The sequence below is a fragment of the Nitrospiria bacterium genome (assembly GCA_035498035.1).
Taxonomy (GTDB): Bacteria; Nitrospirota; Nitrospiria; order JACQBZ01; family JACQBZ01; genus JACQBZ01.
Genome location: DATKAN010000023.1, coordinates 1 through 56,959 on the forward strand (window position 1 = coordinate 1; position 56,959 = coordinate 56,959).

The 56,959-nt window shown below is 61.6% G+C and carries 55 protein-coding genes and 1 riboswitch (1 of these 56 cut by a window edge); of the genes, 40 read left to right on the forward strand and 15 right to left on the reverse strand.

Going from position 1 to position 56,959, the window contains the following annotated elements; genetic code table 11:
- The 11 genes from VMN77_03750 to VMN77_03800 all read left to right on the forward strand — a co-directional run.
- The coding region (locus VMN77_03750; GenBank protein ID HTN42891.1) for a CARDB domain-containing protein at positions 1 to 829 on the forward strand (829 nt) is incomplete at its 5' end.
- Positions 830 to 1,136: 307 nt separating this feature from the next.
- A complete protein-coding gene (gene rimP, locus VMN77_03755) occupies positions 1,137 to 1,607 on the forward strand; it encodes a ribosome maturation factor RimP (GenBank protein ID HTN42892.1) in 471 nt (156 codons plus the stop codon).
- Positions 1,608 to 1,824: 217 nt separating this feature from the next.
- The gene (gene nusA / locus VMN77_03760; GenBank protein ID HTN42893.1) at positions 1,825 to 3,279 is read left to right on the forward strand and encodes a transcription termination factor NusA; all 1,455 of its coding nucleotides are present in this window, start codon (positions 1,825 to 1,827) and stop codon (positions 3,277 to 3,279) included.
- Between the two features lie 57 nt (positions 3,280 to 3,336).
- Complete coding sequence (infB, locus tag VMN77_03765; protein HTN42894.1) at positions 3,337 to 5,922, forward strand: translation initiation factor IF-2; 2,586 nt, start codon at positions 3,337 to 3,339, stop codon at positions 5,920 to 5,922.
- A 17-nt stretch (positions 5,923 to 5,939) separates the two neighbouring features.
- Positions 5,940 to 6,221, forward strand: a complete 282-nt coding sequence (locus VMN77_03770) for a DUF503 domain-containing protein (protein HTN42895.1) — start codon at positions 5,940 to 5,942, stop codon at positions 6,219 to 6,221.
- 12 nt (positions 6,222 to 6,233) lie between these two features.
- Positions 6,234 to 6,593: a 30S ribosome-binding factor RbfA gene (rbfA, locus tag VMN77_03775; GenBank protein ID HTN42896.1), complete on the forward strand. Its 360-nt coding sequence runs from the start codon at positions 6,234 to 6,236 to the stop codon at positions 6,591 to 6,593.
- Positions 6,590 to 7,669 carry a hypothetical protein gene (locus tag VMN77_03780; GenBank protein HTN42897.1) on the forward strand — a complete coding sequence of 360 codons (1,080 nt, stop codon included), beginning with the start codon at positions 6,590 to 6,592 and terminating at the stop codon, positions 7,667 to 7,669. The genes rbfA and VMN77_03780 overlap by 4 nt, the downstream gene beginning before the upstream one ends.
- 145 nt (positions 7,670 to 7,814) lie before the next feature.
- The gene (gene truB, locus VMN77_03785) at positions 7,815 to 8,765 is read left to right on the forward strand and encodes a tRNA pseudouridine(55) synthase TruB (protein ID HTN42898.1); all 951 of its coding nucleotides are present in this window, start codon (positions 7,815 to 7,817) and stop codon (positions 8,763 to 8,765) included.
- A gap of 57 nt (positions 8,766 to 8,822) precedes the next feature.
- Entirely contained in the window at positions 8,823 to 9,089 is a 267-nt protein-coding gene (gene rpsO, locus VMN77_03790; GenBank protein HTN42899.1) for a 30S ribosomal protein S15, read from the forward strand.
- A gap of 193 nt (positions 9,090 to 9,282) precedes the next feature.
- Positions 9,283 to 11,382 carry a polyribonucleotide nucleotidyltransferase gene (gene pnp, locus VMN77_03795; protein ID HTN42900.1) on the forward strand — a complete coding sequence of 700 codons (2,100 nt, stop codon included), beginning with the start codon at positions 9,283 to 9,285 and terminating at the stop codon, positions 11,380 to 11,382.
- 30 nt (positions 11,383 to 11,412) lie between these two features.
- Positions 11,413 to 12,708, forward strand: a complete 1,296-nt coding sequence (locus VMN77_03800; GenBank protein ID HTN42901.1) for a pitrilysin family protein — start codon at positions 11,413 to 11,415, stop codon at positions 12,706 to 12,708.
- A 5-nt stretch (positions 12,709 to 12,713) separates the two neighbouring features.
- Here the strand turns inward: VMN77_03800 and VMN77_03805 are convergent, their stop codons facing one another.
- From VMN77_03805 to VMN77_03845, 9 genes are all read right to left on the reverse strand, one after another.
- Positions 12,714 to 14,162, reverse strand: coding sequence for a sensor domain-containing diguanylate cyclase (locus VMN77_03805; protein ID HTN42902.1), 1,449 nt, complete (start codon positions 14,160 to 14,162; stop codon positions 12,714 to 12,716).
- Positions 14,155 to 16,881 carry a DNA mismatch repair protein MutS gene (gene mutS / locus VMN77_03810; protein HTN42903.1) on the reverse strand — a complete coding sequence of 909 codons (2,727 nt, stop codon included), beginning with the start codon at positions 16,879 to 16,881 and terminating at the stop codon, positions 14,155 to 14,157. The genes VMN77_03805 and mutS overlap by 8 nt, the downstream gene beginning before the upstream one ends.
- Before the next feature lie 19 nt (positions 16,882 to 16,900).
- Positions 16,901 to 17,230, reverse strand: coding sequence for a LapA family protein (locus VMN77_03815; protein ID HTN42904.1), 330 nt, complete (start codon positions 17,228 to 17,230; stop codon positions 16,901 to 16,903).
- Positions 17,227 to 17,733, reverse strand: a complete 507-nt coding sequence (locus VMN77_03820) for an HIT domain-containing protein (protein HTN42905.1) — start codon at positions 17,731 to 17,733, stop codon at positions 17,227 to 17,229. The genes VMN77_03815 and VMN77_03820 overlap by 4 nt, the downstream gene beginning before the upstream one ends.
- Before the next feature lie 94 nt (positions 17,734 to 17,827).
- Complete coding sequence (locus tag VMN77_03825) at positions 17,828 to 18,706, reverse strand: uracil-DNA glycosylase (GenBank protein HTN42906.1); 879 nt, start codon at positions 18,704 to 18,706, stop codon at positions 17,828 to 17,830.
- 16 nt (positions 18,707 to 18,722) lie between these two features.
- Entirely contained in the window at positions 18,723 to 19,313 is a 591-nt protein-coding gene (gene tsaE / locus VMN77_03830) for a tRNA (adenosine(37)-N6)-threonylcarbamoyltransferase complex ATPase subunit type 1 TsaE (GenBank protein ID HTN42907.1), read from the reverse strand.
- On the reverse strand, positions 19,310 to 20,863 hold the full coding sequence (locus VMN77_03835) for an NAD(P)H-hydrate dehydratase (GenBank protein HTN42908.1): 1,554 nt from the start codon (positions 20,861 to 20,863) through the stop codon (positions 19,310 to 19,312). The genes tsaE and VMN77_03835 overlap by 4 nt, the downstream gene beginning before the upstream one ends.
- Before the next feature lie 296 nt (positions 20,864 to 21,159).
- A complete protein-coding gene (gene acpS, locus VMN77_03840; protein HTN42909.1) occupies positions 21,160 to 21,591 on the reverse strand; it encodes a holo-ACP synthase in 432 nt (143 codons plus the stop codon).
- Positions 21,588 to 22,307, reverse strand: coding sequence for a pyridoxine 5'-phosphate synthase (locus tag VMN77_03845; protein ID HTN42910.1), 720 nt, complete (start codon positions 22,305 to 22,307; stop codon positions 21,588 to 21,590). Before VMN77_03845 ends, acpS begins: the two co-directional genes overlap by 4 nt.
- Before the next feature lie 223 nt (positions 22,308 to 22,530).
- Between VMN77_03845 and VMN77_03850 the strand changes: the two genes are divergently transcribed.
- The 16 genes from VMN77_03850 (at position 22,531) to VMN77_03925 (ending at position 39,577) form a co-directional block, all read left to right on the forward strand.
- Positions 22,531 to 23,283, forward strand: coding sequence for a hypothetical protein (locus VMN77_03850; protein HTN42911.1), 753 nt, complete (start codon positions 22,531 to 22,533; stop codon positions 23,281 to 23,283).
- A 57-nt stretch (positions 23,284 to 23,340) separates the two neighbouring features.
- Positions 23,341 to 23,934 (forward strand): LPP20 family lipoprotein, encoded by a 594-nt coding sequence (locus VMN77_03855; protein HTN42912.1) that lies wholly within the window; start codon positions 23,341 to 23,343, stop codon positions 23,932 to 23,934.
- 21 nt (positions 23,935 to 23,955) lie between these two features.
- Positions 23,956 to 24,993 carry a trypsin-like peptidase domain-containing protein gene (locus VMN77_03860; protein ID HTN42913.1) on the forward strand — a complete coding sequence of 346 codons (1,038 nt, stop codon included), beginning with the start codon at positions 23,956 to 23,958 and terminating at the stop codon, positions 24,991 to 24,993.
- Between the two features lie 16 nt (positions 24,994 to 25,009).
- Positions 25,010 to 25,609: a penicillin-binding protein activator LpoB gene (lpoB, locus tag VMN77_03865; GenBank protein ID HTN42914.1), complete on the forward strand. Its 600-nt coding sequence runs from the start codon at positions 25,010 to 25,012 to the stop codon at positions 25,607 to 25,609.
- Between the two features lie 27 nt (positions 25,610 to 25,636).
- On the forward strand, positions 25,637 to 27,034 hold the full coding sequence (locus tag VMN77_03870; protein HTN42915.1) for a hypothetical protein: 1,398 nt from the start codon (positions 25,637 to 25,639) through the stop codon (positions 27,032 to 27,034).
- Positions 27,035 to 27,156: 122 nt separating this feature from the next.
- Positions 27,157 to 28,254 (forward strand): LPP20 family lipoprotein, encoded by a 1,098-nt coding sequence (locus VMN77_03875; GenBank protein ID HTN42916.1) that lies wholly within the window; start codon positions 27,157 to 27,159, stop codon positions 28,252 to 28,254.
- On the forward strand, positions 28,254 to 28,451 hold the full coding sequence (locus tag VMN77_03880; protein ID HTN42917.1) for a hypothetical protein: 198 nt from the start codon (positions 28,254 to 28,256) through the stop codon (positions 28,449 to 28,451). The genes VMN77_03875 and VMN77_03880 overlap by 1 nt, the downstream gene beginning before the upstream one ends.
- Before the next feature lie 237 nt (positions 28,452 to 28,688).
- Positions 28,689 to 31,310 (forward strand): sigma 54-interacting transcriptional regulator, encoded by a 2,622-nt coding sequence (locus tag VMN77_03885; GenBank protein ID HTN42918.1) that lies wholly within the window; start codon positions 28,689 to 28,691, stop codon positions 31,308 to 31,310.
- Positions 31,311 to 31,669: 359 nt separating this feature from the next.
- Entirely contained in the window at positions 31,670 to 31,948 is a 279-nt protein-coding gene (locus VMN77_03890) for a hypothetical protein (GenBank protein ID HTN42919.1), read from the forward strand.
- A gap of 39 nt (positions 31,949 to 31,987) precedes the next feature.
- A complete protein-coding gene (locus tag VMN77_03895) occupies positions 31,988 to 32,194 on the forward strand; it encodes a hypothetical protein (GenBank protein HTN42920.1) in 207 nt (68 codons plus the stop codon).
- A gap of 31 nt (positions 32,195 to 32,225) precedes the next feature.
- Entirely contained in the window at positions 32,226 to 32,390 is a 165-nt protein-coding gene (locus VMN77_03900; GenBank protein ID HTN42921.1) for a hypothetical protein, read from the forward strand.
- 159 nt (positions 32,391 to 32,549) lie between these two features.
- Positions 32,550 to 32,813, forward strand: a complete 264-nt coding sequence (locus tag VMN77_03905; protein HTN42922.1) for a DUF2917 domain-containing protein — start codon at positions 32,550 to 32,552, stop codon at positions 32,811 to 32,813.
- Between the two features lie 86 nt (positions 32,814 to 32,899).
- Positions 32,900 to 33,574 carry an MBL fold metallo-hydrolase gene (locus tag VMN77_03910; GenBank protein ID HTN42923.1) on the forward strand — a complete coding sequence of 225 codons (675 nt, stop codon included), beginning with the start codon at positions 32,900 to 32,902 and terminating at the stop codon, positions 33,572 to 33,574.
- Positions 33,575 to 33,648: 74 nt separating this feature from the next.
- Positions 33,649 to 34,887, forward strand: a complete 1,239-nt coding sequence (locus VMN77_03915; protein ID HTN42924.1) for an efflux RND transporter periplasmic adaptor subunit — start codon at positions 33,649 to 33,651, stop codon at positions 34,885 to 34,887.
- A 14-nt stretch (positions 34,888 to 34,901) separates the two neighbouring features.
- On the forward strand, positions 34,902 to 38,147 hold the full coding sequence (locus tag VMN77_03920) for a multidrug efflux RND transporter permease subunit (protein ID HTN42925.1): 3,246 nt from the start codon (positions 34,902 to 34,904) through the stop codon (positions 38,145 to 38,147).
- Positions 38,144 to 39,577, forward strand: a complete 1,434-nt coding sequence (locus VMN77_03925) for an efflux transporter outer membrane subunit (GenBank protein HTN42926.1) — start codon at positions 38,144 to 38,146, stop codon at positions 39,575 to 39,577. The genes VMN77_03920 and VMN77_03925 overlap by 4 nt, the downstream gene beginning before the upstream one ends.
- 87 nt (positions 39,578 to 39,664) lie before the next feature.
- On the opposite strand, the gene VMN77_03930 is transcribed toward VMN77_03925, so the two are convergent.
- The 6 genes from VMN77_03930 to VMN77_03955 all read right to left on the reverse strand — a co-directional run bounded on the left by VMN77_03930 (position 39,665) and on the right by VMN77_03955 (position 43,266).
- Positions 39,665 to 40,192: a hypothetical protein gene (locus tag VMN77_03930; GenBank protein ID HTN42927.1), complete on the reverse strand. Its 528-nt coding sequence runs from the start codon at positions 40,190 to 40,192 to the stop codon at positions 39,665 to 39,667.
- The gene (locus VMN77_03935; protein ID HTN42928.1) at positions 40,189 to 40,614 is read right to left on the reverse strand and encodes a hypothetical protein; all 426 of its coding nucleotides are present in this window, start codon (positions 40,612 to 40,614) and stop codon (positions 40,189 to 40,191) included. The genes VMN77_03930 and VMN77_03935 overlap by 4 nt, the downstream gene beginning before the upstream one ends.
- Before the next feature lie 96 nt (positions 40,615 to 40,710).
- Positions 40,711 to 41,514: a 3'(2'),5'-bisphosphate nucleotidase CysQ gene (cysQ, locus tag VMN77_03940; protein ID HTN42929.1), complete on the reverse strand. Its 804-nt coding sequence runs from the start codon at positions 41,512 to 41,514 to the stop codon at positions 40,711 to 40,713.
- Between the two features lie 131 nt (positions 41,515 to 41,645).
- On the reverse strand, positions 41,646 to 42,020 hold the full coding sequence (locus VMN77_03945; protein ID HTN42930.1) for a PIN domain-containing protein: 375 nt from the start codon (positions 42,018 to 42,020) through the stop codon (positions 41,646 to 41,648).
- Entirely contained in the window at positions 41,999 to 42,265 is a 267-nt protein-coding gene (locus tag VMN77_03950; protein HTN42931.1) for a hypothetical protein, read from the reverse strand. Before VMN77_03950 ends, VMN77_03945 begins: the two co-directional genes overlap by 22 nt.
- A 779-nt stretch (positions 42,266 to 43,044) precedes the next feature.
- Positions 43,045 to 43,266 (reverse strand): DUF2283 domain-containing protein, encoded by a 222-nt coding sequence (locus VMN77_03955; protein ID HTN42932.1) that lies wholly within the window; start codon positions 43,264 to 43,266, stop codon positions 43,045 to 43,047.
- An 870-nt stretch (positions 43,267 to 44,136) separates the two neighbouring features.
- On the opposite strand from VMN77_03955, the gene VMN77_03960 reads away from it, so the two are divergent.
- The 13 genes from VMN77_03960 to VMN77_04020 form a co-directional block, all read left to right on the forward strand.
- Positions 44,137 to 44,499 (forward strand): hypothetical protein, encoded by a 363-nt coding sequence (locus tag VMN77_03960; protein ID HTN42933.1) that lies wholly within the window; start codon positions 44,137 to 44,139, stop codon positions 44,497 to 44,499.
- 185 nt (positions 44,500 to 44,684) lie between these two features.
- Entirely contained in the window at positions 44,685 to 45,029 is a 345-nt protein-coding gene (locus tag VMN77_03965) for a rhodanese-like domain-containing protein (protein HTN42934.1), read from the forward strand.
- A gap of 245 nt (positions 45,030 to 45,274) precedes the next feature.
- Positions 45,275 to 45,366: riboswitch (cyclic di-GMP riboswitch) on the forward strand.
- A gap of 46 nt (positions 45,367 to 45,412) precedes the next feature.
- Positions 45,413 to 47,860 (forward strand): hypothetical protein, encoded by a 2,448-nt coding sequence (locus tag VMN77_03970; GenBank protein HTN42935.1) that lies wholly within the window; start codon positions 45,413 to 45,415, stop codon positions 47,858 to 47,860.
- Positions 47,857 to 48,321, forward strand: coding sequence for a hypothetical protein (locus VMN77_03975; GenBank protein HTN42936.1), 465 nt, complete (start codon positions 47,857 to 47,859; stop codon positions 48,319 to 48,321). The genes VMN77_03970 and VMN77_03975 overlap by 4 nt, the downstream gene beginning before the upstream one ends.
- 29 nt (positions 48,322 to 48,350) lie before the next feature.
- On the forward strand, positions 48,351 to 49,085 hold the full coding sequence (locus tag VMN77_03980) for an SH3 domain-containing protein (protein ID HTN42937.1): 735 nt from the start codon (positions 48,351 to 48,353) through the stop codon (positions 49,083 to 49,085).
- A gap of 8 nt (positions 49,086 to 49,093) precedes the next feature.
- Complete coding sequence (locus VMN77_03985) at positions 49,094 to 49,735, forward strand: outer membrane beta-barrel domain-containing protein (GenBank protein ID HTN42938.1); 642 nt, start codon at positions 49,094 to 49,096, stop codon at positions 49,733 to 49,735.
- Positions 49,736 to 49,757: 22 nt separating this feature from the next.
- Positions 49,758 to 50,258 (forward strand): TlpA disulfide reductase family protein, encoded by a 501-nt coding sequence (locus tag VMN77_03990; protein ID HTN42939.1) that lies wholly within the window; start codon positions 49,758 to 49,760, stop codon positions 50,256 to 50,258.
- Positions 50,259 to 50,263: 5 nt separating this feature from the next.
- Entirely contained in the window at positions 50,264 to 50,485 is a 222-nt protein-coding gene (locus tag VMN77_03995) for a DUF4266 domain-containing protein (GenBank protein HTN42940.1), read from the forward strand.
- The gene (locus VMN77_04000; GenBank protein ID HTN42941.1) at positions 50,482 to 51,663 is read left to right on the forward strand and encodes a DUF3570 domain-containing protein; all 1,182 of its coding nucleotides are present in this window, start codon (positions 50,482 to 50,484) and stop codon (positions 51,661 to 51,663) included. Before VMN77_03995 ends, VMN77_04000 begins: the two co-directional genes overlap by 4 nt.
- 67 nt (positions 51,664 to 51,730) lie before the next feature.
- A complete protein-coding gene (locus VMN77_04005) occupies positions 51,731 to 52,660 on the forward strand; it encodes an FAD:protein FMN transferase (protein HTN42942.1) in 930 nt (309 codons plus the stop codon).
- A 2-nt stretch (positions 52,661 to 52,662) separates the two neighbouring features.
- Positions 52,663 to 53,205, forward strand: coding sequence for an AraC family transcriptional regulator (locus tag VMN77_04010; GenBank protein ID HTN42943.1), 543 nt, complete (start codon positions 52,663 to 52,665; stop codon positions 53,203 to 53,205).
- Positions 53,189 to 55,054 (forward strand): hypothetical protein, encoded by a 1,866-nt coding sequence (locus VMN77_04015; protein HTN42944.1) that lies wholly within the window; start codon positions 53,189 to 53,191, stop codon positions 55,052 to 55,054. Before VMN77_04010 ends, VMN77_04015 begins: the two co-directional genes overlap by 17 nt.
- Positions 55,051 to 56,959: the 5' portion of a tetratricopeptide repeat protein gene (locus VMN77_04020; GenBank protein ID HTN42945.1), read on the forward strand. The gene runs 899 nt beyond the window's last position; 1,909 of the gene's 2,808 nt are visible here — the first part of the coding sequence; it begins with the start codon at positions 55,051 to 55,053; its stop codon lies beyond the right edge, outside the window. Before VMN77_04015 ends, VMN77_04020 begins: the two co-directional genes overlap by 4 nt.

The window sequence follows — 56,959 nt, forward strand, 5'->3', positions numbered from 1 at the left end:
CACCGGAATCGGCCCGGGCACCACCACGATCACGGCCACCTCCGGCAGCATTAACGGGAGCACCACGCTTACCGTTGCGGGTGTTCCTCCTCTTGATCTGATTATGACGAATATTGCCCCCAATGCGTCGACCGCCAATCAAGGCGGGGCGCTGTCGGTGAGCGATACGGTGAGCAATTCAGGGGTGGTTTCAAGCGGGGTTTTTCGGATCGCCTATCATCTTTCGACCGACCCCGTCTACGGGAACGGGGACGATATTGTGATCTCCACGATTCGTGTTGTGACATCGCTCGGCGCGGGGGCCTCGAATACCGCGACGACCAGTCTTGCGATTCCCTCCAATGCGCCGGGCGGCACCTATTATCTATGCGCGAAGGCCGATTCACTGAATCAAGTGAACGAAGGAGGAAATGAAGGGAACAACACGCTATGCAGCGTCGCTACGGTCACGCTGCCGAAGGCGGATCTGGTCGTCAGCGCCCTATCTGCCACGCCGACGACGGTCAAGGCGGGAAGAACCATTACCGTTTCCAATTCGATCAAGAACCAAGGCGGCACGAAAGCCGGCTTGTCCGTCGTGGCGTTTCATCTTTCGGGCGACACGGCTTATGGGGGCGGGGATGACATTGCCTCGACCACGACGCGGACGATTGCCTCGCTGGCGATCAATGCCACGAGCGCCGCATCGACCGTGGTGAGGGTTCCCGCGGCGACGCCTCCGGGGATCTATTATGTGTGTATTCAGGCGGACAAGAATAACACCGTGGCCGAGTCGGATGAAACCAACAACACGCGGTGTACCGCCACGACGATCACGGTGACGCCGTGACCGGAGGATGACTATATATAATGATAAAGGCCGTACCCCGGGCATCCGGCGGGCGGCTTGCGATAAAAATTGAACCGGACTCGGGGCTCGGCCGCTCAGTTTTCCGAACAGGCCCTACGGAGAATTGACCCTGTGGAGGGCTGCGGCCGATGCCCCGTCCGGTTCCATATCCTTGCCGTGCGGAGTCGTCCCGTGCCTGGCGATACAATTGGACTTTGCTCTTGCTTTTTATAAAACAGTGTGATATAAAATAAAAGTCTAAAGTGGGTGCGGTTCCGCCCACTTTTTTCATTTGGCGCGATAGGCGATGGCCCAGGATACTCAAACGATCATCGAGCGAATCCGGGAGGTTGTGGTTCCCATCCTGAGTTCCATGGGTCTGGAACTCGTCGATCTTGAGCTGTCCGGCCACGGGCACCGGGGCCATCTGCGGATTTACATCGACAAGCCCGGCGGCGTGAATGTCGACGACTGCGAGCAGGTGAGCCGCTACGTCGGCCATGCGCTGGACGCGGCCGATCCCATTCCCAACGCCTATCTTCTGGAAGTGTCCTCGCCGGGGCTGGACCGGCCGTTGCGAAAGGCCGAGGACTACCGGCAGTCCGTGGGAAAGCTGGTCCGGCTCAAGCTGACACAGCCGCGGGACGGGGCGTGGGTCGTCATCGGCCGCTTGAAGGGTCTTCTGGATGAACGCGTCGAGGTTCAGCCCGAAGAGGGGGAACCCATCCAGGTCAGCCTGGCGGATATCGCCCAGGCGCGGCTTGAAGTGGAGTGGTGAAGAAAAAGGAAGAAATGCGTACGGAATTACTGATAATAATACAAGCTATCTTAATCATTTTTTGCCGGCGGGTCCTGTCCTTCGGCAGCCCCACCGTGCTCGCCACCCCGCCCGGTGTAGGGACCCCGGCTGCGCTCGGTGGGGCGCCCCGCCTGCGGCCACCCGCTGGGCATCACACTAATATCGTCGTTTGTCGTAATAACGGAGGAAGATTTTCATGAATCGTGAATTATTGGCCGTGATCGAGCAGATCGGCCGGGAAAAGGGCATCGACAGCCAGAAGATCGCGAGCGCCGTCGAGATGGCGGTCCAGACCGCCGCGAAGAAACGCTACGGCGCCAACGAAAACGTCCAGGTGCGGCTCGACCGTCAGACCGGGGAGATCGAGGTAGTCTCGCTCCGGAAGGTCGTCGAGACGGTCGAGAATCCCAAGGCGGAAGTCTCCCTGGAGGAGGCCAAGAACGTGGATGCCGGCGCCGAATTAGGCGACGAGATCGGCCTGTTGCTCGAGACGGGCGACTTCGGCCGCATCGCCGCGCAGACGGCCAAGCAGATCATCTTCCAGCGGGTCCGCGAGGCGGAGTGGGAGGCGGTTTACAAGGAGTACGCCGGACGCCAGGGGGAAATGGTCAACGGCATCGTCCTGGGGCACGAGCGGCGGAATTACATCGTCGAGGTGGGCAAGACCGAGGCGCTGCTGCCGGTCTCGGAGCAGGCCCCGCGCGAAAATTACCGTCGCGGCGACCGGATCCGGGCGCTGCTGCTGGAGGTCAAGAAATCCGCCAAGGGGCCGCAGATCATCCTGTCCCGGACTCATCCGAATTTCGTCTCGGAGCTGTTCAAACTGGAAGTGCCCGAGGTGGCCGAGAAGATCGTCGAGATCAAGGGCATCGTGCGCGAGCCCGGGGACCGGACCAAGATCGCGGTCCATTCCAAGGATCAGGCCGTCGACCCGGTGGGGGCCTGCGTGGGGGTCAAGGGGTCCCGCGTTCAGGCCGTGGTGCGCGAGCTCCGCGGCGAAAAGATCGACATCATCGCGTGGAACGCGGACCCCCGCGTCTTCATCGGGGAGGCGCTGAACCCGGCCGCCGTGGAGAAGGTCGGGACCGACGAGGAGAAGAAGACCGCGCTCGTCGTGGTCTCGGACCACCAGCTCTCCCTGGCGATCGGGAAGAACGGCCAGAATGTCCGCCTGGCGGCCAAGCTGACGGGCTGGAAGATTGACATTATGGGCGAGAGCGAGTATGAAAAGGAGCGGGCCCAGGAGCGCGCCGAGGAGATTGAGGAGGCGATCGCTCAAGAGCACCGGGCGCAGGCCGAGGCCGAGGCCCGGCAGAAGGCGCGGGATGCCGAATGGGCCGCGGCCGCCGGTCTCCCGGCGGCGGGATCCGAGGGCGGGAAAAAAGAAGAAGGGCTGACCGACCTTCCGGGCATCGGAAAAAAATTGTTGGAGGCCTTGACGGCGGGCGGGTTTGATTCGATCGAGAAGATCGCCGCGGCGACGAAGGAACAATTGATGGAGGTTCCGAAGATCGGAGAGAAGACCGCCGAGCGGATTCTCTCCGCGGCCCAGGGGCATCTCCAGGGCCAGGAAAAGAAGGCCGATTCCGCTCCGTCTGCGGGCGAGGCGGAGCAACCCGTGGAGGAGGAGACGGCGAAACCGTCCGAATAACCCGACCGGGCCGCTGCGGCTGCGCGGATCAAACCGGCGGGCACAACCAGGAAAAATATGAAAGTATCCGATCTCTCTAAAAAGATAAAAGTCACGACGAAGGATTTATTGGCCGAGTTGAAAGCCCTCGGCAGCCGGGCCTCCAGCCTCTCCGCGACGGTGGAAGAGTCGGCCGTCAAAAAAATTCTCGAAAAATACAAAAAGGCGGCACCGGCGGCCAAGCCGGCCAAGAAAGGGGCCGAGGCCCCGGTCAAGACCAATGCCCAGAAGCCCGCGGCGGCCGGGAAATCGGCCAAGGCGGCCGCCCCGTCCCAAAAAACGGCGAAGCCGGCGGTCAAAACCGTCAAGCTCAAGAAAGCGGAGCCGGTCCTTCCGCCCGAGCCTGAAAAAAAGACGCGGATCCTCATCAAGAAGAAAGCGGAGCCGGTGGCGGAGCCCGTCGCGGCCGTTTCGGCCCCCCATGCGCCGTCGGCACCGTCGGATCTGCAGGGCGTATCCGCACCCCCGACCGCGGGGGTTCCACCGGCCGAGCCGTCGGTCCAGGCGGCTTCCCTATCCGAAGCGGCCCCTCCGCCCGTCGCGGAAGGAACCCCTCCCGGGGGTCCGGCCACTCCGTCGCCCGCGGGCCCCGCCTCCGTGGCCGCCCCGGTCAAGCACAAGCTCCTCAAGACCGACCTCTTTGAGTTGGCCAAGCAGGAGCTGTCCGATCGCTTGAAGCAACGCGGCAAGAAGGTCCGGAAGGCGAAGAAGGGCCGGGAGAATCCCCTTGAAGAGTATCAGGTCGAACTGAGCAGTTGGCGGGATATCCGTCCGTCGACGCATCGCGAGGACCGGCATAAGAGATCGTCGGCGCCGGCCGGCGTCGTCGAGATCACCAAGCCGCGCAAGAAGATCATCAAGCTCTCCGAGGGGCTTACGGTGAAGGAGTTCGCCGAGTTGATCGGACAGAAATCGACGGAAGTGATCCGCAAGCTCATGGAAATGGGGACGATGGCGGCCATCAATCAGCCGATGGATCTTTCGGCCGGCGTCCTGATCGCCGAAAGCCACGGCTTGAAGGCCGAGGTCGTCCACGGACAGACGGAGGAGGACATGTTGTCGGAAGAGGAAGCCCCGGCGGAGGGCGATCTGCGGCCGCGTCCTCCGGTCGTCACGATCATGGGTCACGTCGACCACGGGAAAACCTCCCTTCTGGATGCGATACGGTCCACCAAGGTCGCGGCCGGCGAGGCGGGCGGGATCACCCAGCACATCGGCGCCTACACCGTCAAGGTGGGGGACCGGACCGTGACCTTCCTCGACACCCCGGGCCACGAGGCCTTCACCGCGATGCGGGCGCGTGGGGCCAAGGTGACCGACATCGTGGTGCTGGTCGTGGCGGCCGACGACGGGGTCATGCCCCAGACGATCGAGGCGATCAACCACGCCCGCGCGGCGAATGTCCCGATCATCGTGGCGATCAACAAGATCGACAAGCCCGAGGCGAATCCGGAGCGGGTGAAAAACGCCCTGGCCGAGCACAACCTTTTGTCGGAGGCCTGGGGCGGACAGTCCATCTTTGTGGAGGTGTCGGCCAAGAAACGGCTGAACCTGGAAAGCCTGCTTGAGATGATCCTGCTCCAGGCGGACGTGCTGGAGCTCAAGGCCGATCCGGGCCGTCTGGCCAAGGGGATCGTCATCGAGGCCAAGATGGACCGGGGGCGCGGGCCGGTGGCCACGGTCCTGGTCCAGTCGGGGACGCTGAACGTGGGGGACGCCTTTGTCACCGGGAGCTTCTACGGGCGCGTCCGGGCCCTGATCAACGATGTCGGGAAGAAGGTCGATTCGGCCGGGCCTTCGCAACCGGTGGAGGTGATCGGCCTGCCGGGCGTGCCGCAGGCCGGGGATTCGTTCGCGGCGGTCCGGGAAGAGCGCGTCGCCCGGGAGATCGCCGCCAACCGCATGCAGAAGGAACGGACGGCCAAGCTCGCGCAGCAGCGCCGCGTCACCCTGGAAGACCTTTACAGCCAGATCAAGGAAGGCACGGTCAAGGAACTGAACCTGATCTTGAAGACGGACGTTCAAGGCTCCGCGGAAGCCTTGTTGGAGTCCTTGAACAAGCTGAGCACGCCGGCCGTGAAGCTCAATGTCATCCACACCGGCGCGGGCGGGATCACCGAGACGGACGTCCTGCTGGCCAGCGCGTCCAACGCGATCGTGATCGGGTTCAATGTGCGGCCGGAATCCAAGGCGGCCGCCCTGGCGGAGCGCGAGAAGGTGGATGTTCGCACCTACGACATCATTTATAATGCGATCGGCGATATCCGGGCGGCGATGGAGGGACTGCTGGAGCCGACCCTCAAGGAGCGGGTGACGGGGCGCTGCGAAGTGCGTCAGGTCTTCAACATCTCGAAAGTGGGGACGATCGCCGGGGCCTACGTCACCGAGGGAATGATCGCGAGGGCCGGCTCGGGCGTCCGTCTTCTGCGCGACAGCGTGGTGGTCTACACGGGCAAACTCTCCTCCCTGAAACGCTTCAAGGACGATGTGCGGGAGGTCCAGGCCGGCTACGAATGCGGGATCGGCATCGAGAATTACAATGATCTCAAGGTAGGGGACGTGATCGAGGCCTTTGTGGTCGATAAAATCGCCGCCAAACTCTGACCTCATCCGCATATCACATGATCGTCGGGGTCTGCACCATCGAGTTGTTTCTTCCGGACAACGGCTCGCTCAAAGACAAACGACAGGTTCTCAAGAGCCTCAAGGACCGTGTGAGACAACGCTTCAACGTCTCGATCGCCGAGGTGGGCGATCAGGATCTCTGGCAAAAGACGGTGATCGGGGTGGCCTGCGTGGGCAACCGGAAGGATTTTGTCAACGAGGTATTGGACAAGGTGATCGGGGCGATCCGCGGGACGCCCCGGGTGGACATCATCAACACCCATTTGGAACTGCTGTGAACCGATGACGGGATGATGGCCGCCATGGTCGAATACAAACGCTCGGAACGGGTCGGGGATCAGATCCGGATGGAGATCGCGGACATCCTGATGACCAAGGTCAAGGACCCCCGCGTCGGATTCGTCACCGTCACGTCGGTGGAGGTGTCGGAGGATCTGCGGAACGCCAAGGTCTTTATCAGCGTCCTGGGCCCGGATGCCGCCCGGAGTTTCCAGGGCCTGGAAAAGGCCCGGTCGTTTATCCGCAGCGAGTTGGGTCGAAGGCTGAAGCTCCGCTTCGTTCCGGAACTGAGTTTTCATGAAGACCATACGGCGGAAGAGGCCGCGAAGATTTTCAAGCTGATGGAAAAGGTGAAAGAGTCCCCTTCATGAAAAGCCGTCCCGCGACCCCTAAAAAGATGTCGGCCCGGACGGCCCAACGGGCCGGTTCGCGAACCCTCTCGGCGGAGAAGGAAAAGCCGGGCGGCGGTCGGCGGATTGATCGATCCGCGATCATCGTCACTCACGGCCCGTTCTGCCTGGATGGAATCACCTCCGCGGTCTGCATCGGACGCTTCTACGGGGAGCCAAGGGCGAGGCCGGTCTTCACCCATCCCTCCGAGGTGGATCGGGTGATCGAAGAGGTGACGCGGAATTCGAAAGAGCCCCAGGACCTGTGGATTGCGGATATAACCTGGAAGAAGCCGAAGACCGAGGCGCTTTTCAAAGACCTCATCCGCCGGGGGTGGAGGGTTTTCTGGATCGACCACCACTCGATCGCGGTCGAGAAAGAAGAACGGGAGATTCAGGCCCTCGGGCTGACCGGCTGGGTCGCCAGCCGTCGGTTCTCGGCCGCCCGGCTATTGTATGACTATCTGATCTCGGCGGAGGATCTTCTGGGTCCGGCCCCCGCGGAGTTGAAGCGCTTCGAACCGGTGGTCCTCCTGGCGGATGATAACGACCGTTGGCTGCACCGGCGCCGGGGCTCCCGCGAACTGGCGTTGACGGTGGCCGCCCTGGGAGGGACGGCCGCCTACCGGGAACTCCTCCGCACCAATGGAGATCTCCGGTATTCCCCCCGGATGGAGGAGGCCTATCGCCGCGCCAGCCGGGAATTGGCCGCCAGCGTCGCCCTGGCGAACCGGACCCGCCTGGAAAGAACCCTGGAAAACGGTGTGAGGATCGTGGCCGTGATTTGCAACGGCTACACCAGCGAGGTGGCCGACAGCCTTCGTCAGAGCGTGGCGCCCGGCGGGGATCGGGAGGAGCCGGCCTCGATATTCCTGTTATATAATCTGGAAGACCACCGGATCAGTCTCCGCAAGACCCCCGCCTGCGAGACCGATCTGGCGCGATTGGCCGGGCAGTTCGGCGGCGGAGGGCATCCGGCCGCGGCCGGTTTCGAGCTGGCGGAATCCCGGGATTATCTCCAGGGCTATCTGATCGACCGGTTGAAGCAGGCGTTATAGGACCCGGGCTGAGGGCCCTGAATTCATAATCAGGGTGACGCATTGTTGAAAAAAATACAGCGCGGAGTTTACCTCCGCGCGGAGACAAGCTCCGCGCTGTGAGAATCGAAATGTGTGATCGTATTTGTAGAATCGGGTGCTGAGGATGGACGGATTCTTGAACGTGAATAAGGAAGCGGGCTGGACCTCCCACGATGTCGTGGCCCGTCTTCGGTCCGTGCTGAAAATCCAGAAAATCGGGCATACCGGCACGCTGGACCCGGCGGCCACCGGCGTCCTCCCGATCTGCCTGGGAAAGGCCACCAAACTGGCCCGGTTTTTGACCGAGACCGACAAGGAATACCGCGCCGTGATGCGCCTCGGAGAGACGACGGACACCCAGGATGCCACCGGGAAGGTGCTTTCCCGCCGCGAGGCGGAAGGCCTGACGGAAGGTCGCGTCCGGGACGCCCTCGTTTCGTTTCACGGGGCGATCCGGCAGATCCCGCCGATGTATTCCGCCGTGAAAGTCGACGGACAGCCGCTGTACAAGGCGGCCCGGGCCGGCCGGGAGGTCGATCGCCCGCCGAGGACCGTCGTCATCCACCGCCTCGAGCTGTTGAAAATGGAAGGCGTCGACGTCACGATGGAGGTGGCCTGCTCCAAGGGCACCTACGTCCGGACCCTGTGCGCCGATATCGGCGAGCGGCTCGGCCCGGGGGCCCACCTCCGCCGGCTTGAACGCACGCGTTCGGGCCCTTTCCGGATCGAGGATGCCCTGACCCTTCCGGCGCTGGAAGCGGACGTGAAGGCGGGCCGGATCCGGGAGCGGATCCTGCCGGCCCACGCGGTCTTGAAGGATTTTCCCAGCATGAGCGTGACGGGCCACGGCGCCCGCTTGCTGATGCACGGCGCCCCGATCGGTCTAAAGGCGGTGGGACGGCTGCCAAAAGAATTCAAGACAGGACAGCCTGTTTTAGTGTATAATGCTTCCGGTGTTTTGATCGCCTTGGCGGAGGCCCTGGTGGGGTGGTCCGAAAACGCCGGGACGGAACGGGACCGCAAGGGAGATCTGTTCAAGCTGGATAAATTGTTGGTGCCGGTCGAGGATCCGTAACGTTTGGAAGAGGAAGGGGTCGCGGGTTACCGATAAGATAAGAAAGGAGACAGGGTCATGCTGGAAAAGGAACAGAAAGTCGAGGTGATCAAGAAGTTTGCGAGCCATCCGAAGGATACCGGTTCGCCGGAGGTCCAGATCGCGTTGCTCAGCAGCCAGATCAATTCGCTCGCGGATCATTTCAAGAGTCACAAGAACGATCATCATTCCCGGCGCGGCCTGCTCCGGATGGTCAGCCAGCGTCGGAAACTGCTGGATTATCTCCAGCGGGAAGACCTGAACCGTTACAAGCAGATCATCGAGAAGCTCGGCATTCGTAAATAGCTCGTCCATCGGAGTGTGACAGCCGATCTTGGGAGAAGGAGATAGGAAGGGATGTGCCTCGGCCGACCGTGGCGCATGCCTCCCTACTTCCTGCCCCCGAGTCGCGGCCCGGAAGGGATTGATCCCGGCGGGCTTTCGTTACGACCAACCGTATGCGAACCGATCACATCGTTAATCACAAAGGGGGTATTCCATGGTTCATCAAGTCGAATTAGACGTCAGGGATAAGATATTGTCCTTGGAATCCGGTCGCATGGCCAAGCTGGCCGACGGCGCGGTGACGGCCCGGTACGGCGATACGGTCGTGCTGGCCACGGCGGTGGCCTCCAAGGTCGTCAAGGCGGGGGTGGATTTTCTTCCGCTCACGGTGGATTTTCAGGAAAAGGCCTACGCGGCCGGGAAAATTCCCGGCGGCTTCTTCAAGCGCGAAGGCCGTCCCGCCGAACGGGAGATCCTGGCCGGCCGCTTGATCGACCGGCCCCTGCGCCCGCTCTTTCCGAAGGGATTTTATTATGACACCCAGGTGACGGCCTCGGTCCTGTCGGCGGATCAGGGAAACGTGACCGATGTGCTCGCGATCACCGCCGCCTCCGCGGCCCTGACCCTTTCGGACATCCCGCTCAAGGACCCGGTCGCGGCCGTCCGGATGGGCCGGATCGAAGGCCGCTTCGTCGTCAATCCGTCCTTTTCCGAGATCGAGTCGAGCGACCTGAATCTGGTGGTGGCCGGCACGACGGAGGCCGTGATGATGGTGGAGGGCGGCGCCAACGAGCTTTCGGAGCAGACGATGATCGACGCCATCTCCCTCGCCCACGCCGAGATCCGGAAAATCATCGAGGCCATTTTGAAGTTGAAGGCGCTGGCCGGAAAGCCGAAACGGGAGCCGGTCCAGAAGACGACGGACCCGGCGCTGTTCGAGACCGTCCAGTCCAAATGTTCGGCCTCCATCGCCGAGGCCGTGCTGATTCCCAACAAGACGGCCCGGCAGGAACGGCTGGACGCCGTCCTGAAAGAGGTCCAGGCCCAGATCAATACGCCGGAGACGGACCGCTCACGGGAGGTCGCCGAGATCTTCCACGAGCTGGAGCGCAACGCCGTCCGGCAGATGATCCTGACCAAGGGCCTTCGCGCCGACGGCCGCGGAAGCTCCGATATCCGGCCGATCACCTGCGAGGTGGGAATCCTGCCCCGCACGCACGGTTCCGCCCTGTTCACGCGGGGGGAGACGCAGAGCCTGGCCGTCGTGACGCTGGGAACGTCCGAGGACGAGCAGCGCATCGACGCCCTCGAGGGCGAATCGACGAAGACCTTCATGCTGCACTACAACTTTCCTCCCTTTTCGGTGGGCGAGGCCCGGCCGATGCGGGGTCCGGGCCGGCGGGAAATCGGACACGGGGCGCTGGCCGAACGCGCCCTGCGGCCGGTGATCCCCGGCCGGGAGGCGTTTCCCTACACCCTCCGGATCGTTTCGGACATCCTGGAGTCGAACGGATCCTCGTCGATGGCGACGGTCTGCGGCGGGACGCTGGCCCTGATGGACGCGGGGGTGCAGATCAAGTCCCCCGTGGCCGGCATCGCCATGGGCCTGATCAAGGAAGGATCGCAGACCGTGATCCTCTCGGACATCCTGGGGCTGGAGGATCATCTGGGCGACATGGACTTCAAGGTGACCGGAACCCGTCAGGGGGTCACGGCCCTGCAGATGGACATGAAAATCCCGGGCATCACCGAGGCGCTTCTCCGCGAGGCGCTGGAGCAGGCCCACGTCGGCCGGCTTCATATCCTGGACCGGATGCTTCAGGCGATCTCGGCGCCGCGACCCGACCTCTCTTCGCTGGCCCCGCGGATCTTCACGATGCACGTGAAGAAGGAGCGGATCGGCGAAGTGATCGGACCGGGCGGCAAGGTCGTCCGGGGCATCGTCGAAAAAACGGGCGTGAAGATCGACATCGAGGATGACGGGACCATTTTCATCGCCTCGGCGGACGCCGAGGCCGCGAAGCTGGCGATGGAGATGATCGGAAAGATCACGGAAGAGGTCGAGGTCGGCAAGATTTACAAGGGCAAGGTGGTGAAGATCATGGACTTCGGCGCCTTTGTCGAGATCCTGCCGGGAACCGACGGCCTGGTCCACATCTCCCAACTCGCGGAGCACCGGGTCAACCGGGTGCAGGACGAGGTCAAGGAGGGGGACGAGATCCTGGTGAAGGTCTTGGAAGTCGACAAGCAGGGAAAGATCCGACTGAGCCGCAAAGAGGTTTTGAGAGCCGGGGCCGAAGGCCAAAAAGGATAAACCCCCGTGCGACGCGAGCCCCTTCAATAAATGCCCGGCCGGCAGTTTCACAAAGAGGTCCTGGACAACGGGATCCGCGTCGTCATGGAAGAGATCCCCTCGGTGAAATCGGCCTCGGTGGGGATCTGGGTCGAGGTCGGCTCCCGCGACGAGACGGAGGCGCAGGCCGGTCTGGCCCACGTCGTCGAGCACATGTTCTTCAAAGGCACGGTTCGCCGCTCGGCCCGGGAAATCGCCCAGGAGATGGACGGCCTGGGCGGCGAGCTCAACGCCTTCACGTCGCGGGAGAGCACCGCGTTTTACGCCCACGTGATCGACGAGCACCTTCCCCGGGCGGTGGATCTTCTCGCGGATCTGTTCCGCCACTCCGTCTTCCCATCCGTCGAGATCGAACGGGAAAAGCGGGTCGTCCTGGAAGAAATCAAGATGGTCGAGGACGATCCCGAGGACCTGATCTACGATCTGCATACCGAAAACGTCTGGAGCGGAAACCCGATCGGCCGGCCGATCCTCGGCGACGTCAAGGTCATTCGATCCGTCACCCGTCGGCAGATCCGGAACTTCCTGGACCGGAATTACCGTCCGGAACGGACGGTCATCTCGGCGGCCGGGCGCTTCAACCGGCCCGCCCTGTTTAAGCAGCTGAATCGGCTGTTCCGGACTTTCGGTCCATCCTCCAAAATTTCAAACCTCGGACTTGAGAAGACCCTACCCCGCCGGGCGCCTTCGGCCGTCGGCCGACTCCTCGTCCGGCCGAAAAAACTCGAGCAGGCGCATCTGTGTCTGGGGGTCCCGGGGCTTCCGATCGCCCATGGAGACCGCTACGGAATCTACGCCCTGAGCGTCCTCCTGGGCGGGGGAATGAGCTCGCGGCTGTTTCAGGAGATCCGGGAGAAGCGGGGACTGGTCTATTCGATTTATTCCCACCACGCCGGATTTCAGGACGCGGGGATGTTGACGGTCTACGCGGCGTCCAGCCCGAAGGCCGTCCGGGAGGTGGTTCGACTGACGATCCGGGAGCTTCGAAAGCTCCGGGACCGGGGTGTGCAGCGGGGCGAGCTTCGGCGCGCCGTCAATCAGATGAAGGGCGGCATCCTGCTCAGCCTGGAAAGCACGAACAGCCGGATGAGCCGCCTGGCCAAGGACGAAATTTACTTTGGAAGGTACTTTTCGCTGGATGAGACGCTGCGCGAGATCAACCGGGTTTCACGACGGCAGGTCCGGCGCTTGAGCGATCAACTGCTCGATCCCCGGAAACTTTCCCTGACGGTCCTGGGCCCCGTGTCCGCCGGCGGCCGGACTTTCGAGGCCCTGCTCGCCGAGTAGATTCCCTACGCCTGTCTCAAGCGATGCGGGGGCGGCCGGTCGGAGGTTTTGGCCTTCCGACGGGATACGCATACGGTATTTCGGCCGGCGCGCTTGGCCTCATACAGCGCCTTGTCGGCCTCCGCGATGAGATCGAAGGCCGTTGCCGCGCTCTCCGGGTAGGAGGCCGCGCCGACGCTGACGGTCAGTTTCTTGTTAGGCTGCTTGTGCCCGTTTTCGAATTTGTGAGAGGCGATCCGTTTCCGGAGGCGTTCGGAAAGGACGAAGGCCCGGCGGCGTTTTGTTTCGGGCATGATGATCGCAAACTCCTCCCCGCCGTAACGGGCGACGATGTCCACCTCCCGGCTGGTCTCTTTGAGGATCCGGCCCACTTCCTTCAGCACCTCATTGCCCTTCAGGTGACCGTTGGTGTCGTTGTAGTGTTTGAAATAATCGATGTCGATCATCATGAGGGAGAGCGACCGTCCGTAGCGATCGGCCCGGTTGGTTTCGATGTTCAGCTGCTGGCGGAAATGGCGGTGGTTGTAAAGCCCGGTCAATTCATCCGTGATGGCCAGCTGGCGGGTGGACTCCAGCAGCTTCGTCTTTTCGATCGCCATCGCGGCGAAAGTGGACAGGAGCGACAGGAGCGAGATCTCGCGGGTGGTGTACTGGCGCGGTTTGAAGTCGTCGACGTAGAGAATCCCCACGATCCGCCCCTCGGTTTTAAGCGGCGAGGCGATGAGGGAGCGGATGCCTTCCCGCACCATGATGGGGTTGTCGAACCTCGGGTGCCGCCGGATGTCCTGGACCGCCAGCGGCTGGTCCTGATTCAAGATGTGGCTGGTCAGCCCGCCCTGGCGGACCTTCCATCGCGTCTTGTTCGAGAACCGCCTCGTGACCCCTTTGACGGCGGCGAGGGACATCTCGCCCCGTTTCTCCTCGAAAATGGTGAGGCTTCCGGCCGGCGTGTTCGTCAGGCTGGTGGCGTAATCCACGATCGTTTGATAAAGCTTCTCCGGGTTTTCGCTGGCCGTGAGCTTCAGGCCGAGATCGTAGAGGGACTGATACTCGATCAGCAGGCGTTCGATCTCCTCCCGGCTCTTGATCCGGGCCTCCACCATTCGCCACATCAAGCGGGCGCTGTACCCCCCGATGATCTCGGCGCCGGGAACGAGGCTCGCGATGTCCCGTCCGATCGCGGGGTTCTTGGTCACGTCCATGACGATGTCGACGGGATGGGGCTTCAGCAATTTCCGGTAATCGGCGGTATGCCGGATCCTCAGGCGTTTGGCGAGAAGGATCCCCGGGGCCTTCCGGTTGAGGTCGGCGATGCCGACGATCCGGACGGTGGGATCGTTGAACAGGAGCTCGACGAGCGCCCGGCCTCCCCGGCCTCCGCCGATGATGGCGATGTTGACCCGGTTGTTCGCGGACGGGGCCTTTTCCCCTCCGGCCTTGGCGACCTTATTCAAGGGGGCCCTCGGCTTTCTTTTTCAGCTCGTGCAGCAGGGTGAGCGCCTCCAGCGGCGTGAGACGGTCCGGTTCCGTTTTCCGGAGCTCCCGCAAAATTTCGCCCCCGACGGGGTGGGCCGCCGGGTTAAAGAGGTTGAACTGATCGCCCCCCGGGACCTCGGCCCCCGCGCCGGGGAGGTCCGACGGCCGCTTCAAATGCGAGGCCAGGCGGGGCTGCCCGAGCTCGTTCAACTCGCCGTTTTCCAGGTTGGCCAGGATTTCCATCGCGCGTTGAATCACGTCCCGGGGCAGACCGGCCAAGCGGGCCACCTGGATCCCGTAACTGCGATCGGTGCCCCCGGCCACGATCTTCCGCAGGAAGATGATCTCGTCGTTCCATTCGCGGACGGCGATATTGTAATTCTTTATCCCGGAAAAAGTCAAAGCCAGCTCGGTGAGCTGATGGTAATGCGTGGCGAACAGCGTCCGCGCGCCCGATCGGGCCGGGTGGTGAAGGTATTCCGCCACCGCCCAGGCGATGCTGAGGCCGTCGAAGGTGCTGGTTCCCCGCCCGATCTCGTCCAGCAGGATCAGGCTGCGGGCGGTCGCCTCGTGAAGGATGGCGGCCGTTTCGGTCATCTCGACCATGAAGGTGCTCTGCCCCCCCATCAGGTCGTCCGAGGCGCCGATCCGGGTGAAGATCCGGTCGACCCGTCCGATCCGGGCCTCCCCCGCAGGCACGAAGGAGCCCGTCTGGGCGAGGATCACGATCAGGGCCACCTGCCGCATATAGGTGGACTTGCCCGCCATGTTGGGACCGGTGATGACCAGCAGACGGTTGTCCCGCCCGTCGATGATCGCGTCGTTCGGGATGAAGCGGGACCCCCTCGGCAACATCCGCTCCAGCATCGGATGCCGTCCGTCGATGATCCGGATCTCGTCGCCTTCATCCACCTCCGGCCTGACGTAATTTTCCGTGGCCGCGACCTCGGCCAGCGCGGACAGCACATCCAACAGGCCCACCGATCGGGCCATGGCCTGGACCCGGGCCGCGGCCGCCGCCGTCTCCGTCCGGAGCCGCTCGAAGATCTCGAATTCAAGCACCCGGCTCCGTTCCTCCGCCCCGAGCACCTTGGTCTCCAGATCCTTGAGCTCGGGCGTGATGTATCGTTCGGCGTTGACCAGGGTCTGCTTTCGGTGATAATCCGGCGGCACGCGCGAGAGATGCGTCTTCGTCACCTCGATATAGAAGCCGAACACCTGGTTGTAACGGACCTTGAGCGACTCGATTCCGGTCCGTTCCCGCTCCTTCGTCTCCAGCGCCGAGATCCAGCGTTTTCCGTCGCGGGCGATCCCGTTCAGTTCATCCAGGGCCGGATCGACGCCGTCCCGGATCAATCCGCCGTCGTGAAGCCCCGGCGGCGGTGCGTCGACCAGCGTCTGCCCGATGCGGGAATGGATGTCGGTCAGATCGTCCCACTCCGCGCGGATCGTTTCCAGAATGGACCGGGGGCCCGGCTCCGGGGCGGAGGAGCCCGCCTCCGCCAGGCCCTTGTAAACGGCGGGAAGCCGCTCGATCGAGTTTTTAAGCTGGACCAGATCGCGGGCCAGCGCGGTGCCGAGCGAGACCCGCCCGATGATCCGTTCCAGGTCGCCCACGTCCTTCAAATGCGAGCGAAGGCGATCTCGCCGCGTCGTCTCGACCCGGAACGTTTCGATCGCGGCCTGCCGCGCCCGGATCTCCCCGAGGTCCAGGAGCGGCCGGAGCAGCCAGTTCCGGAGCCGGCGCGCCCCCATCGGGGTGAGGGTCCGGTCCAGCGCCCAGAGCAGCGAGCCTTCCGGCCGGCCGTCGACCAGACGCCGGGTCAGCTCCAGATTCCGCTGCGCGGTCGAGTCCAGGACGAGGTGGTCCGCCTTCCGGTATCGTTTCAAGGGGTGGAGGTGTCCCAGGGCCGTGAGCTGGGTTTCCTGAAGGTAGCGCAGCAGCGCGCCGGCGGCCGCGACGGCGATCGGGATTTCCTCGCAGCCGAACCCCGCCAGAGACTGGAGACGGAAATGGTCCAGAAGGGCCCGACGCGCCCGGCCGGGCTCGAAGGCCCCATCCGCAAACCCGCAGAGCCGCGGGGTCGTCGCCGGGGCCGGGGTCCGTCGGCCGAGCGAAGTCTCAAACCGGGGCCGGTCGGACTCGGAGACCAGGATCTCTTTGGGCTCCAGGCGGGCCAGCTCGGAAAAAAGCTCTTCTTCCGCGCCCGGGCCGTCGAACTGGGTCAGATTGAACTCCCCGGTCGACAGGTCGACGAAGGCGAGTCCCGCCGCGGCGGGCAGGCCGCTTCCCGCCTTGGAAAGGGACACGGAGGCCAGGTAGTTGTTCTCGTTGGAGGCGAGGAGCTCCGGCTCGATCAGGGTCCCCGGCGTGATGACCCGCACCACCTCGCGACGGACCAGCCCCTTGGCCTGACGGGGATCCTCCACCTGGTCGCAGACCGCCACGCTCCTTCCGGCCCGGATCAATTTGGCGATATAGGTCGAGGCGGCGTGGTAGGGAATGCCGCAGAGGGGGACCGAGTCCTCCTTCGATTTGTCGCGGGAGGTGAGCGCGATCTCCAGGATTTTCGACGCGGCGACCGCGTCCTCGAAAAACATCTCGTAGAAATCGCCCACGCGGAAAAACAGGATCGCGTCGGGATATCGCGCCTTGGTCTCGCGGTACTGCTTCATGAGGGGGCTGAGGTCGGACATGGTGTTCAGGCCTGCTCGTCTACGTCTCTTCTCCCTCGCCCGCAGCCTCCCGGTCACCGGGGCTTGCATCGGGGGCCGTGGGGCGGTAGCGCCCCATCTCTACCTCGATGCGCTCCAGGGCCTTGCGTTGGCGGCGAAGCTCCAGGCGCATCCGGATCCATTCCGGAAAAATCAGGACGCCGGTCAGGAGCATTCCGACGATGAAGGCGCCGGAGACCAGCTGGTAAACCGGGATCGGCGCCGTCGAATACCCGATGAAATACCGGATCTGAACCGTCTGCTCGGTGTTCTCGATCATGAAGGCGAAGGCCCCCACCAGAATCAGGATGAAGATCAGGAGGCGGATCATCCCTTCACCTTGGCCTTTCGTCGCCCGGGTGGAAACAGGGGGCGCAGCTTGTCGTAGCTGGATTCCAGGTGCTCGGGAATGACCCGGGTGTCGTTCAGCACCGGCATGAAGTTGGTGTCGCCGTTCCACCGGGGCACGATATGGAGATGGACGTGCGCTTCGATTCCGGCCCCGGCCTCGCGGCCCTGGTTCACCCCGAGATTGAAGGCGTCCGGCCTGAAAACCCGCCGCAGCGCCTTGAGCGACTCCTGCGCGCCCCGCATCAGGTCCGTGAGCGTCGCCGGATCGAGGTCCTCGATCGAGCCGACGTGGCGGTAGGGCGTGACGAGGAGATGCCCGTTGCTGTAGGGATAGAGGTTCATCATGACGAAGGAATGCCGCCGGCGGTGCAGGATCAGGTTGGAACGGTCGTCGTTTTGGCGGACCTTCGAGCAAAAGATGCATCCCTTGGGTTGGGTCTCTTTAAGATAGGGCATGCGCCAGGGCGCCCACAGTTGCTTCATTGGGCCTCCGAATTGAATCTTTTCTCGGACGGGTCCTGTCCTGCGGCAGCCCCATCCGTCCTTACTTTTGGGTTACTCCGTGCGCCGTTAAACCTCACTGGAGATCCCCTGGCTGTGTCGTTGCGGGCGGATGGGGCGCCCCGCCTCCGGCCACCCGTCCGGCCAGGTTAAGTTCTCGCATGATCATTTGCATGTCCTCCCAGACCCGCTTTTTGTCTTCCGGATTCCGCAGCAGGTAGGCCGGGTGAAAGGTCGGCATCACCTTGATCCCCGCCGCCGCGCCGTCGGAAAACGACGGGGGCAGCGCATGAAACCGTCCGCGAAGCTGCGAGATTTTCTGCCCGGTGGCCAGGAGGGTCTGGGCCGCGAAGTTGCCCAGCGCGCAGATCACCTTCGGCCGGATGGTCTCGATCTGCCGTCGAAGAAACGGGGAGCAGGTCTCGATCTCGTCCGGCTCCGGGTTGCGGTTTTTGGGCGGGCGGCATTTGATGATGTTCGCGATGTAGACCTCCTCGCGCGGGAGCCCCATCGCCCGGATGATGCGGGTGAGGAGCTGCCCGGCCTTTCCCACGAAGGGTTCTCCCTGCCGGTCTTCATCCTCGCCGGGGGCCTCGCCCACGAACATCAGCTCGGCCTCGGGATTTCCGCTTCCGAAGACGAGTTGCCTCCGGCCCGTGTGCAGCTTGCACCGCGTGCAGTCGCCGATTTCGGCGCGAAGGGCGGAAAGGAGGGAGGTCTTTGAATGGATTGTGGGTTGGACGGCTGTCGGTAGGGGCGACGCATGCGTCGCCCCTACATCATTCCGGCCGATTTCTGGCGCATTTTTTTGTAGGGGCGTACGGCCGTACGCCCCTACGGAAACCGCGTCCGGCAGTTTCACATTTACCCCTTCCAAGCCCCATTCCCGGTACATCTGGATATACGCGCGAAAATTATCCAGGAGAATTTTCACGGATTCTTTTTCTGGATTCATTTTGCTTTCATCCATTCTAGGGGCTCGCGTCGCCCCCTCCGGAGGCTAAGCCTCCAGAGCCTCCCCCTCTCGCTCGCCTTGCTCGCTGGGTAAATGCCGAAAGCAGGGCTTGATAGCGTTCCCCGGTCGCCTCGAACTCGATCCGCCGGGTCGTTTCATCCTGTTGGGTCAGACGGATCGTCAGGCGCTCGGCCGGAAGCGCCCCGCCGGCCTTGTCGGCCCACTCGATCGCCACGACCCATGGACCGTCCAGATATTCAAACAGGCCCAGGTCGAACAGGTCCGCTTCCCGTTCGATCCGGAAGAGATCCACGTGAGCCAAGGGATGGCGCCCCCGGAACTCATGGAGGTACACGAAGGTCGGGCTGGTGACCGTCGGATCCGTAACCCCCAGGCCCCGGGCCATTCCCTGGATGAGGTGCGTTTTTCCGGCTCCGAGATTTCCCTCCAGGGCGATCATTTCGCCCCCGGTCAAGCGCCGCCCGAGGGCCTCGCCGCAGGACCGGGTCTCCTCCGGCGATCGGCTGATCCAGACCGGCCTGATCCTTCCGGCGTTCTTGGATGGGAGATCGCGGCGCTTCTTTGTCTTGTCCGCCGATTTATTCATGCGGGTCCCATCGCCTTCGTGATTGCGGCCGGAATCCGCCGGATGAGGTCTCCCGCGATGAAACCGACTTCGCCGACCTCGGCCCCGGCCAGATCCCCGGCCAACCCGTGCAGGTATACCCCGAAACGGGCGGCCTGGTCGGGTGGATGACCCTGCGCGATCAGGCCGGCGATCATCCCGGTCAATACGTCCCCGGTTCCCGCCGTCGCCATTCCGGGATTGCCTGTCGAATTGACGGTCAGGACCCCGCTTCGATCGGCGATGATCGTTCCCGCCCCTTTCAAGACCAGCGTCACGGGATGGCGTTGCACAAAATCGGCCGCCACGCCGAGGCGGTCGGCCTGAACGGCATGGGTGCTGGTCCCGGTCAGTCGGGCCATCTCGCCGGGGTGCGGCGTCAGGACCAGGGGGGCCCGGGCCTGTTTCAGCAATTCCAGATGGCCGACCAAGACGTTCAGGCCGTCGGCGTCGATCACCATCGGGATCGTGAGTTGCGCGATCAGGCCGTGGACCACCAGCGCCGTCTCGGGATGCGTGGAGAGTCCCGGCCCGACGGCCGCTACCGACTTATCCTGGGCGAATTTTAACAGCGGCTCGAGCGCGCCCTTTCCAAGCGACCGGTCGGGGGTCTGCGGAAGCGGAAGCGTCATGATTTCGAGCGGGCGGTCCGGCAACGTTCCCTCCAACCCGGACGGGAGCGCGAGCGTCACCAGTCCGGCCCCGACCCGGAGCGCGGAAAGGCTGGTCATCGCGGCCGCGCCGCCTTTGCCGACCGAGCCCGCGACCACGAGGACGTGGCCGAAGGTCCCTTTGTGCGCGCTCAGGGGCCGTCGGGCGAGCCCCTCGGAAACCTCGGCCGGGGTCATCCACTGGACCGAGACGGGGAGTTGACGGACGAGCGCCGGCGGGATGCCGATGTCCGCGACTCGCAGCCGACCGGCGTGGTCGGATCCGGGGGGGAGCAGCAGGCCGCGTTTCGGAAGCGCGAAGGTCACCGTGACCGAGGCCTTCACGGCGATCCCCATCACCCGGCCGGTGTCGGTGTGGATCCCGGACGGGAGGTCCACCGCGACGACCGGTTTTCCCGACGCGTTGATCGCCTCGATCATCCGAGCGGCCAGACCCGTTACCGGCGCTGAGAGCCCCGTTCCGAACAGCGCGTCCACGATGAGATCGCTTTGCGACAGCGCTTGATTCAGGTCGCCGAGCGTTTCCTCCTTCATTACGAGGGCCCGGCCCGAAATTTTCTGATACCGTTCGAGATTGGCCCGTGTTTCGCCGGTCAATTGCTCCGGCGGGGCCAGCAGAAAGACCTGGACGCGGGCCGAGCGCTCCCGGAGATGCCGGGCGACGACCAACCCGTCGCCGCCGTTGTTTCCTTTGCCGGCCGCGACGGCGACGGTCTTTCCGCTCACGGGACCCCACGCGGCCTCGATTTCCTCCACGACCCGAAGCCCGGCGTTTTCCATCAGGACGCTCGCGGGGACATGGAACTCCTCGATCGTCCGGCGATCCAATAATTTCATTTCTTGGGCAGTGACGACATGCATCTTATTTGTAGGGGCTCACGTCGCCCCCTCCACCGGCCGAGCCGGATGGAGCCTCCCCCTCTCGCCCGCGTTGCTCGCTGGATAAAGTCCTGCGACGCCTATTAGGCGGTCGCTTGGTGCTGGGCCCAAACGGCGACTCGGCTTACGTTTGGGGTAACCCGGCTTGGCGAAGGACGCGGCCAAGTCTGTATGGCAAATTTTGGGTGTTTCACCTTCGCAAAATTTAGCGGCCGAGCCTTAGCCGGGTCAAACGGAAGCCGCCGGAGCCGCGGGGCACAGCCCCATGCGACCGTTTCCTAGGAATCTTCTCCGATCAGGACCACCTGGGCGATGGAGTAGTCGGTGTCGTGGCTGATGCTGACCTGGATCGCCTTGACCCCGCGCTCGTCCGCCAGCTTCTTGACATGACCGGTCACCTCCACGCGCGGCCGGCCCGTCCCGGAGGTTTTGACGGAGCCCTCGGGTCCGTCGGGGGATTCGTTGACGACGCCGATCTCCGTCCACCGGATGCCGCCGCTCCAGCCGGTTCCGAGGGCCTTCATCACGGCTTCCTTCACCGCGAAGCGCCCGGCCAGATGGAGATAGGGGACCTTGTGCGCGAAGGCGTATTCCTGTTCGAGGGGGGTGAAGATTCGATTCAAGAACCGCTTATCCCATTTTTGGACGGCGTCCCTGATGCGGGCGCTCTTCACGAGATCTATACCGATGCCGATGATAATGGGAATCAGCCTTTGTTCAGCACGTCCTTCATTTCCCGCACGGCCTGTTGAAGTCCGACCAGCACGGCCCGCGAGATGATGCTGTGGCCGATGTTGTACTCGACGATTTCATGGATCGGAAGCAGGCGTTTGATGTTCCGGTAGTCGAGGCCGTGGCCGGCATTGACGCCCATTCCCAGCTTGTAAGCCATCTTGGCGGTCTGCTCGATCGCCTCGAATCGGGCGTCCTGTTCCTTTTGCAGCCGGGCATTCACGTAACGACCGGTATGGATTTCGATGTAATCCGCGCCGATCTTATGCGAGGCTTTGACCTGATCCATGTCCGGTTCGATGAAGAGGCTCACCCCGATGCCGGCGTCGTGCAGCAGGGTGACCGTGCCGCGGAGCGATTCACGGAGGCCGGCCACGTCGAGGCCCCCTTCGGTCGTGAGCTCTTCCCGCCGCTCCGGAACGAAGGTGACCATGTGGGGTTTGACGTCCAGCGCGACCTTGACGATCTCCTCCACCGGGGCCATCTCCAGGTCCAGCTTCGTTTGGACCGTTTCACGCAGGAGGTGCAGGTCGCGGTCCTTGATGTGGCGGCGGTCTTCGCGAAGATGGACCACGATGCCGTCCGCGCCGGCCAGCTCCACCAGCACGGCGGCCGCGATCGGGTCCGGTTCGCTTCCGCCCCGCGCCTGGCGCAAGGTGGCCACGTGATCGATGTTTACGCCTAATCGTGCCATGATTTACCTCGCAAACGGCCTCATTATCGCAGAAACCTCCGGAACTTGGCAAGGTCTTTTTGGGGATGGAATCGTTTGACAATCGCAGGGAAACTCCTTATAGTTCTGAGAGATCCCCGATACGTTTCGATTCCGACCGCGAGGGCGAATGGACCGCTTCCTCTCTGGAAAAAAAAAGGCCCCATCCCATGACACGCACCGAAAGCGGAGTGTCGGTTGAACGATGGGAAGACGCCGCGGGCCGAACCGCCTTGCCTGGCTTTTGACCCTCCCGCTCCTCGTCGTTGTTTGGGTCCCGCCGGCGGCGGCGGAGGAGATCAACGTTGTTGTGGGACTCAAGGAGCAGTTCGTTTCGCTGCGGCGGACTTTAAAACTCGAGTCCCAAACTTCCCTGGGGTTAAAAACCAATCATGTCGATGCCCCGCGATCCAACGGGGCCTGGATGCCCGCGGCGGCCTTGAACGTTTCGTTCGGACATTGGTTTGCCGGTGCGCAGGTATCGGCCGTGAGCCTCGACGTCGCGGAGCAGCCCTCTTCTTTTTCAGACCCTTTGTTCTCTCAAACTTCAAAGGTGGACATGAACGAACTGAACCTCGCCATCGGATATACGATCCTGACGGGGGTGAGCCCCTATATCGGTTATATGCGGAACCAGCAAACGACCGATTTGAATTGCGCCGGGTGCACGAAAACGGATGTGCTGGGCCAGGTCGGTCCCGGACTTCTTCTGGGCTACCCTTTGGCGAGCCAGCGTTGGGCCGCGTACCTGAATCTGGCCCTGATCCAGGGGTTCATGATCGAGGGGGGATTGAGCTATGCCGGCATCCGCTGGCCCTTGGTGGGAGGGGTGGGATTCGCCTACCACCGGATCAATTATCCCTCGGGTAAAGTTTCCTGCGGTCAAACCGGGTTTTCTTGTTTTCGGGATTATGATGTCATCGCCGGTCCAATTTTGTCGCTTCAATACGTGTTCTGATGTGTTAAACTGTAAGGGACATTTTATCGGATCAACGGTATCCATAAGGAGGAAGCCATGAAAGAAAAGAGTTCAAGGGCGATGGTTCTCGGATTTGTCCTGGCGGCGCTGGTGCCGGTTTTGATGACGGGCTGCGCCGGTCGCCAGCCGGCCGGCGCCCAACCGCCGGAGTGGGTGACCAAGGGCAGCGGCGCATTCAAAGACTCGGGCAACAAGGTCTTCTACGGGGTCGGCGCCGTGACCGGCGTGCGGAACCGGCCGCTGGCGCAGACCACGTCCGAGAACCGGGCCCGGGCCGAAATCACCAAGATCTTCGAAACCTACACCGCGTCCCTGATGAAGGATTACACCGCATCCACGACCGGCGGAGGGGCGGTGACCAACGCGTCGGCGACGAGCGAAGAGCAGTATGTCGAGCAGGCGATCAAGACCTTCTCGTCCGCGACCCTGAACGGGGTGATGATCATCGATCACTGGAGCGATCCCTCCGACGGGACGTTCTACTCCCTGGCCCGTCTGGATCTGGAAAATTTCAAGAACAGCCTGGATAAGATCAAGGAATTGAACTCGGCCGTAAGGGATTATGTGAAACAAAACGCCGAGAAATCCTTCGACAGCCTGGCGGCCGAAGAACAAAAACGGGGCCAGTAATCCCCCGGAGGACGAACGACCATGAAACGCAATCATCGAGTCGCCATCGGTGTCCTGCTTCTCGCGGCCGCAGGATTTTCCGCGCGTGCGGCCGGGGCCTATACCCCCAAGGAGATCTATGAAAGCGTCGGGCCGGGGGTGGTTCTGATCCTCGCGAGCGACGACGGCCGGATGGGGATGGGCGGAACGGGCTCGATCCTTCGGGCCGACGGGCTGGTGATCACCAACGCCCACGTCGTGATCAACAAGGAGACGGGCCGACCGTACCGGCGCTTGAGCCTGTTCTTAAAACCGGATCGCGTGACCGGGAACATGGACAGGGACCTGGCCCGCCGCGTCGAGGCGAAGCTGGTGGCCTACGACGCGTCGCTGGACATGGCCCTGCTCCGGATGGAAAACCCGCCGGCCGGGCTGACCGTGGTGCCCCTCGGGAATCCGGACGACGTGTCGATCGGGGACCCCGTGGTGGCGATCGGACATCCGGAAACCGGCGGGCTGTGGACCTTGACGACCGGCACGATCAGCGCCGAGATGGAGGATTTCAACGGGGTGAAGGGGAAGGATATCTTTCAGACCGAAACCAGCCTGAACCGCGGCAACTCCGGAGGGCCGCTGCTCGACGGAGCCGGGGCCATGGTGGGGGTCAATACGATGATCTCCCGGAAAGCGGCGGACGGGTTGACGATCACCTCGATCAATTTCGCCCTCAAGTCGAGCGTCGCGCAACACTGGCTGGCCTCGCAGGGCGTGAGCGTCGCGTACGCCTCCGGTTCAAAACCTCCGGGGGAATCGTCCGGGACGCCGCCCCGGGCCGTCGAGAGTGCCGGAACGCCGGCTCCGTCGTCTCCTCCGGTCATGGAAAAGCCGGTCACGCCGGTCCGGAAGCCGGCGGGGGAAGCGGCGAGCCCGCCGCCCGGGGCGACACCTCCCGCGAAGGATGAAAAGCCGGCGCCCAAGGTCCTGACCGAGAAGAGGCCCTACGACCTGGACCGGCTGATCGCGGACCAAATGAAGGAAATGGAAGACCTGATGGAAGAGATGCATAAAAAATTTCGGTAAGCAAAGGAGAAAAACTATGCGTCCTATTGCAGTTCTGTTTGTCCTGTTGTCAACCGTCCTCGTCGGCTGCGCGACGACCAAGGTGGAGCGGGTCGGCGCCGACACGACGACCGATCTGTCCGGACGATGGAACGACACCGACTCCCGCCTGGTATCGGATGAGATGATCAAGGATGTGTTGTCCCGGCCGTGGCTCGACCGGTTTTCCAAGGAGCACGGCGGCAAGGCGCCGACCGTGATCGTCGGAACCGTCACGAATCGGAGCAGCGAGCACATCAACGTCCAGACCTTTACCGAAGATTTGCAGCGCGCCCTGACCAACGACGGCCGGGTCCAGTTCGTCGCGTCCAAGTCCGAGCGTGAAGAGGTGCGCGAAGAACGTCAGGAGCAGCAATCCCAGGCCTCCCAGGAGACCGCCAAAGGCCTCGGGAAAGAGATCGGCGCCGACTACATGCTCAAGGGGACGATCAATTCGATTCTGGACGAGGCCGGCGGGGTGAAGGCGGTCTACTACCAGATCGACCTGCAGCTCTTCGACGTCGAGAAAAACCTGCTGGTTTGGTCCGGACAGAAAAAAATCAAGAAGATCGTCGAGAAGAGCCGTCTCGGGTTCTGATCCAACCCTCCGTTGAAAGCCGCATCCATGGGCGATTTCATCCGTCGGAGCTTCGGGTCGACGTTGGCCGCGGCCGCCTGCCTGTGGGGCCTGACGGCGCTGTCGGGGTGCGGGCCGCCGGTGCAGCAATACGTCCAGGTGGACAACCTCCTGTCCCGGCAGCAGTACGCCGAGGCCGACGCCGTGATCGTGAAATACAAACCCGGCTACGGCGAGCGCAATGCCGTCCTCTATTATTTCGATCGCGGCATGATGCTGCATCTGGCCGGTCAGTATGCCGAGAGCAACCGGTTCCTGGCCCAGGCCGAGGACCGGATCGACCAGCTCTACACCAAGAGCGTCACGGGCGAGGGCGGGGCGATGCTGACCAACGACAACGCCCTCCCGTACGAAGGGGAGGATTTCGAGAAGGTCATGATCAACGTGATCGCGGCCCTCAATTACGTTTATCTCGGTCAATGGGACGACGCCCTGGTCGAGGCCCGGAAGGTGGACCACAAACTCGACCTCTTCAACGACGCGTACGAGAAAAAGAATGTCTACAAGCGGGACGCGCTGGCCCAGTACCTGAGCGGCATCCTCTACGAGGCGAAGGGCGAGGTGAACGACGCGTTTATCTCCTACCGCAAGGCCTATGAGGCCTACGGCGATTACCGCAAGAACTACGCCACGCCGATGCCTCCGCCGCTTCCGGCCGATCTCCTGAGGACGAGCGCGGCCCTGGGGTTCACGGAGGAACACCAGGACTACCTCCGGCAGTTTCCGGATACGCGATGGATCACCGAAAAGGAGCTGCAAAGCCGGTCGGAGCTGATTTTCATCAGTTACACGGGGCGGTCCCCCGTCAAGGAAGACACCTTCATCACCGCGCCGGTCCCCGACGGAAGGGGCGGGACCTACATTCTCCGCGTGGCCCTTCCGAAATTCGTGCCCCTGCCCGACAGGGTCCGCACGGCCGAGGTGCACCTCGTCCCGGAAGACGGGGCGGCCGCTTCGGGCGGCGCCGTTTCTGGGCGGGCCTTCCTGGCCGAAGACATTACGGCCATCGCGAAGAAAAACCTCGAAGACCGCATCGGGCGCATCACGGCCAAGGCGATCGCGCGGGCCACGGCCAAGTATCTGGCCTCGCGAACCATCCGGAATGAATTCTCCAAGGGCCAGGGGGGCGAATCGCTGGCCGGTTTCCTGGCGGATGTCGGCACGAATATCTATTCCGTCGCGACGGAGCAATCGGATAAGCGCAGCTGGCGGACGCTGCCGGGGGAGATCCAGATGGCGCGCGTGGCGGTCCCGCCCGGAACCTACACCGTTGCGGTGGAATACTACGACTCCGCCGGCGGATTGATCGAGCGAAAGGCCTTTCCCGGGACGACCCTGAAGGCCGGGGAGAAACGGTTTGTGGGATACCGGATCCTCGGACGGTAAAATAAAATAGGTTCGCATATACCCGCCCAGCGAGCCGGCGAGCGGGAGGGGGAGGCTCCATCCCGTCTGAGGCGGATGGAGGGGGCGACGCCAGCCCCTTAAACCGATCAGGAGGAGATGTCATGGCTTTCGATCGCACCAGACCTTGTGCCACGCGCCGTGTTTGGGGGACCCGGACGGCATGGATCGTCGGGCTGATCCTGTCGTTGGGCCCGGCCTCTCCCGTCCGCGCCGCGACCGAGCCGGATTGGGTGAACGGATCGGGCAAGAAGTATCCCGCTGAGATGTACCTCACCGGCGTCGGCTATGCGGACACCCGCCAGGCGGCGGAGGACCGGGCCTATGCCGCGATCTCGAAGATTTTCACGGCCGAGATCAATTCCAAGACGGAGGAATGGGAAAAATACCTCCAGTCGGATTCGAAGGGACGGACCGAGGACAGCCGGCAGATCAACATCGAGCAGGCGACGGAGGTCTCGACCAAGAAGGTGCTGGAAAACGTGACGATCGCCGAGAGCTGGCTGGACGAGTCCAAGGCGCTCTACTACGCCCTGGCCGTCATGGACCGGCCTCACGCCACGTCGGCCCTTCGGGACCGGATCGCCTCGCTGGATCTCAAGGTGGACGAGTTGTTGAAACAGGCCAAACAGGGGGACCACAAGCTTCAAACCGTCCGGGCCCTCCATTCGGCGGTCGCAAATCTTCTGCTCCGCGAGGCGTACAACGCGGAGCTCCGCGTCGTCAACCCGGCGGGGAAGGGGTCCGAAAGCGACGTCAGCCTGGCCGGGACCAACCGGGAGCTTCGCGAGTTCCTGGCCAAAAATTTCAAGATCGCGGTGGCGGTCGGAGGCGACAACAGCGAGGCGATCCGAGCGGCGATCGTGGAAGGCTTGAACCGTCAGGGCCTGCCGGTCGCCTCGGCCGTTTCCGCCGCCGATTCCCGGCCCGACCTGCTGGTCAAGGGTTCGGTGACCCTTGACCCGGTGCAGCTTCCGGCAAGCGGGACGCCGCGGACTCATTTCGTGCGCTGGGCGGCGGCCTTTGACCTCACCGACGAAGCCTCGCAGCAGGTGATCGGAAGCGTGGCCCGGCAGGGGCGCGAAGGACACCTGACGGCCGCGGAGGCCGAGGCCCGCGCGTTGCGGACGGCCGAGCAGGAGGTGGCCGGCGAGGTCGGCGGCCAGATCGCCGATTTCATCTACGGAAAGGAGGAACAGTGATGTCGCGATTATTTAAAACAGCCGCAACGCTCCCGTGGGTGTTTATCATCGCGTTCTCGATCGGGCTCGGGGGTTGCAAGTCAACTCCGCCCGCGCCTCCCGGGCGTCCCGACAGCGATAAAATCCAGAAGGACTCCGAGAAGGGCATGCAGGACCTGGAGAAAGAAGAAGATCGCCGGGGCACGGGCGGTTATTGAGCATTCCGTTCTCCGGGTTCCCCACGCATCTATGGTTTGATCGATCCTCGTCTTCATCCTTGAGCCTTTCCCCCGCCTAAGCGTTCGGCCGGGTCGGCTTCGGTGCTCTGTGCCCGAAGGGGACGGGGTCTTGCACTAGGCGATCCAACCGTGTTAGCATTTTTATCAGCGCGAAACTCCCGAAGGCCATACCCGAAATCCGAACGCGTGTTCTAAAATCAGAGGCGAGGGCATTGCATGGACCCGCAGGATCAATCGGCGGAATATTCAGTTCTACAGGCCGACTCCCGGCAGTACCAGACGCTGCTCGAGGTCTCGAAGTCCATCGCCGCGCATCGCGACCTCAAGGCCTTGCTTCAGGACCTGGCCAAGCGGATTCCTTCGGTGGAGCCGTTCGAATACATCGGACTCATCCTGCACGATCCCGAGCGCAATAGGATGCGAGCCTATTACATCGGGACAAGCGATAACGACAGCCTTCCCCCCGGTCTTGAACTGCCGGTGGAGGAATCCGCCGGCGGATGGGTCTATCAAACCCAGCGGCCGCTGGTGGTGCCGCGTCTCGAGGGCGAGGCCCGATTTCCGAAGGTAACCGAGATCCTCAGGAAAATCGGAGCGCAGTCCTACTGCATGTTTCCCCTGACGACGGCGGTGCGGCGCCTGGGCGCGATGTTCATCGCCCGAAAGAGTCCGTCGGAGTTCAAGGAGGCCGAGAAGGATTTCCTTCAACAGGTCGTCAACCAGGTCGCGGTCACGGTGGACAACGTGCTCAACTACGAAAGCGGGCAGCTCGCCCAGCGGCAGCTCGCGCTCGAGCGCGACCGGCTGCGTCTTCTCCTGGAGGTGACGGAATCGATCGCATCGCACCGCGACCCGGAGGAGCTGTTTCGGGATCTCGCCCGGCGTCTTCCTCCGGTCGTGCCCTTCGATTACATCAACGTGGTCCTGCACGAGCCGGCGCGCGATACCATGCGCCTCTGCTTCCTGGTGACCGCGAAACCCAGCACCTTCAAGCTGGGACAGGAACTGTCCATCGATGAATCGCCCGGGGGCCTGGTCTGGAAGACCCAGCAACCTCTGAGCGTGAACGACATCGCCCAGGAGCGCCGCTTCCCGTGGCTGATGACAAAGCTGCGTGAGAACGGCGTCCAATCCTTCTGCGTGGTCCCCCTGACAACGGCGCAGCGCCGTCTGGGGGCGATGGGGTTCGGGACCTTTCAGAAGAGGGCCTATCAGGAGGCCGAACTCACCTTCATGCGGCAGGTGGCCAATCAAGTGGCCGTCGCGGTGGACAATGCGCTCAATTACGAGGCGGTCCAGGCTTCTCAGCAAAAACTGGCGCGGGAGCGGGACCGTCAGCAGCTTTTATTGGAAATCAATAACGCGGTGGTCTCCAACCTGGAATTGGAAGACGTCTTCACCGCGATCAGCGCCTCGCTGCGGAAGGTCATTCAGCACGACGGTTCCAGCCTGGTGCTGTACAACCCGGAGACCGGTCTTCTCCGCGTCCACGTGCTCGACTTCGCGAACAACACCAGCTTCGTCGAGGAGAAACAGGCGGACTCGAACTGCAATTCACCGGCCGGGATCGCCATCGCCTCGGGAGAGCCGGAGCTGTTCGGGGAGCAGGACCTGAAGCGGATGTCGTCCGAATGCCAAATGGCGCAGCGGCTCATCGCCGTGGGGGTGAAATCCCTCTGCTGCATTCCGTTGTTCTCCCACAACCGGGTGCTGGGTACGCTTAATTTGGGCCGGCGACGGGACGACGCGTTCGGTCGGGAAGAGGTCGATCTTCTGCGGCAGGCGGCTCAACAGATCGCCATTGCGGTCGAAAATGGACTGGCCTATCGGGAAATCGCCGAGCTGAAGGAAAAGCTCGACAAGGAGAAACTCTATCTTGAGGAAGAAATCCGCACCGAGTACAATTTCGAGCAGATCATCGGCGAAAGCGCGGCGTTGAAGCGCATTCTGAAGCAGGTGGAAACGGTCTCTCCCACGGACTCCACGGTGCTGATCCAGGGCGAGACCGGAACCGGAAAAGAGCTGATCGCGCGGGCCATCCACAACCTGAGCGGTCGGCGCGAGCGGACCTTCGTCAAGATGAACTGTGCGGCCATCCCGACGGGCCTGCTGGAAAGCGAATTATTCGGACACGAGAAGGGCGCGTTCACCGGGGCCATCGCCCAAAAAGTCGGCCGTTTCGAACTGGCCCATCAGGGGACGATCTTTCTCGATGAGGTCGGCGACATCCCGCTGGAGCTTCAGTCCAAGTTGCTGCGGGTGATCCAGGAACAGGAGTTCGAGCGCCTCGGGAGCACGAAAACCATCAAGGTGAACGTCCGCCTGGTGGCGGCGACGAACCAGGCCCTGGCCCAGATGGTCGCCGACAAGCGCTTCCGCGGCGACCTCTACTACCGCCTGAACGTGTTTCCCATCAGGGTCCCTCCCCTCCGGGAGCGTCCCGAGGACATCCCCTTGCTCGTCCGATATTTTGCCCAGCAATATTCGCGGCAGATGAAAAAAGAGATCGAGACGATACCGGCCGAGACGATGACGGAGCTCTCCCGGTATCATTGGCCGGGCAACATCCGGGAGCTCGAAAACTTGATCGAGCGTTCCGTCATCCTGTCCCAGGGACCCGATCTCCGTGTTTCGCTCGGAGAATTTAAAATGCAGACCACGCCGGCTTCCGATGGGGAGGCCACCTTGGAAGCGGCCGAGCGCAAACACATCCTCAACGCGCTCCGGGAAACCAACTGGGTGATCGGGGGGCCCTCCGGCGCCGCCGCCCGCCTCGGAATGAAACGGACGACCTTGCAATCCAAGATTCAAAAGCTCGGCATTTCCCGCCATACCTAAGGACGCCCCTTCGGTGCCTCTTCCCCGGTGCCGCCCTTCCATCCGAACAACAACCCTTCCCCAGGCAAATTTTAGCGATCCAAGACCCTGTCGATTTTTGAGCCCTCCGAACGACTATCGAATGAATAGGGTCTTCCCGCTCATGCAGCCGTATGGGTATAGAGCCGATGGGTCGGCACCCTGCCGATATTTCGGCGAAACGATTTCGGCAGCGCGCCGAACTTGAAACTACTGGGAGTCCTCAAGGAAACCATAACTATTTTTTGTTTCAGTGACTTGGTATGTTTTAACCGGGCCGGCACAAGCGTGGCACGAGGATTGCTCATTGGCATAGGCCATATGAGGAGTGAAAAAATCCCGTGCTGAAAATTACAACGCAGATGAAGGCCGGCATTTTGCAAGTTGTTCTGGAAGGAGAACTCGCGGGTCCCTGGGTGAAGGAACTGGAACTTAGCTGGCGCTCCGCAACCGGATCGAGGCCGGGTCCCCCGGTGCGGGTGGATCTAAGCTCGGTCGCCTTCATTGATGAGGAGGGACAAGGACTGTTGGAAAAAATGCACGGGGAAGGTGTCGAGTTGAAGGCATCCGGGTGTATGAACAAATGTATCATTGAAAGGATCATCCGGCCGCGGGGTTAAGATGACGACGACATTTAACGCAGCGGGAGGAGGTGTTCCATGAATTGCCCACGATGCGGAGGATTAATGACGGACGACTGGTTCCAGGATCTGCTGGACGATACGGGGCGGCTTCATTTTGAGGGTCTTCGTTGTCTCGTTTGCGGCGAGGTTCTGGATCCCGTCATTCTTCATAATCGTCGGGTCGGACCGGAAGGCCTGCCGGGCCGTCGCCGCCGGCGCTTGAACCCGGCGGGGGTTTCGTAAAACCTGGTTCCCTGGAAAGATGGTGGTGGAAATGAAAGGCGGTTATCCGTTTATCCCGGTTGGCGTGATTTTATTCTATCTGGCCATTGGATTGGCGATTTTCGCGTACGCCATCGCGATCCGGCTGCTTCCGACGAAGGTTAAGATCCCGGTCGTGAGTTGTTCGCTCGAAAAAATCAGGGTCCGGCTGCGTTAATTTCCCGGGGTTAGGAATTTGGAGGCTTTCATGAAAGGGAGAACCATCAAGGGGTGGGTGGCTCGGATGATGATCGGGACGCTCCTTCTACTCGCGGCAAGAATGAATCGGAAGTGACATCCCATGCCGGCCCGCAGTCTGAAAGAGGGAGGTGGGAAGATGAGGACGAATTTCGAGTCCGAGACGACGATCAGTCCGCAGGAAATCAGGTTGAGCGAGAATGCCTTCTGGTCGGTCCATGGCCGTTCCAATGAAATTGAGATCGAGTGTCGGGAAGGCATGGTATGGATCACGGAGGAGGGCGATCACCGCGACCTCGTCCTGCACGCGGGGCAACGGTTCAGAAATGAAAAGCGGGGGCTGATCATCGTCCAGGCGCTCGCGGGCGCGAAGATAACCGTAAACGGCGGGCGGAGCGGATGACAACAGGTCGACCGAGTAACGGTATTGCGAAAGACATCATTCAAACCGGTCCGGAATAACGAACAATGAAAATGGAGCGCATTAAAATGCATAACGCACAAGACACAATCGAACAGAGGCCGCACGGGAAGATTCTTACATCGTTCCCCAAACTCATCGACGGGCCCGTCTATCTCAACGGCCACAACGCCGTGAGCTCTTACGGGGCCAACAGCTACTTCATCAAAAGCCAGGGCGGGAACTGGCTGGTGGATTCCCCGCGATTTGACCCGGCCCTGGTCGAACAGTTCCGGAAATGGGGAGGGATCCGGTATATCTTCCTGACCCATCGGGATGACGTCGCCGATGCGGACCGCTATGCACGGGCGTTTGGGGCGGACCGGATCATTCATGAGGGGGACCGTTCGGCTCAGCCGGATGCCGAGATGATTTTGAAGGGCGACGAGGATGTCGTTATGGCCCCGGCCCGTCTGATTCACACCCCGGGCCACACCCGAGGACATGGCGTGCTTCTCTGGAATGGAAAATATCTGTTCACGGGAGATCACCTCTCCTGGTCGCCGGAGGACCAGGCCCTGCGATCCGGCCGGGATTACTGCTGGTATTCCTGGAAGGAGCAGACCCGCTCCGTCGAGAAGCTGGCCCGCCATGCCGGCATCGAATGGGTCCTGCCCGGCCATGGGGGACGAAAGCAGGTCCCCGTCGGCGAATTTCCAAAATGGGTCCAAGAAACGGCGCAGTGGATGAAGGGGCGAACTTAAAATATCGATAACGCAGCCTCCGGAACCCAACGCGGATTGACATCGCGGTGAATTTAAATCAAGAGGAGATTTTCATGGAAACGCAAGGGAAGAAAATAAGACTACAGCGCACCAGGTGGATTGTCGTATCCGTTTTGCTTTTTGTCCTGGCCGGGGTCTCGTTTCTGATCACGGCGGCTCGGAATGGGACCGCAGAAAACCGCCAGAGTCTGAACGGGGGCATGCCGCCGCCCCAGGTCAGCGTGGCCGTCGTGGAGCCTCGCGACCTTCCGGCGACGTTTGAATACGTGGGCCAGGTCGACGGCGTGCGGGAGGTCGAGGTGCGCCCGCGCATTTCCGGAATCCTGGAGCACTGGAACTACAGGGAGGGGGCGCCGGTGGAGGCGGGAGAGAGCCTCTTCACCATCGATCCGGAGCCGTTCCGGGCCGCGCTGGACAAAGCCGAGGCGGATCTCGCCAGCGCCGAAGCCGTGCTGTCCCGGGCGAAGCGGGACACCGTTCGTCTGAAACCGTTATGGGAAGCGAAGGCCGTGAGCCAGAAGGCGTATGACGATGCGGTTTCCTCGGAACAGATCGCAGCCGCCAACGTGGAAGCGGCGCGGGCGGCGGCGACACAGGCGCGCCTGAACCTTTCCTATACCCGCGTCGAGGCCCCGATTTCCGGCATTACCAGCCGGGCGCTCAAATCGGAAGGCAGCCTCGTCGAGGCCCAGAAGACGCTGCTGACGACCATTTCGCAGATCGATCCGATCCACGTGATTTTCAGCTTCACCGATACGGAGTATCTGGGCTTCACCCGCGCCGTGTCCGAGGGGCGGCTGAGCTTGCCGAAGGACGGCCGATTCGACGTGCGCTTGAAACTCTCCGACGGCAGCGAGTACGCCCAGTCGGGCCGGGTGGACTTCACGGATGTGCGGGTAAATTCCAGCACGGGAACGATCGAGGCCCGGGCGGTCATGCCCAATCCCCGGCACCTGCTGCGCCCCGGCCAGTTTGTGCGCGTGCAGCTCTTCGGCGCGGTTCGACCCGGCGCGATCGCGATCCCGCAGCGCGCGGTGCTGGAAGGCCCGAACACAAAGATCGTCATGACCGTGAACGCCCAGGGTCTGGTTGAGCCGCGGCCGGTGCAGGTCGGCGACTGGTCCGGCGACGAGTGGGTCATCACCGGAGGGCTCAAGCCCGGAGACCGGGTCATCGTCGACGGCGTCGTCAAGGCGCGTCCCGGTTCCCCCGTGCAGATCGCCCAGGCGTCCGCACCCAATCAACCCCATCCGGCCCAAGAGGCCGGCGCCGCCCTCGCGGCCGAACCGTAAGAAGGGAGCCTCCGATGTTTTCGCGGTTCTTTATCAATCGACCGATTTTCGCCGCCGTTCTCTCCAGCTTCATCGTCCTCGCCGGGCTGGCCGCCATGCGTGTCCTCCCGATCGCGCAGTATCCCGAGATCGCGCCGCCCGTGGTGACCGTCCGGGCGGTCTATCCCGGGGCCTCGGCCGAGGTCCTGGAACAGACCGTCGCCGCGCCGCTGGAAACCCAGATCAACGGCGTCGAGGACATGCTCTACATGAGCGACAACTCGGGGTCCAACGGCGTGCTCGAAATCAACATCACGTTCGAGATCGGCACCGACGTCGACCAGGCCGCGATCAACGTCAACAACCGCGTCAAGCAGGCGGAGGCCCGGCTTCCGCAGGAAGTCCGCCGCCAGGGCGTGACGGTGGAGAAAAGCTCCTCGTCGTTTTTGCAGGTGCTGGCCTTCTACTCGCCCGAGGGCACCTTCGACGATCTGTACGTGAGCAATTACGTCACCTTGAACGTGCTCGACACGATCAAACGGATTCCGGGCACGACGAACGTCCAGATCTTCGGCGCCAAGGACTACGCGATGCGGATCTGGCTGCGGCCCGACCGCATGGCCCAGTTGAAGCTCACGACGTCGGATCTGATCCGGGCACTTAACGAGCAGAACAGCCAGTTTGCCGCCGGAAAGGTCGGCGAGGCCCCGACCGGGGGGCCCCAGGAGCTGGTCTACACGATTACCACGCAGGGCCGGCTGGCCGACGCCAAGCAGTTCGAGGACGTCATCCTGCGTTCCAACCCGGACGGCTCCGCGCTGCGACTGAAAGACGTGGCGCGGGTCGAGCTCGCCTCCAAGGACTACGATTTCATCGGACGGGTCAACGGAAAAGAGGCGGCGTTGCTCGGCATCTTCCTTCAGCCCGGCGCCAACGCCCTGAACGTGGCCAGGGAAGTCGCGACGACCATGAAGGGACTGTCGGCGCGCTTCCCGGCGGGGCTGAAGTACTCCATCGTTTACGATACCACCCGCTTTGTGGAGGTCTCCATCCGGGAGGTCGTGAAAACGCTGATCGAGGCCATGGCCCTGGTTTTCCTGGTGGTGTTTCTTTTTCTCCAGAACTGGCGCGCGACCCTGATCCCCTTCGCCGCGGTGCCGGTCTCCCTGATCGGGACCTTCGCCGGTCTCTTTCTGCTGGGTTATTCGATCAACACCCTCACCTTATTCGGGATGGTCCTCGCCATCGGCATCGTGGTGGACGACGCCATCGTCGTGCTGGAGAACGTCGAGCGGATCATGCGCGAGGAAGGCAAGGAGGCGCGTGCGGCCGCGGTTCAGGCGATGCGGGAAGTCTCCGGTCCGGTCATCGCGATCGTCCTGACCCTTTGCGCGGTCTTCGTTCCGATCGCCTTCCTGGGCGGCCTGGCCGGCGAGCTCTACCGGCAGTTCGCCGTCACCATTGCGATGGCGGTCGTGCTCTCCGGGATCGTTGCGCTGACCCTCACGCCTTCCCTCTGTGCCCTCCTTCTGAGGCACGGGCATGCGGAACCGGGACGCTTCTTTCGATGGTTCAACGATTGGTTCCGCCGGGTCACCGGCCGCTATGCCGCCGGCGTGGCCTGGATGATTCGCCGGAGCGTACTCGGTCTCGTGCTGTTCGGCGCCATGGTCCTCATCGCGGCCGGGCTGTGGAGATTCACGCCGGGAAGCCTGGTGCCGGACGAGGACCAGGGCTATTACATCGGCGCCGTCTTCCTCCCCGACGGGGCCACCTTGCAGCGGACCGATAAAGTCGTCGGCGAGGTGGTCAAGGCCATTCAATCGAATCCCGCAAACGAATATGCCGTGGCCTTCACCGGTCTGGACTTCATCGGGGGCGGGTTCCGCAACAACGCCGCGACCATCTTTGTGACCCAGAAGCACTGGGACGAGCGCAAGGTCAACACGCAGCAGCTGGTGGGCGACTATTTCATGAAGACCGCATCCATCAAGGAAGGTCTCGTGATCGCGTTTACCCCGCCGCCGATCTTCGGCCTGGGCAACGCCGGCGGGTTCGAGTTCTACATCCAGAATCGCGGCGAAGGGGGATCCCAACGTCTGGCCGAGGTGACGAATCAGTTTCTTGCGGCCGCCAACAGCGACCCCGTGCTCGCACGGGTGCAGACCCTTTGGCGATCGAACGTGCCCCAGCTGCACGTCGATGTCGACCGCGAAAAGGCGAAGGCGCTCGGCGTGCCGATCAACGATGTCTTCGACACCCTCTCGGCCACGCTGGGCTCCTACTACGTCAACGACTTCAACCGCTACGGCCGCACCTGGCAGGTGTTGATGTCGGCGGAGCCCTCCTATCGCGACAGTCCCGATTCGATCGGCGATCTCTACGTCCGGTCCGGGCAGGGTGAGATGGTGCCCGTCAAGGCGCTGGCCCGGGTGACTTACACGTCGGGGCCGGATTCGCTCGAGCGCTTCAACAACCTGCCCGCGGTCAAACTGCTGGGCCAGGGCGCGCCGGGCGTCTCGTCCGGCCAGGCGATCCAGGAAGTCGAAAAGATCGCCAAGAAAGTATTGCCGGCGGATTTCAGTTACGACTGGGGCGGCGCCTCGTTTCAGGAGAAGAAATCGAGCGGCACGTCCGGGTTGGCGCTTGGCCTGGCGGTGATCATGGTCTTTCTCATCCTCTCCGCGCAGTACGAGCGGTGGTCGCTTCCGCTCTCCGTGCTGATGGCGCTGCCGTTCGGCACCTTCGGCGCGCTCGCGGCGGTCTGGCTGAGGGGCCTGACCAACGACGTCTATTTTCAGATCGGCCTGGTGACGCTGCTGGGGCTCGCGGCGAAGAACGCCATTCTAATCGTCGAGTACGCGGTCCTGAAGCACCAGGAGGGGCTTTCGCCCTCCGCGGCGGCGATGGAAGCGGCCCGGCTTCGGTTCCGTCCCATCCTGATGACCTCGCTCGCCTTTATTCTCGGCGTCACCCCGCTGGCCTTTTCCACCGGCGCGGGCGCCGGGGCGCGGATTTCGGCGGGCACGGGCGTGATGGGCGGGATGCTGGCCGCGACGTTCCTCGCTATTTTCTTTGTGCCGATGTTCTTCAAGCTGATCGCCGGTCGGCGATTGACGGAACGCCGGTCGACCGCGGAGATTCGGGCCGAGATCGACCGCCACAAAACGGCTTTACACGGGACGCCCGCCGGCGTCTCGGGGAACGGACAGAGCGCCCCGGACGGGCAGGCGCCGACCCCTCCGGTGCAAACGCCCGTCCATCAAGGAGGCTCGTCATGACCATTTATCGATTCATCGCGGCGGTATTGCCGGCCGCGCTGCTCTCCGGCTGCATCACCGTCGGCCCCGACTACCACAGGCCGAAAATCGACGTCCCCGACCGTTGGCCGGCCGAGAAAACCGAGGCCGCCGTGCCGGTTCGGTGGTGGGATAGCTACAACGATCCGGTGCTCGACGCCATGGTCGACGAGGCGCTCGCCCACAATTCCGATCTGGCGCTGGCCGTGGCGCGCTTGGACGAAGCCCGGGCTCAGCTCGGCGTTGCCCGCGCCGACCAGTTTCCGGGCGTCGCCGCCGGCGCCGGCGCGTCGCGCAACCGGATCTCGGAGAAAAGCCCCCTTTTCTTCCCGGGCTTTGATCCGACGTTCAACGATTTGAACGCCTCCGTCAGCGCCTCGTGGGAAATCGATTTCTGGGGCAAGTATCGGCGCGCCACCGAGGCGGCGCGCGCCGACCTGTTCGCCTCCGCGTCCAATCGGGACGCGGTCCGGCTGGCCCTGATCGCCGACGTGGCCCGGGGCTACTTCAACTTGCGATCGCTCGATGCGCAGATCGCCGTCACCCGGCAGACCGTGAAGACCCGTCTCGACTCGCTGGAGCTTCAGCGCAAACGTTTCGAGGCGGGCGTGGCCTCCGAGCTGGAGCTGCACCAGGTGGAGGCGGATGCCTACTCGGCGCAGGCGCTGCTGCCCTTTCTTGAAAACCAACTTGCGCAGCAGGAAACCGCCCTCTCCGTGCTCCTCGGCCGCAGCCCGCGGGAGATTATCGGCGCGGCTCCCGAGCGCGGATCGGTGATCGAGGCGATCAGCGTTCCGCCGGCCGTGCCGGCCGGGCTGCCTTCCGATCTTCTGGAGCGCCGTCCCGACCTGCGTGAAGCGGAGCAGCGGCTGGTGGCCGCGAATGCCCGCATCGGGCAGGCCAAGGCCGCTTATTTCCCGTCGATCCCGTTGACCGGAGCCTTCGGCACAGAGAGCGCCAAGCTCGCCGATCTTTTCACGGCCCCGGCCCGCGTCTGGCTCGTCTCGGTCTCCGCCGCACAAACGATCTTCGACGCCGGGCGAATCGGCTCCCAGGTGGAGGCGTCGCGGGCCCGCGAGCGGCAGGCGCTGGCCCAATACCGATCGGCTATTCAGAACGCGTTCAAGGACACGCAGGACGCCCTGGTGGCGCAGCGCAAGGCGCGCGAGCGACTGGAAGCGGAGCAGGCGCGCGTCGCCTCGCTTCAGAAAGCGCTGGAGCTGGCCCGGTTACGGTACGACAACGGTGAATCCAGCCTTCTCGATGTGCTGGATGCCGAACGCGGCTTACTCGGCGCTCAGCTCGACCGGGTCGAGGCGCAACGCGCCCAGCTCGTCGCGACGGCGGATTTATTCAAGGCGCTGGGCGGCGGGTGGGAGGATCAACCTCGGCCACGAGGGCCGTCGGGATAGGAGGGAATATTGATTGAGCGGTAAGTTGCCCGGGGGGAAATTGTTCATTCATCTCCCCGGCCCGCGGGTCCGGAGTCGATGTCGCATTTAGTGGAACCCGCTTCGCCAGACCGTTGAGCCCAAGGTCCACCCAAGCACGCCGATGCCTCCGTAGAGAAGGAGCGAAGGCCCTCCGAGCTTGATATCCTGATAGGAGGGCAGGGCGGCAAAGAGGATCATGGATATCAGGTAAACCCCGCCAAACCACCAGCCCCATTGATGGTGAACCCAACAAGGGGCGGCCAGGCGGATCAGGCCGTACCACCCAAGGGGCAGATAGAGGAGGGGGGCGAAGGCCACGAAGGCGCCGTTGATCAGGTTGATTCCTTGGAAGGTGACCGACCCAAGCACCCAGCCCTGTCCGGATCGTTTGGGCCAGACCGAAAACGCGGTCGGCTTGGCCAGCCAAAGAAGCCCGACGACGAGATGGGCCAGTTCGTGGGCCAGGGTGCCCGGAAGGGCGAGCAGCGCGAAGCGCCCCATCGAGGCGCGCGCGGACCGGAGTATGAGATACCAGACAAGCGCGACGGTCGCGCTGGGCAGGAAGCCCGCCGGCGGAACGGGGAGCTGAGTCATGTCGGGACGCGGGCGATCAAGGCGGCGCGGATCGTCTCCAACAGGCGGCCGTGGTCCGCGGGATCGAAGCGGGGCGCGGCGGACCAATCATAGCTCCAGGGATGCGCGCCGCGAAGGGCGGCGGGTTCGTCGTCGAAGCGCGGGATGACGTGGGCGTGGAGCGCCGGCTCGGCGTTGCCGAACAGCGCGTAGTTGATGCGCCGTGCGCCGGCGGCCTCGAGCACGGCGTCGCCGAGGGCCGCCATGTCCTCGAGAAACGCGGCGCGGTCCCGGCCCGTCAGCGCGTTTAAGTGCGGGACCACCGGATCGGGAAGCAGCAGGCTGTAGCCGCGCAGGAATTGTCGCGCGCCGAGCACCGCCCAGCCGGATCGCATGCGGAGTATCTGCGCCGGCTCATTTCCAGCGCGAAGCCGCTCCACCATCTCATGAATCGCCGTCCTCAAGGGGCCCTTGCCTCCGAGCGCCGCGGAACGCACGCCGTCGTCATCCCCCGCGCGCGAGGCCGCGGGCGGATTGCACTACAGATACTCCGGCCAGGGAAAGGGCGGGGCGCCGCAGACGATAAACGGCGGGTTCATCAGCGACGGTTTATTGTAACGCAGCCGCCGACCCGACAGGTCGGTCACCTTGCCGCCCGCCTCTTCCACCACGCATTGGGCGGCGGCGATGTCCCATTCCATCGTCGGCCCGAAGCGCGGATAAAGATGGGCGCGCCCCTCGGCCACAAGACACAATTTCAACGAGCTGCCGATTTCCAGGGATTCCGACGGGCCGATTTTGCGCAGCAGCTCTTCCACCTTGGCGTCGGGGTGCGAGCGGCTGACGACGAGGGTGACGCCGCTGACCCGGTAATCGCTCACCACGATCCGTTCCGGCGGCTCAGGGCCCTTCCGCTTGAAGGAGCCCGCGCCGCGCGCCGCGTAATAGAGCTCCTCCATCGCCGGAGCGTAGACCACGCCCAGCGCCGGCTCGCCCCGCTCGATCAGCGCCACGTTGACCGTGAACTCGTCGCGCCGCTTGATGAACTCCTTGGTTCCGTCCAGCGGATCGATCAGCCAGTAACGCCCCCAGGCTTCCCGTTCCGTGTAGGGAACCTCCTTCGACTCCTCGGACAAGACGGGCCACGTCGGCGTCAGCGCGCGCAATCCTTCCATGAGCAGGCGATTGGACGCCAGATCCGCCCGCGTGAGCGGGGAGTCCCCTTCCGTCTTGTAGGTGGTCTCAAAGTCGCCGCGCGCGTAGACTTCCATGATCGCCGCGCCGGCCTTCTCGGCCAGCGCGACGACTTGAGGCAGCAACGATTCCAGGTCTGCCGTATCCAACGTAATAAATCTCCTTTTCTCTTTTATACGCATTATCCTCGGGCGTGTCAATATTCGGGATTGGCGCGAGCGCGAGAATGGAGGGGAGCCGATATTCCTTGAGGTCGGACCTTGACGGTTTGTCCTGCCCTTTAAATATTAAAAAGAATAAGCCCTTCAATGCTCTTATAATGCTTCAAGTTGCGAGTGACCAATGGGAGCTTCTTGACGAGAGCGGTCGCCGCGATGAGGGCGTCTTCTTTTTCCAGGGAAGGATGTCGTCTCCGAAGGTCGGAATAGGTCCCGGCAATACGGTCATCCAGCGGAATGATCCGGTGCCGTCGAAGCGTGAACAAAATGGCCTGGCGTTCGGCATCTTTCAGCCCCGGCTTTGACAGAAGGTCCTTCTTTGTCACAACGGAGTAATAAACCTCGAATCCTCTGCCTTCGAAAATCGCCCCGAGAAGGCCGGTGTTGAGGTAATCGATCAGTATGTCGGTGTCGATCAGGAGTTTGACTTTTGCCAATCGCGGATCTCTTTGAGGAAGGGTTCATCCGACCGATCGCGGGAGCCTTTGCGGATCTCCCGAACGTGCGCGACGCTGTCCTTCACGTCCGAATGGCCGTAGGGATTGAACCGCTCGCGAACGACGTCTTCCAACAGACTGACGGGATAGACCCCTTTCTTCCGGGCCTCCTTGATCAGGAGGCGTTTGAGACGGGGATCGAACGAGAGCGTCCATTTTTCCTTTTTCAAAGATGTCTTGGGCATGGTTCAACCGTTTGTATTAATCATACGCATATTATACGTATAATTATACCGCCTGTCAATGCGGATTATTTTATCGCTCCACTGATCCATGGCTCCATTCTCCAGCCCCTCCCCCGCGCGCGAGGCCGGAGGGGAGCGGATAGTTCTACAGGTCCGACCCGGCCAGTCACATCTCTTTGTGTCGAAGCGCGTTAAGATCATCAATGGCTTTTAGCGCCTCCAGACGTGCTTTCTCAATCGAGTTTTGCAACCAATCGTGGTCCTGGACGGTATTTATTAATACGTGCCCACTGACGAAAGAAGGTTGCTGTGAGTCTTGAACAACGCGCCACTTCTCTGACGGAGACCATTCGTAAAGTACATGGCCCACCAGTGAAAAAGATAGGGACAGATTTATTTTTAACGCTTTACGGGAGATGTAGAATTGAGGACGGAACACGTCTTTCCTCTTCTCTCTCCGGCGGATGGGGTCGCGTGAAAATTGAAGACGGAAGAACGGCCCGCGCCGGAGGAATGATGAGAGAGATTATAAAAGGTTAAAAGGAAAAAGGCAAAAGGAGAAAAAGGTAAAAGGCGTGAGGGGTGGGAGTGAGGGGCAAGGAGTTAGGAGTGAGGAGTAAGGTGTCAGGAGATAAGGATTCGGGAATCGGCTTCTTTCATCATTGCGCGGATCTTTCCCAGTTCCTTGGCCTTCCACCTTTTTGCCCAACCCATCTTGTGGGGCTTGCAGAGGGCGCAGGACCGCCGCTTTGTTCGATATTGTTTTCTCATTTTCGATTCTATTTCGCCGCTAAACTTTTCAGGGTTCGCACTCGAAAACCAACGATGGTGATGCCCACAACCTCTTTCTTCTTTTCGTCATAACGAACAATCACGCCCTCGCCGATATCGGTGCCAACGGCCGGGCGAGGCTTGCCGACCGAAATGTAGAGCACATCTGCTTCTTCGTCAAACTCCCAGTTGAGCGCCGGTTTACCCTCGAGAATTTTTAAGGTTTCCATATGGTTGATCTCCTTTTTGAAGGCGTAACCGTAAAATAGGCCGTCAGAACAAAGCCATCCTGACCTGACAGCTCTCTATAAGCCACGATGAGATGCTTCTGGGTCAGAGGTGTCTTAGAATAAAACCGCACAGCCAGCAATTCGCCAAAGTCGCCTTCCTGTATTGAATCCGGGCTTGAGATGGTTTCGATCACTTTACCCTGTTGATCACGCATCTCCGGATGCCGTCGCGTGATATGACTCCATCTTTCTCGGGTGATTCGGATGGGAACCGCGTTTTTCGAATACGTAACGATCATAACCTATAGGCCGGCCCGTTTACAAACGTTACTTTATTTACGCAAACAGCTTGTAAGAATCAATGACTGCAAGAACGGCCCGCGCCGGAGGAATGATGCAGGGGATTATACCGTTTTATGGTGGAAGAGTCAAAAAGGGGTGAGGAGTAAGGAGTCATGGATTAAATGGCCCGTAGGGGCTGACCTATGTGTCAGCCCGGGATGCAAAAGGATTAAGTAGAATGGAGGAAATACCCCCCCTTTGACCCCTATATATAATGATGCAGATCGAATATATTGAAGCTTTCGGAAGCAATGGCCGGGGCGCGCCGATGCGTATTGGCTGTTGCTGCGAATGCAAATCATAGACATATTATGAACCGCGGTATACCATCCCACCATCCAACCTGAATGACGAGACATAGCGATCGGCCCGTTGACTGTCTTGCAATCCTCTTTTCGTATAAATCTTAAATCATGATCGTTCCCCATCCCATCACTCTCCGCGCAAAGCTTGGCACAGACCCTGCAATTTGGTTTAAGCGCACGGGACAGATTCACAACGGAGTAGAACAACCACAGGAGGTGGCCGATGTTTCGAATCGCAGCGTTTTTAGCTTCCGGTTTTGTCAGTTTTCTCTTGGTCAGCACGGTGGTGGCGCAGCAGCTGGCCTCGACTTCTTTGGAGGTCAAGCCCGCGGCCGACGGCCGGCTGAAGATGGCCGCGGTGCGTCATCTCAGCGGGACGGTCAAGGACGTCGATCTGACGGCCCACACCCTCACCATTAAAAACCGGCGGGGGGAACAGAGTTTCGTGATCTCGCCGGAGACGCAGCTCAAGAAGGGACGGGAGCGTTTGAGACTGGACGGATTGCAGCGGGAGTCGAAGGTGACCGTGAGCTACTGGGATCGCGACGGGAAAAAAGAGGCCGGGGTGATCCAACTGGCGAAGTGATGGATATTGAGACGGTCCCGTGTCGTTTCATAAAAGGCTCACGCCTGTCCGGGTGGGCCTTTTAATTTCAATCGGAGGATCGGTTCCTCCACTCCTTGTCTTTGGGTCAAATAGATGATGTGATGGTTTTAAAAATAGTTGACCAGGCCTGACGGGTGAATTATCATGAAGGCATGTTGTTCAACATGTTCCAATCCCAGTCCGACCCGGCCTTGAACATAACGCCGGAAGCCTTGAAGGCAAAGCTGGATCGCGGGGAGAAGATCGTCCTGGTGGATGTCCGCGAGCCCTGGGAGGTGGCGATCAACCGTCTCAATGACGCCGTGGTCATTCCGATGGACGAGCTGGGCCGGCGGTATTCGGAACTCAATCCCGACGCCGAGATCGTCGTTTACTGCCACGTGGGCGGACGAAGCCTCAAGGCGACCCGTTTTCTGAAGGACCGGCAGTTCAAAAACGTTAAAAACCTGGCCGGCGGGATCGAGGCCTGGTCGTTGAAGGTCGACCCGAAGGTTCCACGCTACCGCTGAACGAAATCGGAACCTGATTCTCTCCCTCCGGTTCTCTTCATCCAAAATCCCTCATTATATCGAGCCCCCTTGGTAGACAGGTTCAAAATCGTACGCCCGGACCTCCGCCGGATTGAGAAAAACGGACTTGACAGCGGAGGAAAAACTGCTATATTTGATACCGAAACATTTTTCATTTCCGGGAAGGAATTTCGTCGGCCCGCATCCCGGACGGTTTCGAACCAATCGCAACACGACATTTGACCCTTTGATCAGAGCAAACCAGGGGAAACCCTGGGACGCAGAGCAACGGGGCTAAAGGAGGAAAGTTCTCTTCCAGGCCCGCCGAGCCGCCGAAGGAAATTCCTTTGGCGGCTTTTTTTATTTTTGGCGAGGAGGGACCCATGAAAGGAAAAAATCGCATTCTTGGCTGGGGAATCGGCGGACTTTTTATTCTTTCTTCCGGATACTATCTTGCATCCTGCACATCGTCGAGTAATCTGACGGACCAGAATGATCCCTCCGGGATCGTCTTCGTCAAGCGTTCAGTCGATGCGATCGGCAATCCGCTCGATCCGATCGAATTCAAGGCGGGGGGAGATCTTTTTACACTGGTTCCGGGAACCGCTTCGGGAAAACTTCAAAATATCACCGCGGACATGACCCAGGGGGCGGGAGACGTCTCGGATCCGGAGATTTTTCCCCAGACCGACGGGGGGCCCTTTCGACTGGTCTTCTCGATGAACAAGGGGAACGGGGACCACTGGCATGTGTATGAAGTTCAGGTCAATCAGGACGGAAGCCGCGTCGCCCAACCGGTCCAGTTGACCTGCGGGTCCGCCGACGAACTCTCCCCGGCCTATCTTCCGGACGGGCGGATCGTCTTCGCGTCGAACCGTCCCGGCTATCTCGACGAGTACGAACGGAGGGTATCGACCGTTCTTCACATACTCGACCGCGCCAAGGCGCCGCTGCCCGGCCAGCCTTCCTGCGATTCGGGGGAGGTCGTCCAGATTTCCTTCAACCAGAGTCACGACCGCAATCCGATCGTCCTTCGGGACGGGACCATCCTCTACAGCCGCTGGGAGCACCTCGGGACGGTCAACAAGTTCGCCATTTTCTTCATGGAGCCGGACGGAACCGACATGTTCGTCAAGTACGGTTCGCATTCGAACGTGAACTCCTTTCTGGATCTTCGCGAGCAGGCGGACGGAAGCCTGGTGGCGACCATGATGCCTTTGAGCGGAACCTACGAGGGAGGGGCGATCGGACGGCTCGACATCGTCGACAAGGCCGATGATCCCCAAACCCCTTCGCTCCAGCTGACCGGCCCCCAGGTGATTCCGACCGATCGGCAGCCGTCCAATTTCGGACGGTATCACAACGTTTATCCCCTTCCGGACGGGACCCCTCGCTATCTCGCCTCCTATTCGATCGGGAAGGTGGTGAACGATCCGAAAAATAAAATCGTGGAGGAACCCGATTACGGGCTCTGGATGCTCAACAACGGCGACGGGACGCTCAAGCCGATCCTGCTTCCGAACAGCGGGAGCCGGCAGGCCTACCTCGACCCGATTCCGCTGATGCCCGTCCCGGCGTCGATGATCCCCACGGCCAAGCCCCAGAAGGCGGCCAATCGAAGCGCGATGGGGACGACGGGGGTGCTCGCCGCCGCGAGCGTGTACGATTCCGAGGCCAACCGGGCCCTGTCCAATCAGGTTCTGGGTGTGACGATCCCCCGGGACGCCGGCGGCAACATCGATTTCAACGCCCTTTGCAACGATCCGAGCCTCCAGGTCGTCAAACAGGTCCGGGTGATCCAGGCGGTCCCGAGCCAGCCCGGGGTCGGAACGGAGGACATCGGTCTGACCGAGTTCGAGCGCCAGAGGATCCTCGGCTATGCTCCGGTCGAATGCGACGGCTCCTTCCGCGTCACCGTGCCCGCGGACACGAGCCTGACCTTGAATTTGGTCGATGCGCAAAGCCGTTCTTTCAAGGTGAAGGAGAATTGGCTTCAAGTCCGGCCCGGGGAAAACCGGACCTGCAACGGCTGTCACTCCCCGCGGCGGGGAAGCCCCCAGCGTCTGGCGACGGATTCCTTCGCGCTCAACCGGCCCCCGTCCACCCTCATTCCCCCGACGATTTCGGTGCTTTCTTTCAACGCGAATATCCAGCCGATCCTCACGGCCAAGTGTGTCTCCTGCCATTCGCTTTCGGATCAAAATCATGATGGCATTCCGGACACGCCCGCCGCGGGCGGCCTCGACCTAAGCACCGATCAATCCGGCGCCGGATTCCCGATCTCCTACACGAGTCTTCTTGATGGCAATATGAACGGATCGGATCGTGTCTTCCCCGGAGAGTCGCAGCAAAGTTACCTCATCGAACGGATGTTCGGTCAGGAGCTCCGTTCCCCCCGTTCCGTGCCGTTCCCGGACTCGAATAGCCATGGGACGTTGCTGAGTGCGGATGAAAAACAGACCCTGGTCGAATGGATCGATCTGGGGGCGCAGTTCAGCAATGCGGGCGTCATCAGCAACCCCGGCCGGAAGCGACTGGACCAGAATGTCTTCACGACAACAATCCAGCCGATTCTTTTAAAGCGCTGCGGCCAGTGCCACGTGGCCGGCGGCGACAGCAATTTTGTCCTGACCGGAGACAAGGAGGAGGGCGATTTCAACGCCGCGGCGGCCCGTGTGAACGTGACCAATCCGTCTCAAAGCATCCTGCTCCTGAAAGCCACCGGGACGGTTCCGATGCTCGTGAACGGAACGGCGGTCACCCCTCCGCCGCTTTCGACCGCGGACGCGGACTACGCGACCCTTCTCAACTGGATAACGGCGGCGCAGTGACGCGGTTGTTTTTTAGACAGACCGTCATGCCGATGACGCTTGGGATGTTCGTGTGCATCGGAGCCGGATGCGGAACGGTCGACCCCGGCGTGGATTCGGGAGCCGGGAGTTTGGACTACGACGAATTTAAGGCGAATATCCAGCCCGTCTTTGATAGCCGGGGCTGCTCGAATTCAAATTGTCATTACCGGGATAAGAATAATCCAAATTCCGGCGGACCCGGAGGGAGCCTTCGGATCTTCAATTGTAAAACGGACCCCTGCACGGAGGATCAGTTCCGGGCCAACTTCGATTCCGCCTCCGGGATGACCGATATCGCGAATCCGGCGGGCAGCAAGCTTCTGCTCAAGCCCCTGGCCGTGTCGGCCGGCGGGATCCAGCACCTCGGGGGGGATATCTTTCCGAATACGAGCGATCCCGATTATCTCACGATTTTGAGTTGGATCCAGAGCCCGCTTTGAACGCGATCCGTCGAGAAACCCGGTCTCGATTGTCCCTGTTGCTCCTTTGTCTGGGGCCTTTCATCGCGGCGGAGACCGCCTTCGGAGAGGAGGCCTATCAGAAGGCGTCGGTGGTCGAACCGTTTCTCGAGATTCATACCGGACCGGGAAGGAGCTATCCGGTTTTTTACGTTGCCGAACGGGGGGAGGAGATTCTCCTGTTGAAGCGCCGGACGGACTGGTATCGGATCCGATTGTCCAACGGAAAGGAAGGGTGGGTTAATCGGGCGGATATCGAAAAGACCCTTCTGGCCCAGGGCCGGAATAAAGGGGTGATGGACCGGATCTACGACGATTACCTGGCCGACCGCCTGGAGCTGGCGTGGGGAGCGGGGACCTTCGGCGGGGATCCCTCTCTCAGCGTTCGGATGACCTACCTCCTGACGGACGTCCTTTCCCTGGAGGGAGGGGCCAACTTCGTCTCGAGCGATCAGGGAAGCATTGATCTCTATCAGGGGGGGATCGTGGTCACCCCGTGGCGCTGGCGCTGGCTGTCCGTTTCGGCGACGGTGGGCGGCGGCATCGTCTCTGCGACGCCGTCGAGTCTCGTGGTCGGCGTGACCAAAAAAACGTTTCAGGAGGCCCATGCCGGTATCGGGATTTCGATTCCCCTGGTCCGGAACCTCTTCGCCCGGGGCGATTTCCGGAATTACACCGTCTTCATGAGCCCGGAGCGGACGCGGGAGTTTCAGGAGTACGGCATCGGACTCTCATTTCGGTTCTAGGGTTGAGAATGCCTAAGCGGATTGTGTTGACGATGGGCGTAATCGGATTCCTGCTCGGAGGGCTTTTTTCTTCCGCCCGGGCCGAGAATTTTCCGCAGGGCGAAGAACCGATCATCAAACCGCCCGTCGAGGAGCAAAAGTTGAAGGAGGCCAAGATCGATACCGAGTCGCTGGAGATGGGTCCTTATTACGGCGTGTACGCCCTGGACGGTTTCGGCACCTCGGGGGTCTACGGCTTTCGGCTGGCCTACCATTTGACGGAGGACGTCTTTTTCGAGGGGACCTACGGGATCACCCGGTTCAACCAGGAGACGTTTCGTCGTTTAACCGGCCGTTCCCTCGTGGCCGATGAGAACATCACGTACTGGAATGCCGGTGCGGGTTATAATCTTTTCCCGGGGCAGATTTTCCCGACCCGCAAGAGGACGTTGAATTCGACGATCTACCTGCTCGGGGGCCTGGGTCAAACCCAGATCGACCGGCAGGCCCATTTCACCTTCGACGCGGGAACCGGCTATAAAGTCTTCATCGTGGACTGGTTTGAGGTTCGGGTGGAGCTTCGAACGCACATCCTTCAGACCGACCTCACCGGAGCGAACGAGATCATGAAAAATATCGAAGGGACGGCGGCCTTCGCGGTCTTTTTCTGAGAGGTGCCCGATGAATAAGGCGATGAATAAGACAAAAACGATCCCCCTGTTCCTGGCGGTCCTGATGTTCTTCGGCCCCGGTCCGGCTCACGGCGCCGGACAGGGAGAAAAGGCGCCCGATTTCACGGGAAAAACCCTCGTGGGAAAAAACGTCAAGCTCAGCGAGCTGAGGGGGCATATCGTCCTGCTTAATTTTTGGGGGACCTGGTGCGCCCCATGTAAAGAGGAGCTTCCCTACTTCAACCGGATATACGGGAAATATAAAGGGGTCGGTCTCGAGATCCTGGCCGTGAACGTGGACAAGGTCGCCGCGCAGGCGGCGGGGATGAGCGGCGCCTTGGGCCTGACCTTCCCGGTCGTCCTGGATCCCTCCGGCGATCTGTTCAACCTCTATCGGATCCGAAACATGCCGACCACGTTTGTCGTGGGCAAGGACGGCCTGATTCACTACGTTCATTGGGGATTCGGACCCAACGATCCGCCGCGTTACGAATCGGAGATCAAAGGCCTCCTGAAGGATTGATGGGAATGAAATCCTTGTTTTGGCTCTTGATGGGCCTCATGATCGCCCTGACCGGGGTCTCGGGATGTGCCTCGGTGAAACCCTGGGAGCGGGAGTATCTCGCGGACGAGACGATGCAGTTTGACCCCGACCCCTTGATGGCCCAATGGTACCAACATGTGCGGGAAATCCGGGAAGGGGGGCGGGGCGGGTTCAACGGTACCGGCGGGGGTTGCGGTTGCAGGTGACGAAAGCCCGACGGGTGAGCCCTGCGGCGGGCCGGGAACGGCGGGGCCCGGGACGCCTGGTGAAGGCCGTTCTGTTGATCGCCTGGTTCGTCGTTCCCATCGAGCGATCCGGGGCGATCGAACCCGCTCAGGATGAGGTCGAGGCCGGCTACAATTACTACCACGGAGGGGGAGTGACCGTTCAGGGTCCCGCGGTCATCGTGCGGAAGGATATCTTGAACGGGGGCTCGCTGAAAGCGGGTTACAACGTGGATATCGTCAGTTCGGCCTCGATCGATGTGGTGACCCAGGCCAGTCCGTACAAAGAGACACGAAAGGAATACAGCCTGGGCACGGATATTTTACGCGGCGACACGCTGGTCGGTGTGGACTACATCAACAGCCGTGAATCGGACTATCTGTCCGACACGCTTTCGGTCGCGCTGGCACACGATCTATTCGATAAAAACACGACCTTCAGCCTGAAGGTGGCCCGCTCCTGGGACCAGGTCGGGAAAAATAACGACCCGGCCTTCGGTTGGAATAAGTTCAATCGAACGGTTTATTCGACCGGGATCACACAGTCCCTGACGCCCCTGTGGCTGATCCAGTTTAATTATGAGCTCACCGCCGACGAGGGTCTCATCAATAACCCTTATCGCAGCGCCATAACCCTGGATGGGGCGCTGGTGCCCGAAAACTACCCGGACGCACGGACCGGACAGGCCTGGGCCCTCCGGACCAGCTACGGAATTGCCTCCGCCGGCTCCGACGGGGGATACGGGGGCATCCGGGGTTCGGTTCAACTCGATTACCGCTACTATCAGGACACCTTTGATGTCCACTCCCAGACCGCCAAGATTACGCTTCAACGCTATTTCTTCTCGGACTGGCTGGGCGGAGTTTTTTATCAGTACTACTGGCAGGATGCGGCGAGTTTTTATGGAGACCGCTTGCCGCCGGGTCAGCTTTACAAGGCGCGGGACAAGGAGCTCTCCCAATACCATGATCAATGGGTCGGCTTGACGCTGAAATATAAACTTAAACAGGCGCAATGGGGCATCATCCGTAATCCCTATGTCCAGGTCAGCAACAGCTGGATGGTATTCAACTATGACAACTTCACCGATCCGCGCACGGGCGCGCTCTATTCACAGAGGGTCTATGTCGTCCATACGGATTTGGGTTTCAATTATTAGCGTCCCTTTCCTCGGCGGTCTGCTTGTTTCCCTTCCGGCCCACGGGGAAGAGGCCCCGGAATACCTCGTGAGCGAGAATCGGGCCCTCATGGGAACCGAGGTGATCATCAAGGCGGTCGGGGACAAGCGTCCGGAGATGGAGCGGGCCGTGCAGGACGCCTTCGATGAGATTTCCCGGCTGGAACGGATGATGAGCAACTTTATGCCGACCAGCGAGCTTTCGCACATCAATCAGCAGGCCGGGAAGGCGCCGGTCCCGGTCAGCCGGGAGCTTTTTTCGGTGATCCAGAAGTCCTTGTATTTTTCCGAACTCACGGAGGGGACCTTCGACATCTCCTTTGCCTCCGTCGGCAAACTCTGGGATTTTCGGGCCGGGATCCTGCCGTCTCCGGAGGCGATCGCCCGGCAACTCCCTTTTGTCGATTACCGGAAGATTCAAATGAACGAGAAGGACTCGAGCGTATTTCTTCCGTATCCCCAGATGGAGATCGGCCTCGGAGGGATCGGGAAGGGCTACGCGGTCGACCGGGCCATGGACGTGCTCACGAAGCACGGGATCCATGATGCCGTCGTCATGGCGGGAGGGGATATGCTGGTCAAGGGGAAAAAGGGAAAGGATCTCTGGCGGGTCGGTCTTCGCGATCCGGACGACAAGAACAAGATCCTTGCGGTCCTGCCGCTGGAGGACAAGGCCGTCTCGACCTCGGGGGACTACGAACGGTTTTTTATCAAGGACGGCGTCCGCTATCATCACATCATCGATACAAGGACGGGATACCCTGCCCGCCTCTGCCGGAGCGTGACGCTTCTGGCGAAAGACGCGACCACCACCGACGGCCTTACCAAAGGGGTGTTTATCCTCGGTCCCGAGCGGGGGATGGCCCTGGTCGAGCGGATCGGCGGCGTGGACGCGATCATCATCGACGTCCAGGGGAAGATGCATCTTTCATCCGGGTTGACCTCGTTGAAGTCGGAAGGAGCGAAGAGCGGAAAATGAAAATGCCTAGCCCAATCGTCGTCCTTTTTCTTCTCGTTTTATTGCTCCTTCCGCCCCGTCTTTCCAGGGCCCAGGAGGCGGGCGCGCCTCCCCAGGAGATGGAGAACCTCGACGGCCAGGTTCAGGATCTTAAGCAAAAGATCCTGGATCTGAACACGCTTCTCTTCCGGCTTCAGGAAGACCTGCTCTTTCCGGAGGACTCCTCCGTTGCGGTATTCTTTGCGATGGAGGGGGGGAATTACTTCGCGCTCGATTCGGTCAAACTCAACCTGGACGATAAGCTGGTCTCAAGCTATCTGTACACCGACCGGGAGGTCGGCGCGCTAAAAAAAGGGGGCATTCAACGCCTCTACATGGGAAACGTGAAGTCCGGCGACCACGAATTGGTGGCGATCTTCACGGGAAAGGGGCCGCAGGAAAAGGATTACAAACGGGCCGAGACGGTTCGTTTCAACAAGGGGGACGGGGCCGCCTTTATTAAAATCATCATACGGGACAGTCCGGAAAAAGAGCAACCCGAGTTCGCCTATGAAACGTGGAATTAAAACAGCGCTGTTTTTCCCGATCATAATGATTCTCGGTTTCAATGTCTCCCCGGTTCGGGCGGAAGGGCCCTCGGTCAATTTTGAAAAAAGGGCGGAGGTCCTGCAACAGGAGGCCTACTATCATTTCTTCCTGGGAGACTATCTCACCTCGGCCACCCGGTTGAAGTTGGTCGAGGAAACGGCCGGAAACAGCGAGAAGATTTTAAACGACACCCGTCTGCTGCTGGGGGGTCTTTACATCGCCTGGGGGATGTATCGTCCCGCGTCCCTCCTTTTCGACCGATGGGTCGGACAATTCCCGACGGGGAGCAGCCGGAGCCAGCTCCTCCTCCTGATCGAGCGGCTTCAATATCGCCGCGCACTCTATCAGTCGGCGATCGACACCTTCGGATTGTTATCCCCGGTCGAAGGTTTTGAATCGACGGATCAGGCGCGTTACCTGGCCGGGATGAGTCATTACATCCGGGGCGATTTTCAGGAAGGGATCCGCGTCCTGGAAGCGATTCCTCCCTACAGCGGATACTCCCCCTTCGCCCGTCTGGCCGTCGCCCAGTCCTACGCCGGGCTGGAAGATTTCGAAAAATCGATCGCCCTTCTGAAAAGTCTGGGGGAACTCCCTCCCCGCGGGGACCCGGCGCTCCAGGCCTTTACCGAGAAGAGCCGTCTGATCCTGGGCTTTCTCCTGATGGAGCGGGGACGGTTTCAAGAGGCCCGGACGGCCTTCGCTTCCATTCCGAAATCCAGCCCGTTTTATCCCGATGTCCTTTTCGGAGAGGGGTGGGCGGATTTCAATGCGGGACGTTACTCGGAAGCCCTCCCGCCTTTTCAGGAACTGTTCCAAACCTTTCCGGATCATGCCTACGCCCTGGAGGGACTGATTCCCATCGGAGGGAGTTATCAGAAACTGGGGGCCTTCGCGAAGTCCCTTCAAAGCTACGGGGAGGCCCTCGACATTTACGGCCGGAAGGAGAAAGAAATCGGCGAGCTTCGAGGCTTGATACAGGACCGGGATCGACTCGCCGCATGGCTCGCCCCACCGGAGCATCCTCAAGAAGACCGCTTGATTCCTTTTCTGGATGACGACCTGCTTCGGTTTCGGATCGGCCAGTATCGGGAGGTCTCCTCTCTGGTGGCCTATCTCGACCGGAAGGTGGCGGACATGGGAGTCTTTCAGATCATGGTCGATCACCGGGAAGAGGTCTTCCAGGGACACCTTCCCACTCTCCGACGGTTTCTGGACGACGATCCGGTCAAGGCGCTTCAAGAAAAGGGACGGCTCCTCCGGGCCCGGCTCGAACGGGCGATCCATCAGGAAGATGTGGAGGCCCTGGCCACCCGCCGGGAAAGGGAAGAATTCGACCAATTGACCGGGGCGCAAGCGGAGGGAAGGGAACTGCAGAGGGCGATCGGGAAGGCGAGAGGCGCCTCGCGGGATTTGGAGGCGTTGAAAAAAGATTTGGAGGCGGCCAACCGCCGGCTGGCTCTGGCTCGGGGGGAACTCCTCTGGAGGGTGATCACCGAGGCGCCCGGTAGAATCGACGACCTTCGGAGAAGCGCGGGAAAGCTCGAGGAAGGCCTGGAAACGCTGTCCGAACGGCGGGCCCGGTTGACGGCCTCGATCCCGTCCATGGAGGGGAATATCGAACGGTTTCGCCAGAGAATTCATGCGGCCCATCAAGCCCTCCTGGAGAAGGAAGATACGGCCCTTGATCTTCAAAGGAGACTGCTTCCCCCTTTGCAGGCCCTCTTGTTGCAGGCCCTCGACAAAAAGCGGGGTCGGATCGAGCAACTGGCGGCCGTGGCGAAGCTGAACCAGATCCAGATCATGGATCTAAAGAGTCGGCCATGAGGATCATCGCGATCGGATCCTGCCTTTTCCTGCTCGTCGGGTGCAGTCTCGGCAAAGACACGCGACGGGCCGAAGGACAGGCCTCATTGACCGTCCAGGAAATCGAGACGCTTCGGCAAGAGCCGGTGAACGCCCGGGAAGGATCGGTGGTGAAAGAGTACGAGGATTTCCTGAACCGCTACCATCCGGTCGATCCCGCCTTGAAAACACAGGCCCTGAAGCGCTTGGGCGACCTTTATCTTGATGGCGCGAATCGGCGCTTCCTCAAGGCGATGGAGGCTTATGAGGCCCACCCCGACGGACCGCCGCCTTTGGTCGACGATACGAGGGCGATCGAGACCTATGAAGAACTGCTTCGTTTCAGTCCGGATTACCGAGAGAACGATCAGGTCCTCTATGCGCTCGCTCGCGCCTACGCCGAAATGGGAGACCGGGAGAAGGCCGTGGCGGCCATCGAGCGACTCCGGAAGGATTATCCGGGGAGCCGCTACCGGCAGGAGGCCTCTTTCCGCTTGGGCGAGTATTATTTTGATCAGCGCCGATATGGGGAAGCCGCGGCGGCCTATGAACAATCCCTGACCTTCAAGGACCCTTTTTTCGTCGACAAGGCGCAGTACAAACTCGGGTGGACGTATTTCAACATGAAAGAATACGAAAAAGCGATCGATCACTTCCTTCGGCTCGTGAATCAGAAGGTGACCTCGGAAGCCGATCTCTCCGCCGAGAAGGGTTCTTTGGTCTGGGAGGCCCTGACCTATGTGGCGACCTCGTTTCGGATGCTCGGGGGGGCCGTTCCGCTCTCGACGTATTTTCGCGGCAACGGGGCGCCCCTCTACGAAAAAGAACTCTACACGATGATCGGAAATCAGTATATGTCCGATGGGGATTTCTCCTCGGCCGCCGGGACCTACCGGATGTTTATCCGGGAACATCCGCTCCATCCCATGGCCCCGATCTTCCTGTCCTACATCCTCGAAATCGACGAGAAACAAAAGGACCCGGAGGCCGCCGAGCAGGCGCGGATTCAATTGGTGACGGACTACGCCTCCAGAAGCCCCTGGTACCGGGCCAATGACGAAGCGGCCCGCGCCCGCTCTCGTCCTCTCGTGAAAGCCGCGCTTTATCGCCTGGCCCTCTCGGCCCATTCCCGCGCCCAGGCCGTGAAGGACGACGAGGACTACCGGAAGGCCGCGGGCTGGTATAGACAATTTCTGACCGAGTTTCCACAAGAGAAAGAAGCGCCGGATGTCCATCTGTTTCTGGCCGAGACACTTTTTACCTTGCAAGAGTTCTCCCAAGCCGGAGCGGAATATGTGGCCGCCGCCTACGGTGACCCGAAAAACGGCGTCAATGAGAAGGCCGCCTATGACGCGGTCGTGGCGTATGAAAAAATGAAGAGCCGGGCGGGAGACGATCGGGTGATCGATCTTTCCAAGCGCTTTGCCGCCGCTTTTCCTCGGGATCCGAAAGCCCCCGCCTTGTTGTTAAAAGCGGGTGAGATTCTCTATGAGGAAGGTCGCTACGACGAGACGCTCGGTGTCCTGAAGGACTTTCCGGCCCGTTTTCCAGGAAACGAGGGAGCGACGACCGCGCTCAAACTTGTGGCGCACAGCTATACGAGGGAGGGGCGTTTCGAGGAGGCCCGACAGGGCTACCGTCAGACCCTGGCCTCCCTTCCCCCGTCGGATTTGAAGGGGCGTCGGGAGATCGCCGATCTGTTGGCCGCGTCCGTTTATAAACAAGGGGAAGACCGAAAGCGGAAAAACCGGTCGGAGGAGGCGGCCCGCCTCTTTGAAGACGTGGCCGACGAGGCCCCGCAGAGCGACCTGGCCCCGCGGGCCCTTTTCGAGGCCGCGGAGATCCGCGAGGGGATGAAGCAGCCCGAAAAGGCGATCGCCATTTATC

What these genes read in the sequence shown, in the direction of transcription:
- VMN77_03930 (HTN42927.1), bottom strand. Translation starts at nt 40,192, where the DNA reads ATGACTCAGCTCCCCGTTCCGCCGGCGGGCTTCCTGCCCAGCGCGACC.
- rimP (HTN42892.1), top strand. Translation starts at nt 1,137, where the DNA reads ATGGCCCAGGATACTCAAACGATCATCGAGCGAATCCGGGAGGTTGTG.
- lpoB (HTN42914.1), top strand. Translation starts at nt 25,010, where the DNA reads ATGCGTCCTATTGCAGTTCTGTTTGTCCTGTTGTCAACCGTCCTCGTC.
- VMN77_03835 (HTN42908.1), bottom strand. Translation starts at nt 20,863, where the DNA reads ATGCATGTCGTCACTGCCCAAGAAATGAAATTATTGGATCGCCGGACG.
- VMN77_03990 (HTN42939.1), top strand. Translation starts at nt 49,758, where the DNA reads ATGAATAAGACAAAAACGATCCCCCTGTTCCTGGCGGTCCTGATGTTC.
- VMN77_03870 (HTN42915.1), top strand. Translation starts at nt 25,637, where the DNA reads ATGGGCGATTTCATCCGTCGGAGCTTCGGGTCGACGTTGGCCGCGGCC.
- VMN77_03850 (HTN42911.1), top strand. Translation starts at nt 22,531, where the DNA reads ATGGGAAGACGCCGCGGGCCGAACCGCCTTGCCTGGCTTTTGACCCTC.
- VMN77_03965 (HTN42934.1), top strand. Translation starts at nt 44,685, where the DNA reads ATGTTCCAATCCCAGTCCGACCCGGCCTTGAACATAACGCCGGAAGCC.
- VMN77_03950 (HTN42931.1), bottom strand. Translation starts at nt 42,265, where the DNA reads ATGCCCAAGACATCTTTGAAAAAGGAAAAATGGACGCTCTCGTTCGAT.
- VMN77_03920 (HTN42925.1), top strand. Translation starts at nt 34,902, where the DNA reads ATGTTTTCGCGGTTCTTTATCAATCGACCGATTTTCGCCGCCGTTCTC.
- VMN77_03820 (HTN42905.1), bottom strand. Translation starts at nt 17,733, where the DNA reads ATGAAGCAACTGTGGGCGCCCTGGCGCATGCCCTATCTTAAAGAGACC.
- truB (HTN42898.1), top strand. Translation starts at nt 7,815, where the DNA reads ATGGACGGATTCTTGAACGTGAATAAGGAAGCGGGCTGGACCTCCCAC.
- VMN77_03915 (HTN42924.1), top strand. Translation starts at nt 33,649, where the DNA reads ATGGAAACGCAAGGGAAGAAAATAAGACTACAGCGCACCAGGTGGATT.
- mutS (HTN42903.1), bottom strand. Translation starts at nt 16,881, where the DNA reads ATGTCCGACCTCAGCCCCCTCATGAAGCAGTACCGCGAGACCAAGGCG.
- VMN77_03895 (HTN42920.1), top strand. Translation starts at nt 31,988, where the DNA reads ATGAATTGCCCACGATGCGGAGGATTAATGACGGACGACTGGTTCCAG.
- VMN77_03995 (HTN42940.1), top strand. Translation starts at nt 50,264, where the DNA reads ATGAAATCCTTGTTTTGGCTCTTGATGGGCCTCATGATCGCCCTGACC.
- VMN77_03935 (HTN42928.1), bottom strand. Translation starts at nt 40,614, where the DNA reads ATGGTGGAGCGGCTTCGCGCTGGAAATGAGCCGGCGCAGATACTCCGC.
- VMN77_03875 (HTN42916.1), top strand. Translation starts at nt 27,157, where the DNA reads ATGGCTTTCGATCGCACCAGACCTTGTGCCACGCGCCGTGTTTGGGGG.
- VMN77_03845 (HTN42910.1), bottom strand. Translation starts at nt 22,307, where the DNA reads ATGGCACGATTAGGCGTAAACATCGATCACGTGGCCACCTTGCGCCAG.
- tsaE (HTN42907.1), bottom strand. Translation starts at nt 19,313, where the DNA reads ATGAATAAATCGGCGGACAAGACAAAGAAGCGCCGCGATCTCCCATCC.
- VMN77_03960 (HTN42933.1), top strand. Translation starts at nt 44,137, where the DNA reads ATGTTTCGAATCGCAGCGTTTTTAGCTTCCGGTTTTGTCAGTTTTCTC.
- VMN77_03855 (HTN42912.1), top strand. Translation starts at nt 23,341, where the DNA reads ATGAAAGAAAAGAGTTCAAGGGCGATGGTTCTCGGATTTGTCCTGGCG.
- VMN77_03905 (HTN42922.1), top strand. Translation starts at nt 32,550, where the DNA reads ATGAGGACGAATTTCGAGTCCGAGACGACGATCAGTCCGCAGGAAATC.
- pnp (HTN42900.1), top strand. Translation starts at nt 9,283, where the DNA reads ATGGTTCATCAAGTCGAATTAGACGTCAGGGATAAGATATTGTCCTTG.
- VMN77_03825 (HTN42906.1), bottom strand. Translation starts at nt 18,706, where the DNA reads ATGAATCCAGAAAAAGAATCCGTGAAAATTCTCCTGGATAATTTTCGC.
- VMN77_03900 (HTN42921.1), top strand. Translation starts at nt 32,226, where the DNA reads ATGAAAGGCGGTTATCCGTTTATCCCGGTTGGCGTGATTTTATTCTAT.
- infB (HTN42894.1), top strand. Translation starts at nt 3,337, where the DNA reads ATGAAAGTATCCGATCTCTCTAAAAAGATAAAAGTCACGACGAAGGAT.
- VMN77_03770 (HTN42895.1), top strand. Translation starts at nt 5,940, where the DNA reads ATGATCGTCGGGGTCTGCACCATCGAGTTGTTTCTTCCGGACAACGGC.
- VMN77_03815 (HTN42904.1), bottom strand. Translation starts at nt 17,230, where the DNA reads ATGATCCGCCTCCTGATCTTCATCCTGATTCTGGTGGGGGCCTTCGCC.
- VMN77_03970 (HTN42935.1), top strand. Translation starts at nt 45,413, where the DNA reads ATGAAAGGAAAAAATCGCATTCTTGGCTGGGGAATCGGCGGACTTTTT.
- VMN77_03985 (HTN42938.1), top strand. Translation starts at nt 49,094, where the DNA reads ATGCCTAAGCGGATTGTGTTGACGATGGGCGTAATCGGATTCCTGCTC.
- VMN77_04015 (HTN42944.1), top strand. Translation starts at nt 53,189, where the DNA reads ATGAAACGTGGAATTAAAACAGCGCTGTTTTTCCCGATCATAATGATT.
- VMN77_03800 (HTN42901.1), top strand. Translation starts at nt 11,413, where the DNA reads ATGCCCGGCCGGCAGTTTCACAAAGAGGTCCTGGACAACGGGATCCGC.
- VMN77_03955 (HTN42932.1), bottom strand. Translation starts at nt 43,266, where the DNA reads ATGGAAACCTTAAAAATTCTCGAGGGTAAACCGGCGCTCAACTGGGAG.
- rpsO (HTN42899.1), top strand. Translation starts at nt 8,823, where the DNA reads ATGCTGGAAAAGGAACAGAAAGTCGAGGTGATCAAGAAGTTTGCGAGC.
- rbfA (HTN42896.1), top strand. Translation starts at nt 6,234, where the DNA reads ATGATGGCCGCCATGGTCGAATACAAACGCTCGGAACGGGTCGGGGAT.
- VMN77_03880 (HTN42917.1), top strand. Translation starts at nt 28,254, where the DNA reads ATGTCGCGATTATTTAAAACAGCCGCAACGCTCCCGTGGGTGTTTATC.
- VMN77_03860 (HTN42913.1), top strand. Translation starts at nt 23,956, where the DNA reads ATGAAACGCAATCATCGAGTCGCCATCGGTGTCCTGCTTCTCGCGGCC.
- VMN77_04010 (HTN42943.1), top strand. Translation starts at nt 52,663, where the DNA reads ATGCCTAGCCCAATCGTCGTCCTTTTTCTTCTCGTTTTATTGCTCCTT.
- VMN77_03780 (HTN42897.1), top strand. Translation starts at nt 6,590, where the DNA reads ATGAAAAGCCGTCCCGCGACCCCTAAAAAGATGTCGGCCCGGACGGCC.
- VMN77_03925 (HTN42926.1), top strand. Translation starts at nt 38,144, where the DNA reads ATGACCATTTATCGATTCATCGCGGCGGTATTGCCGGCCGCGCTGCTC.
- VMN77_03910 (HTN42923.1), top strand. Translation starts at nt 32,900, where the DNA reads ATGCATAACGCACAAGACACAATCGAACAGAGGCCGCACGGGAAGATT.
- nusA (HTN42893.1), top strand. Translation starts at nt 1,825, where the DNA reads ATGAATCGTGAATTATTGGCCGTGATCGAGCAGATCGGCCGGGAAAAG.
- VMN77_03885 (HTN42918.1), top strand. Translation starts at nt 28,689, where the DNA reads ATGGACCCGCAGGATCAATCGGCGGAATATTCAGTTCTACAGGCCGAC.